Below are 54246 nucleotides of genomic sequence, written 5' to 3' on the forward strand. Positions count from 1 at the left end.
CTGAAGGCCGCGCGCATCCGGTCGGCCGCGCGTACGGCTGACCCGGTCATGATCCCGGAGGCGAACACCACGGCGCAGATGAGGAACAACGTCTCGCTGATCACGAGGAAGGGCATCACCTGCCCGCCGACCAGGGGCGTCGCGGAGACGGTGGCGACCATCACCCCGACGACGACCGCGACGCCGCCGGCGGTGGCCAGGACGCCGCAGAGGTCCCTGGCGAGGGCACGCCGACCGACGACCTCCCTGAGTGCCACGTGTCGCGCGACCAGGAGCCCCCTGGTCTGACCGAGGAGCAGGAGGGCGAAGAGCGTGGAGACCAAGCCGATCACGAGACCCGGACGCGTTGCGGTGAAGGCGAGGCTCACGTCCCAGCCGGCACTGTCGAGGCGGACTTCGACGCCGGCTTCTCGCATGCTCCGCACGAGGTCCTCCGCTTGGACGCGGGACATGGTGCTGAAGTAGAGCCCGCGCTCAGTCGACGACGACCTGACCAGCGTCGACGTCTGACCATCGGCGAAGGCTCGATGCCGCCCCTGGCGGAACACCGAGTCGAACGACTCTCGGTTCCCGACCGCCGCTCGGACCAGGCGGCCGCCAGCGGAATCAGGGTCGAGTTGCACCCGGTAGGTGTTCGAGTGCGTTGCATCGGCCGAGGTCTGCACCATCCGCCACAGGTCGGCGTGTTCCGGGACGTCGAGGACGACGATCGCACTACGTGCCGTCGGGAAGGTCTCCCGGTCACGGTCGACGCACGCGACGAACGCGACGCTCACGGAGAGCAAGGCACTCAGGAGGAGTGTGCTGATGACGAGCAGGCGGGGGAAGTTCTTGTGCATGTCCGTGAGGCAGACACCCGGGGGCCACGGACGACGCGAACCCCGGGTGGACAGCCGTTCCGTCCTACTTCACGCCCCAGTACGCCGTGTTCCCCGTTGCGGTCTTGTCGCGGATGGCACTGGCATACACGCCCTTGGCCTTCCACCCGGTGTAGGTGCAACGGTTGGCTCCGTCACAGGCCGTGGCCTTGTGGGTCTTCGAGCCGTGGCTGTAGAACGACTGCACGAACCCGTTGGCGGTTCCGTACTCCCAGTACCCGCCGCCCACGTGCGCGACGGTCCGAGCCGACGCAGCGCGATCGGCATTCGCCCCTCCGCCGCTTTCTGCATGTGCGGCGCTGGGTGTCACCAGCGCCAGCAGCAGTGCGGCCCCGACTGTCGTCACGAGCATCTTCTTCATCGATGTCCCTTCACGAGAGGCACTTCCCCCCGGACTCGGAACATATCAGTACTCATACGTCAGATGCACCGACGTCCCATGTCGGCTACAGCCCGGAGGTGCGCAGGCCGGCTCGTTCCGCGATGTCGGCGAGGTGGTCGCGCCAGTCGCGCCACTCGTCGGCCGTCCTGTCCGCCAGGTTGCCGTCGCCGTCCCCGGCCAGGCCGTCCAGCATCTCGCGCACGATGTCGGCGTGGCCAGCGTGCCGGGCGGTCTCGTACGCCATGTGCACGAGGATGCGGTGCAGCGTGACCTCGCGGACGTCCTCGGGCCACCACGGCACCACGCCGCGGGCGTCGAGGTCGAGCGCCTCGATGGTGGCGTCGGCGTGTGCGGCGCTGGCGTCGTGGAACGCGATGACGTCGGCGGTCGTCTCGTCGAGGCTGGCGTACATGTCGGTGCCGTCCTCGGCCGTGACCCAGGCCGGCGGATCGGGGAAGGGCCGGTCGAACACGGACCCGAAGTACAGCAGCTGCACCGAGGCCACGTGCTTGACGACCCCGAGCACGTTCGTGCCGGTCGGCGTGACCGGCCACCGGGCCTGCCGTTCCGCGAGCCCGTCGAGCTTGCCGACCAGCGCTGCCCGGTGCTTCTGCAGGTAGCGGTGCAGCGTCGCCTTCACCTGGGCCTGGTCCGTCACGGGCGCGCGGCCCTCGTCACTGAGACGCGACCCTCCGACGGCCGCCAGGGTCGGGGACGCCGGCGCACGCCGCACGGCAGGCACGCCGGAGTCGTCGACGGCCGGGGTGCTCGCGGGGGAGTCGGTCATGCGGTCGATCGTGCCACCGCTCGTGCCCGGACGCGCTCCGACTCGGCCACGGCGACGCGTTCGGCCGTGAGCAGCAGCGATGCGACGTCGGTGGCGCTCCGCGTCGGCTGGTCGTTCCAGCTGGTCAGGTCGCGGACCCGGCCCATCCGGACGTCCGGCGCCGGGCACCAGAGCACCGGGGTCCCCTCGGCGGACGCGAGGGCGTGCCACACGACGTCGAGCGCGCGTTGCACCGGCTGGGCGTGCACCGCGTGCGGCCCGCCCGCCGCGGAGACGACGGCACCGACCAGGCAGGCGCCGACGAGCGGCCGGCCGACGACGTCCATCGCCGCCGCGCTGGAGGCCGTGCGCGTGCGCCCGGTCGGGTCCACGTACGCGAACCACGCGTGCTGGATCCAGCCGTGCTCGACGACGGCGCGGGCGTCGGAGAGCAGCCGCCCGAGGTCGGCCAGCTCGGCGATCTCGGTGGCGTCGCGGCGGGCCCTGGCGGCGGCCCGGCGGACGGCGATGCGGTCGAGGAGGCCGCGCAGCCCGGGGCGGGCGGGCGCGGACGAGGAGGGAGCGGCGTCGGTGTCGACGTCGTGCTGGACGCGGAACTCGAGGGTCATCAGGCCCCTCCGATTCTTCACGTGCACGGATGGTGTGGAGCGACGATAACGCCGTTCTGCTCAGTCGTCGAGGGTCGCGTCGATCCCGCGGCGTCCGACGGTCCGGAACGCGCGGTCGTCACTGGTCCACAGGGCCGAGGCGATGGACACGGCCCAGCCCCGCGCCCTGGTCCAGGTCGCGTCGTCGGCCGCCACCTGTGCGCGGAACGTGCGCCGGCCCTCCCGGTCGAAGCTCAGCCAGGCCGTGGCCAGGTCGACGGCGGGGTCCCCGGCGGTCACGTCCCCGAAGTCGACGACCGCCGACAGGCGGTCGCCGCCAGCAGCGCGCTCCACGAGCACGTTGAACGGGTGCAGGTCGCCGTGCACCCAGACGGGAGGCCCGGTGTGCGTCGGCACCGCCGCTGCGGTCCGCCAGACCGCGGCCAGTTCGCGGGCACGGGGCACGTCCGCGGTCGCCAGCCGCTCGAGCACCGCGTCGCTCCGGGTGGCGAGCGGGACCGCGCGGAACGGGTTCACCGGGGCGTCCGACGGCGCGGGCACGTGGAGCAGCCCGACGAAGGCGGCGAGCGCTGCGGCCACACCGGGTCCGGCTGCCCGCTCGCCGACCACCTCGCCGGGCAGCCAGCGGACGACGCTCCACGACCACGGGTAGCCGAGTGCGGGGCGGCCCAGGCGGATCGGCGCCGGCACCGGGACGACGGGCGCGACGCGGCGGGCGATCTCCGGCAGCCACCGCTGCTCGTGCTCGATGAGCCGTGCGGCGGCCGTCCGCCGGGGGAGTCGGACCGCCAGGTCGTCGCCGAGCCGGGCGACCACGTTGTCCCAGCCGTTCGCGACGATGCGCAGCCGGCGGTCGGCCAGGTCCGGGTGCTGGTCGGCCAGCAGGGCCCGGACGAGCGGCACGTCGACGTCGACCTCGGCGGCGGGGGTGGGCATCGCGACAGGCTAGCGGGCGTCGTTTCCCCGCGAACGGGGGAGTTCAGCGTGGATCGGACTCTTGGTAGCTTCACAGTGTCGGACGACGTGGGTGTCCCTGGGGGGACCCACGTACCGCAACGGCCGGTCGTGGTCTCAGGGGGCCACGGTCGGTGCGATGATCCCGACGAGCCGGGGGATCTCCGGGCGGACGCGGTCCGTGACGATGGCCGCGAGCAGCACCGTCCAGAGCTCGCGGAGCCGCTCGAACAGGTCGCGGCGGCCGGCGAGCACGTCCGAGACCGTCTGCACGCCCGTGTACGCGGGGATGACCACGCGCCCGAGCAGCTCCGGGTCCCAGGTGTCCTGCACCTGCCCGTCGGCGATGCCCGCGCGCACCAGGTCCGCCGTGACGGACATCCAGTCGGTGTACGGCGCCGCACGGGCGACGTCGGTGGTGGCGGCCTCGGTCGAGAGCCGGATGCCCGCGCTCACCATCACCTCGGACACCATCTGCGTCGCGAGGCCCTGGGACATCCACATCAGCGTCTCGAGGGGCGACGACGCCTTCGCGAACGCGGCCTCGCCGTACCGCCGGGAGATCGCGTGCTGCTCGGCGATGACGGCCCCGGCCAGGTCGGCCTTCGACGTGAAGTGGAAGTACAGCGCGCCCTTGGTGACACCGGCCCGTTCGGCGACGGCGTCCATCGAGGTGCCGACGTAGCCGCGGTGGTCGAACTCGCGGGCGGCACCGGCGACGATCGCGTCCCGGGTGTCCCCCGCCCGCTGCTGCCGTGACCGGCCGTCCTGCGCCATGCACCCAGCGTACCGAGGGCCACCGGGACGCCCGTACGGCGACACCTGTCGGACTCGTTCCGGGGAACCGTCAGGACGCGTGCCCTACGGTTCCGGGCATGGACGGATGGCGGAACCCCGCGCGCTGGGCCCGGACGGGGCGGTGGGTGCTCGTGCCGACCGCCGTCCTCGACTGGTTCTCGCTCGTGCCGCAGGGCGTGTTCGTGGTGGCGTTCCTCGTCGCGGTCGCCGGGCTCGTCGGCATCGCCGCTGCGCTCGTCGTGCGCATGCTCCGCGGCAGCCTCGGGGCGATGGCGGCGCTCGGGGTGGTGATGCTCCTCGGTGGGCTCGTCGTGCTGGCGCTCGACCCGTTCCCCGGGACCTTCCCGCTCATCGACCCGTGGTGGCCCGACGCCCTCACGCAGCCGCAGCACGTGGGCAGCGCGTACTGGCGGCTCGCCGGACTCGGCATCGAGCTGTGCGGGTTCGGGCTGCTGGCGACGCTGCTCGTCGTCGCGCTGACCCGTCCCACCCGGTCGTCGTCGCGCTGACGCGTGCTCGTCCCCGTCGCGCCGACGCCGGCTGGTGTCAGCGGCGGGTGAGGACCGCGACGGTGACGTCCGCGCCGGCCATCGACAGCAGCGCGCGGACACGGTCGCCGAAGGCCGCACCGTCCGGCTCCGTCGCCGCCAGGGCCACCACGGCGTCGACGTCCGGCATCCCCGTCAGGCCGAACAGTCCCTCGGAGAACACCACGAGCCGGTCGCCCGGGTCGAGCACCAGGGTGCCCGTCGCGCGTCGCTCCGTCGGCGCGTGCAGGCCGAGCGGCAGGTCGAGGGACCGCAGCACGTCGTGACCGCCGTCGGCGTGCAGGTGCACGGCGAGACCGTGCCCGGCGTCCACGTGCTCGACGCGCCCCGACGTCGGGTCGAGCCGCGCGTGGAAGAGCGAGACGACGGCCCCCGCAGCGTCCAGGTCGGCGGCGATCTGCGCCTCCAGACCGGGGCCCCCGTCCTGGATCGACCGGTCAGCGCGCGCGACGAGCGCCCCACGGACGTTCGCGGCCAGCAGGCCGGCGGCACGACCGACGGCGGAGACGGACCCGATCGTCAGGTGGAGTGCGCCGTCGTCGGCGACGCGCCAGTCGGCGACGTCGCCGCCGTCCTCGGTGCGGGCGGTGACGACGTCGAGGTCGTAGCCGGGCACGGACACGGGCTCGGGGACGAGGCCGTCGAGGGTCTTGCGGACCCGGTCGAGGTCGATGGCCTGCCCCAGCTCGCGCTCGGCCCACCTGGCCAGGTCCTGCAGCAGCGCGAGGTCCTCGGCGGACAGCTCCCGCGGCCGCGGGTCCATGATGCAGAGCGTGCCGACCGGGGTGCCGTCGGGCATGGTCAGCGGCGCACCGGCGTAGAAGCGGATGCCCGGCTCACCCGTGACCGCGGGCAGGGAGCTGAAGCGCGGGTCGAGGGTCGCGTCCGGCACGACCACCGGCTCGCCCTGCATCACCGTCGTCGAGCAGAAGACCATGCTCGCGGGCACGCTGCCGCCCTGCTCCCAGCCCTGCGTCGACTGCGCCGTCACCAGGTCGTGGTGGACCAGGTTGAGGAAGCTCAACGGCACGCCGAAGGCCTGCTGGGTCATGCGGGTGATGCGGTCGAACCGCTCCTCCGGGCCGCTGCCGAGGACCGCGAGGGACTCGACGACGGCGTCCCGGTGGTCGGCGCCCTGATCCGTGGTGGTGGTCACCCGTCCTGTCTACCCGCACCGCCGCTCAGGAACCAGTCCCGCGGGTGGGGGTCGGCGGTCAGGTCGCGGCGTTCCGTGGTCGGGGTCGCCCAGCCCGCCGCGTTCGCCAGGACCCGCTGGATGTCCGGGTGGTGGTACACGGGGTACTCCTGGTCGCCGGGCGAGAAGTAGAACACGCGCCCGCGGCCGCGGCGGTAGGCGACGCCCGAGCGGAACACCTCGCCGCCGGCGAAGGTCGACAGGAAGACCTCCTCGTCCGGGCGGGGGATGTCGAAGTACTCGCCGTACATCTCCTGGCGGTCGATGACGATCGGGTGCGGCACGCCCTCGGCGATCGGGTGCTCGGGCGCGGTCGTCCAGACGAGCTCGCGCTCCCCGTCGTTGCGCCACTTCAGGGAGCAGGTCGTGCCCATCAGGCGGGTGAACGGCTTGGAGTAGTGCCCGGAGTGCAGCACCACGAGGCCCATGCCGGCGTGCACGGCCCGCACGACGCGGTCGACGACCTCGTCCGCGACCTGGTCGTGGGCGACGTGGCCCCACCAGAACAGGACGTCCGTCGACGCCAGACGCTCTGCGCTCAGGCCGTGCTCGGGCTCCTGCAGCGTGGCCGTCGAGACGTCGGCCTCGGGGTGGTGTGCGCGCAGGGCGTCCGCGACGACGGTGTGGATGCCGTCGGGGTAGTGGCCGAGGACGGTGGCGTCGCCGCGGCTCTCGTGCACGTTCTCGTTCCAGACGACGATGTTCGTCATGCCGGTACCTCCATCTCGTGTCCGGCAGCCGCTGACGCGTAGATCGCGTCGACGACACGGCTCCGGTGCAGTGCGAACTCCCCGTGGTGGCCGTCGTGCAGGCCGCTGCGGATGGTCGCGATGAACTCCTCGATGACCCGCTGGTGGTGCCCGGACGGCACCTGCACGGCGGGGCGGGTGACCGTCGGGACGCCCTGCTCGTCGGAGTACAGCGTCACCGTGCCCTCGGTCGCGTAGTCGCGGACGAACAGCCGCGCGCCACCGGTCGACCCGAGGAGCTCCACCTCGATGTCCTCGGCGTCCTTCGAGTACGACGCCCAGCTCGCCTGCAGCAGCAGACTCGCGCCGGTGTCGAAGCGGAGCAGTGCGCTGGCGAAGTCCTCGACGTCGAAGGGGCGGTCGGTCGTGGCGGACACCGGCGTGTGCTCGCTGCCGCCACGACCGGCGCGGCCGAGCTCGTTGTACGTGACCGCGCTCGCCGTCACGACCCGGGGCTCGCCCATCAGGTGCAGCGCGATGTCCAGCACGTGGGAGCCGAGGTCGATGAGCGGACCACCACCGGCCGTCTCCTTGTTCGCGAACCAGCTGCGGATGCCGGGGATGCCCGCACGCCGGAGCCAGCTGGCCCGGGCGTGGTAGACGTCGCCCAGCGGGTTCTCGCCGCCGTCGTTGTGCAGGTGGGCCGCGAGGAACTGCACGTCCGCACGGCGCCGGTGGTTGTAGGCCACCTCGAGCACGCGGTCGTTCCGCAGCGCGGCGTCGACCATCTCCTGCGCCTGGTCGCCGGTCGTCGCGAGGGGCTTCTCGCAGAAGACGTGCTTGCCGGACTCGAGCGCCGCGACCGCGATCGGGTGGTGCAGGGCGTTCGGGACGCCGATCGACACGACGTCGAGGTCGTCCCGCGCGACGAGGTCCTGCCAGTCCTCGTACGTGTTCGGCACGTGCCGGGTCTCGGCGAGTTCGGCCAGCCGCGCGGTCTCCTGCCCCGCGAGCGCCACCACCTCGACCCCCGGGAGTGCCGTGTAGGCATCGAGGTGCGTGGTCCCGGCGAACCCGAGACCCACCACCCCGACGCGGAGCGTGCGTGCTGCGTCCGTGGTCGTGTTGGTCGTCATCGACATGCCGACGACGCTACCCGAGGCCGGGTCGAATCGTTCCGATCCGCGCGGGGGGTCGTTCCTCGCGCGGCCCGCTCGCGCTGCTCGCGCTGCTCGCGCTGCTCGCGGTGCTCGCGCTGCTCGCGGTGCTCGCGCTGCTCGCTGAGATCGCACTTCGTGTCGCCTCCGGTCTCCGGGAGCCGACACCGAGTGCGATCTCAGCGGTGGTTCCCAAGACCCGTCCGGGACGATGGAGGCATGACGCCTCGCTCCCTGTTCCGTGTCCTCGCGGTCGCCGAACTCGTGACCTGGACGATGCTCCTCGTGGGCATGGTGCTGAAGTACGGCGCCGGGCTGGGTGACCTGCCGGTGCGCATCGGCGGGAGCGTGCACGGCTTCGTGTTCCTCGCCTACCTCGTCGTGACGACGGTCGTCGCGGTGAACCAGCGGTGGTCGGTCGGCGCGACGCTGCTCGGGTGGGCCAGCGCGATCGTGCCGTACACGACGCTGCCGTTCGAGGTCGGCGTCGCCCGCCGCGGCATGCTCGACGGGCCGTGGCGTCGGTCGGCGTCCGACGGTCGGCGCCCCGGCCCCCTCGACCGCCTGCTCTTCCTGGTGGTCGCTCACCCGTTCGTGGCCGCGCTGGTCGGGGTGGTCCTGGTGGCCCTCGTCTTCGTGGTGCTGCTGACGATCGGCCCGCCGGTCCCGTCCCGCTGACCCGCGCCCGCGCCGGCCACGCCTGTGCCGGTCGCGCCCGCGCCGGTCGCGCCCGCGCCGCCGCGACCGGTCGCAACACCCCGCTCACGTCTGCCGAGCGGCCAGGGGACGCCGCTCAGGAGTCCCCGGGACGACGATTGGTGACCACTCGGCGGGCTCCGGTGCCGGACGGGCGGGCAGACGGACAGGAGGCCCGGTGCCAGCTGGCACCGGGCCTCCTGTCGGTGGGCCTGGTCGCGTCTAGAGCGCGGCGAGCACCGCGTTCAGCGTCGTGGACGGACGCATGATCGCGCTCGTCTTGGCGTCGTCCGGGTGGTAGTAGCCGCCGATGTCGGCCGGGGAGCCCTGCACCGCGACGAGCTCGTCGACGATGGTCTGCTCCTGGGCGTCGAGCTGCCGGGCGATCTCCGCGAACGCCGCCGCCAGCTCGGTGTCCTCGGTCTGCGCGGCGAGTTCCTCGGCCCAGTACTTCGCCAGGAAGAAGTGGCTGCCGCGGTTGTCGATCGAGCCGAGCTTGCGGCCCGGGGACTTGTCCTGCTCGAGGAAGGTCCCGGTGGCACGGTCGAGGGTCGCGCCGAGGATCTTCGCGCGCTGGTTGCCCGTGACGCCCGCGAGGTGCTCGAGGCTGACGGCGAGCGCCAGGAACTCCCCGAGGCTGTCCCAGCGCAGGTAGTTCTGCTGCACGAGCTGCTGGACGTGCTTCGGTGCGGAACCACCGGCACCCGTCTCGAACAGCCCGCCGCCGCCGAGCAGCGGCACGACCGAGAGCATCTTGGCCGAGGTGCCGAGCTCCATGATCGGGAACAGGTCAGTGAGGTAGTCGCGGAGCACGTTGCCGGTGACGGAGATGGTGTCCTCGCCGCGGCGGATGCGCTCGAGCGAGAGGCGCATGGCGTCGACGGGGGAGAGCACCCGGATGTCGAGGCCGTCGGTGTCGTGCTCGCCGAGGTAGCGGTGCACGAGCTCGATGAGGGCGGCGTCGTGCGAGCGGCTGTCGTCGAGCCAGAACACGGCCGGGGTCTCCGAGGCACGGGCACGCGTGACGGCGAGCTTGACCCAGTCGCGGATGGCGACGTCCTTGGTCTGGCACGCACGCCAGATGTCGCCCTGGGCGACCTGGTGCTCGATGACGACGTCACCGGCGGCGTTCGTCACGCGGACCGTGCCGTCACCGGGGACCTCGAAGGTCTTGTCGTGGGAGCCGTACTCCTCGGCCTTCTGCGCCATGAGGCCGACGTTCGGCACCGAGCCCATGGTGGACGGGTCGAAGGCGCCGTTGGCCCGGCAGTCCTCGATCACGGTCTGGTAGATGCCGGCGTAGCTGGAGTCCGGGATCACGGCGAGGGTGTCGTGCTCGTCGCCGTCCGGGCCCCACATGTGGCCGGAGGTGCGGATCATCGCGGGCATCGAGGCGTCCACGATGACGTCGCTCGGGACGTGCAGGTTCGTGATGCCCTTGTCCGAGTCGACCATCGCGAGCTCGGGGCCGGCGGCGATGCCGTCCGTGAAGGCCTGCTTGATCTCCGCGCCGTTCGGCAGGGCGTCGAGCCCGGTGAGGATCGAGTTGAGGCCGTCGTTCGGGGTGAGCCCGGCGGCGGCGAGGTCGGCGCCGTAGCGGTCGAAGACGTCCGGGAAGAAGGCGCGGATGACGTGGCCGAAGATGATCGGGTCCGAGATCTTCATCATCGTGGCCTTGAGGTGCACCGAGAACAGGATGCCCTCGTCCGCGGCGCGCTGGATCTGCGCGCGGAGGAACTGCTCGAGCGGCCCGACGTGCAGGACGGTGCCGTCGATGACCTCGCCGGAGAGCACGGGGATCGACTGCTTGAGGACCTGCTCGGTGCCGTCCGACCCGACGAAGGTGATCGTCAGGGTGTCGTCGGCGGGCGCGACCCACGTCTTCTCGTTGGCGCGGAAGTCGTCGACCCCCATCGTCACGACGTTCGTCTTCGAGTGGGCGTTCCACGCACCCATGCGGTGCGGGTGCTTGCGGGCGTAGTTCTTCACGGACAGGGGTGCGCGTCGGTCGGAGTTGCCTTCGCGCAGGACCGGGTTGACGGCGCTGCCCTTGACGGTGTCGTACTTGGCGCGGACGTCGCGCTCAGCGTCGGTGCTGGGCTCGTCCGGGTAGTCGGGCAGGTCGTAGCCCTGGGACTGCAGCTCGGTGATCGCGACCTTGAGCTGGGGGATCGACGCCGAGATGTTCGGCAGCTTGATGATGTTGGCCTCTGGCGTCTTGGCGAGGTCGCCCAGCTCGGCGAGGGCGTCGTCCATCCGCTGCTCAGCACTGAGCCGCTCGGGGAACAGCGCGATGATCCGGCCGGAGAGGGAGATGTCCCGCGTCTCGACGTCCACACCGGCGGTGCCGGCGAACGCCTTGATGACGGGGAGGAAGGAGTGGGTGGCGAGGAACGGCGCCTCGTCCGTGAGGGTGTAGATGATCTTGGCCATGCTGGCGGGTACTCCCTTGTTCGCGCGTCGGTGGCTCCACGCTACTCGCGGTGAGCAGTATCTCGACATCAAGATACATGGGCTGTGGAGGAGGCCTCCGAGACGCCGACCTGTGGAGGCCGATCGGTGCCACCCTGGGCACGTGACAGAACTCCTCGTGGCCGGCATCGTCGCCCTGCTCGTCATCGCGGGCGCCGCCGTGCTCGGGCCCCGGATCGGCGTGGCCGCGCCCCTGGTCCTGGTGACCGTCGGCATCGTCGCGAGCCTGGTGCCGTGGATCCCGACCGTCGAGGTCGACCCGGAGTGGATCCTCGCCGGGGTGCTGCCCCCGCTGCTGTACTCGTCCGCCGTCTCGATGCCGACGATGAACTTCCGGCGGGAGTTCGGCGCGATCAGCGGCCTGTCGGTGGTGCTCGTCGTCGCGAGCTCCCTGGTGCTCGGGCTGTTCTTCGCCTGGGCGGTGCCGGACCTCGGCCTGGCGTGGGGCATCGCCCTCGGCGCCATCGTCAGCCCGACCGACGCGGTCGCGACCTCGATCGTGAAGCAGACCTCGGTGTCCCGCCGGGTGGTCGCGATCCTGGACGGCGAATCGCTCCTCAACGACGCCACGGCGCTGGTGCTGCTCCGCACGGCGATCGTCGCCGCGGGCGCCACCTTCTCGTTCTGGGGCGCCGTCGGGGACTTCGCCTTCGCGGTGGCGGTCGCCGTCGCCATCGGCCTGGTCGTCGGGTGGCTCAACCTCGTCGTCCGTGCCCGCGTCGCGAACCCCACCGTCAACACGGCACTGTCGTTCGCGGTGCCGTTCGTCGCCTCGATCCCCGCGGAGTCCCTGCACGCCTCGGGCCTCGTCGCCGCCGTCGTCGCCGGACTGGTCACCGGCATCCGGGCGCCGCGCGTGCTGCCGCCGAACCACCGCCTGTCGGACGCGCAGAACTGGGGCACGGTCGAGTTCGTGCTCGAGGGCGCGGTCTTCCTGGTGATGGGACTCGAGCTGGCGTCGATCATCGGCGACGTGCAGCAGGACCACGCCGGCGTCGGGCCGGCGCTCCTCATCGCCCTCGGCGCCCTCGTGCTCACGGTCCTGGTGCGGGCCGCGTACGTCGTCCCGCTGCTGTTCGGCCTGACGCGGAGCGCCGAACGCCAGGCCCGGATGCAGGACCGGCTGCAGGACTACCGGAACGCCGACCGCGAGACCGCGAGCGCCGCCCTGCAGGAGCACCGGCTCGGGAACCGCACGCCCTCCGAACGGGACCTCGAGCGGTTCGGCGGCCGGGTCCGACAGATGCTCGCGGACATCCAGTACTTCCGCGCGGCCCCACTCGGCTGGCGTGAGGGCACCACGGTGGTGTGGGCGGGGATGCGCGGCGCGGTGACGGTCGCCGCGGCCCAGACGCTGCCGCAGGACACGCCGGAGCGGTCGTTGCTCGTGTTCGTCGCCTTCGCCGTCGCGGGGTTCTCCCTGCTGCTCCAGGGCGGCACGATCGGTCCGCTGCTGCGACGGATCAGCCCACCGGCCGCCGACCGGGCTCAGGCCGACGTCGAGGAACGCGGTCGGCTCCTCGTGGTGATGCGTGCCGCGGCGGAGTCCACGCAGGCGGACGACCCCACTCCGTCGACACAGCGCACGCGGGAGGAGCTCGAAGCCGCTGACCCCGCCGAACTCCGCGCGTGGCTCGGCCAGGAGAAGGTCCGGCGCCTCCGGGTCCTCGACCGCCAACGTGCGGCACTGCTCGACGCCCGCGACGACGGCACGTTCGACGCCGAGGTGCTGGAGTCCGTGCTCAGGAACCTCGACGCGGAGCAGATCGCGCTCGAACTGCGGGGCGGTCCGGCCGCCTGAGGCGTCAGTGCCCGATCGTGATCCGGAAGACCCGGACACCGGCGGTCTGCAGCGCCGCGAGCCCGAGGCGCTTCCGCAGGTTCCGGAAGGGTCGTCGGAACCCGAACGGTGCAGCCGCGGCCCCCATCTGGTGCAGCACCTCGGTGGTCAGCGTCCGCTCGAGCTTCGGCGCCAGCCGCGTCGCACCGGACACCGTCACCACGATGCGCACCGCGTTCGGGGCCATCAGCGGGTCGATCTTCTCGGCGGCGTCCTGCGCGCGGTGGAAGGCCGGGTCGTCCCCGGGACGGCGGATGGCGATGACCGCCAGTTCGGCCTCGGCGTGGTCGGTCGGGTCCGGCAGGTCGTCGACGCCCACCACCCGCATGCGCGTGGCGTCCACGCCGGCGCGGACGGCCGCGGCGCGGAGCACGGGCAGGAGCTCCTGCGTGCCGGCGAGGACGACCTCGGCGTGTTGCAGGTCGACGGGGTCGTGGCGTTCCCGAGGCGTTCGGGCCATGAGGGGTCCTTCCGCTTGAGTGCCCTGGACAGTACCGACGACCGGTGCGGAGCGCCTGCGTGCCGCTAGGTTGACGCCATGACGCCGACGCTGCGGACCGACCGAGGGCTCGACCGCCTCGTCAACTTCTCGGACGCCACCGTCGCGATCGCCATCACGCTGCTGCTCCTGCCGCTCGTCGACGTCGCTGACGAGATCCAGCACGAGTCCCTCGGTGACCTGCTGGCCGACCACGTGGGCACCGTCGTCGCGTTCTTCGTGAGCTTCATCGTCATCTCGCGCCTGTGGCTCTCGCACCACCGCCTGTTCGAGGCCACGCGCTCGTACTCCACCCTGGTGCTGCGGGTGAACTTCGTCTGGCTCGCCAGCATCGCCTTCCTGCCGTTCGCATCGAACCTCATCGCGCAGACGACCCACGACGTCGGCGTCAACGCGCTGTACATCGGCACGATCGCCGTGACCAGCCTGAGCATGACGGTGATGCAGTGGGCGGTGTGGCGCGACCCGGATCTTCTCCGCGAGGACGGTCGCGCGCTGCTCCACCCGATCGACGGCGCCGTGACGTTCATCTCGCTCGTGGTCGCCCTCATCGGGGCCGTCTTCGTGCCCGCCGGTGGGCCGTACTGGCTCTTCCTGCTGGTCCCGGCCGGGTGGGTCTCGGGGTGGTTGGAACGACGTCACCACGCCGGGGACCTGCACCGGCACCGCACTCCTGACGCGTCCTGACGCCGATGGGGGGCTGTACAACTGGACAGCTTCGTGCAGAATGGTCGACGGCCATGACGACTCCACGCGACGCAGACCAGCACCCGGACACCCCGGTGGTGCACCTGACCCGTCGAGCGGCCCTGCAGGCCGAGCGCGCAGCCGCCGCCCGGCCGGTCACGCCGGTCGTCCCGCAGGAGCACGCCGCTCCGGCACCGGCGAAGGCCCCGAGAGCAGCCGTGCCGGCGGCGACCCCCCGAGTGGCCACGCCGACGAAGGCACCGACGGCAGTCAAGCCCGCGAAGGCCCCCACGGCGGCGAGGACCCCGAGGACGCCGAAGGCCATCGCCCCGACGACCCCCGCAGCCCGCACCCGCACCCGCAGCACCGCGGCGGCCACCACCGCCACCCGCACGCAGCGCACCAGCCGCCTCACCGTCGTGAGCGCCGTCGCCGCCGTCGTGCTCTTCGCCTCAGCAGCGATGCCCGCGCACGCCAGCGCCAACACCTCGATGGCGACGTCGACCATCGCGCCGACCGTCCGCACGCAGGACTACGCCGTGACCCAGGCGGTCGCCAGCGCCTCGACCTCCCGCGACGGCTTCACGGTGAACGAGGCCAAGCAGGTCGTCGTCGCGGCACCGAGCGGCACGGGCGCAGTGACGGCCGGCGCGGTGAACAGCGGCGCCGAGGTCACGGACGGCGGCGCGGTCCGCTCGCCGTTCCCCGGCCCGGTGCGGATGAGCTCGGGCTTCGGCTGGCGCTCGGCCCCCTGTGGCGCGTGCTCGTCGCTGCACCAGGGCCTCGACTTCAACCCCGGCATGGGCGCCCCGATCGGCTCGGTCGCCGCCGGCACCGTCCGCGTGTCCGGCGTCTACTTCTCCTACGGCCAGACCGTGATCGTCGACCACGTGGTCGACGGCCGCAAGGTGTCAACGCTCTACGGGCACATGATCCCGGGCTCCTCGCCGCTGCGGGTGGGTGACCGCGTCGACGCCGGCCAGTTCCTCGGCAGCGTCGGGTCCTCGGGCGTCTCCACGGGTGCGCACCTGCACCTCGAGGTCCTCATGGACGGCACCCTGCCGGTCGACCCGCGCGCGTGGATCGAGTCGCACACGGGTCGCACGCTCTAGGGCGTTCCACAGCACCACCGCGGCCGTCGCCCAGCTGGCCTGTGCAGGCTCACAGGCATGGATGACCCCCGAAGTCCGAGCCCGCTCCTCGACACCGACCCGCACCGCTGATGGGCGCCGACACCTGGATCGCCTTCGCCCTCGTCGTCGTCTTCGTCCTGGTCGGCGGGGTCTTCGCCGCCGCCGAGATCGCCCTCGTCTCCCTCCGCGAGTCCCAGCTCCAGCAGCTCGAACACCGCGGCACCCGCGGTGCCCGTGTCGCCGCACTCGGCCGTGACCCGAACCGCTTCCTGTCCGCCGTGCAGATCGGCGTGACGGTCGCCGGCTTCTTCTCCGCCGCGTACGGCGCGTCCTCGATCGCCCCCGACGTCGCCCCGGTGTTCCAGGGCCTCGGGCTGTCCCAGGTCACGGCCGAGACCGTCGCACTGGTCGCGATGACGCTCGTCATCGCTTACCTCTCGCTCGTCCTCGGCGAACTCGTGCCGAAGCGTCTGGCCCTGCAGCGCGCCGAGGGGTTCTCGCTGGCCGTCGCCCCGACCCTCGAGCGCTTCGCGGTCCTGATGCGCCCCGTGATCTGGCTGCTGTCCGCGAGCACGAACGCGGTCGTCCGGCTGCTCCGCGGCGACCCGCACGCCCGCAGCGAGTCGATGAGCACCGAGGAGCTCCGCGGCCTGGTGTCCGACCACAGCGCCATCGACGAACAGGGTCGGCGCATCGCTCGGAGCGCCCTCGACGCCCAGGGCCGGATCCTCCGCGAGTCCATGCGGCCCTGGTTCGACGTGGCCACGCTCGAGGACGACCTCACGATCGCCGAGGCCATCGACCGAGCGCTCGACCTCGGCCACACCCGCTACGTCGTCACGGGCGGCTCGCGTGACGAGGTCACGGGCTTCGTGCACCTCCGCGACCTCCTCCGACCGGAGGACCCTGCCGCACCGGTCGCCACGATCACCCGACCGGTCCCCGCGTTCCCGGAGACCAAGTCGCTCTCGAGCACCATCACCGAGATGCGGACCGCCGGGCACCAGATCGCCCTGGTCGTCGACGAGTACGGCGGCAGCGCCGGGATGGTCACGCTCGAGGCCCTGCTCGAGGACCTCGTCGGGCGCATCCGCGACGAGTACGACGCCCCGGTGTCCGACGGCGACGGCGTGGACGGCGCGACCGTCCTCGAGGACCTGCACGCCGACGGCGGACCGGCCCTGCCCGACGGCGACTACGAGACGGTCGGCGGCCTGGTGCAGGTGCACCTGGACCGCGTCCCCGCCGTGGGCGACGTCGTCGAGGTCGGCGACCACCGCCTCGAGGTGACCGCCATGGACGGTCACCGCGTCGCCAGCGTCACGATCGCGACCAGATGACGGACGGGAGGCTCGGCGCCAACTGGCACCGAGCCTCCCGTCCGGCAGATGGGACCTGAGCAGCCGGGCCGCTAGAAGTCGGTGCCCCGGCTCACGGACTCCCACGCGTCGACCTCGGCGCGCAGCGCGTCCAGCGCGGCGCGGAAGCCGTCCGACGCGTCGTTGCCGAGGAGCAGCATGAAGGGCGTCTGGTCGGCCTCGACCGCGGTGATGAGCGCCTGCGCGGCCTTCGCCGGGTCACCTGCCTGCGTTCCGTGCGCGGTGTCGTGCTCGATCCGGCGCTTGCCGGCGGTGTCGGCGTAGGCCTCGATCGGCCTGGCGGACTGCGTCAGCGACCGGCCCGCGAAGTCCGTGCGGAACCCGCCGGGTTCGACGACCATGACGTCGATGCCGAGCGGCGCGAGCTCCTTGCGGAGCGAGAGCGACAGGGCCTCGAGCGCGGCCTTGACCGCCGAGTAGTACCCGGAGCCCTCGGGCGAGATGCGGGCGCCGATCGACGAGATGTTGACGATCGTGCCGGTCCCGCGGGCACGCATCCCGGGCAGCACGGCGCGGATCAGCCCCGTCGGGCCGTGGACGTGGGTGTCGAAGAGGGTCTGGACGGCCTCGGGCTCGCCCTCCTCGACGGCGGCGCGGTAGCCGTAGCCGGCGTTGTTCACGAGCACGTCGACGCGGCCAAAGCGCTCCTCGGCGGCGGCGACCGCGGCCGTGACGGCAGCGGGGTCGGTGACGTCGAGCGCCAGGGCGAGTGCGCGGTCGGGGGCGGTGTCGGCGATGTCCTGTACGCGGGAGGCGTCACGCGCGGTGACGACGACGTTGCCGCCCGCAGCGAGGACGGCCTCGGCGAACGCGCGTCCGAGCCCGGTGGAGCAGCCGGTGATGAACCAGGTGGTGTCGGTCATGGCTCCATGCAACGCCCCTCGTCCAGTGTGTGCTGTGCGCTCCCGCGGGACCGTGCCCGTCCACAGCCCCGTCCAGGCGGTCGTCTGCGTTCTGCGGCTGACCGACACCTGCTGTGTTTCCCGGCCGTCAATGGTTCGTTACGAGACCGTTTCCGACCGCGAGCAGACCCGCAGCTGGCTCCAAGCTTCCTCATGAGAAACCCTTCACACGAGGAGCCCCTTGTCCAGAACCCCTTCCCGGAGTCGACTCGCCGCACTGGCGATCACCGCCACGTTGACTCCCGCCCTCGCCCTGACCGCAGTCCCTGCGTTCGCGGCACCGACCCCTGACCCCGTCGTCGCCTCCGGCAGCGACTGGGACGTCACGACCGCTCCTGGCGGGTACCTCGTGTCCCTCGACCTCGACGCACCGCTGCCGATGGTCGACGACGCCCCCACGCTCGTCGTGGACGGCGAGCCGATCGGCCTCGCCACCGAGTCGGCGGACGGGAAGACCCTCCAGGTCCTCACCGCCGACCCGTCCGTCGCCAGGGCGACGGACGTCACCAAGGCCTGGTCGAGCGGCGACGCCGACAAGGCGACCGAGACGACGTCGGTCCCGGTCACCCCGCCCGTGCCGGAGAACCGCACCCTCAAGCGGCAGATGAAGTCGCTCGCGACGGCCGAGGCTGTGGAGGACCCGTCGGCACCCGGCGCCTACACGGTGACGGAGGCCGAGTACGACTTCGGCGACCAGGCGGTCCCGCTCGCGGCGATCGGCGGCATCCGCGGTGAACTCACCGGGAAGATGTACCTGACCAGTGCCGCCGGGGAGCGGCCGACCGTCGTGCTCCTGCACGGACGGCACACCTCCTGCTCCGGCACCGGCGCGAACCCGCTGCGCTGGCCGTGCGGTCCGACGCAGATGAACGTCCGCTCGTACCTCGGCTACGAGGGCACCGCGCGTGCGCTCGCCACCCGCGGCTACAACGTGGTGTCCATCGCCGCGAACGCCGTGAACTCGAACGACAACCAGCTCGCGCTCGACTACGGTGCCGAGGCCCGCGGTCAGCTCATCCTGGACACGCTGGGGATGCTCGGCAAGGCCGACGCCGGGACGCCCGTGTCCTACGACGACGTCACCACGGCGACCACCGCGAGCCCGAGCACGACGACGACACGCACCCTCGACGACGCGCTCGTCCGCGCCACGACCCGCGCCGACCAGCCCGCCGCCGACGCTGGTGTCACCGCCGCCTCGCTCAAGGGTCGCTTCGACCTGACGCACGTCGGCATCATGGGCCACTCCCGCGGCGGTGAGGGCGTCGTCTCGGCCGCGACCCTCAACCAGGCGCTCCCGAAGCCGTACGGCATCGAGGCGGTCCTGCCGCTCGCGCCGGTCGACTTCGGCCGCATGACGCTGCCGGACGTCCCGACCGCCGTGTTCCTGCCCTACTGCGACGGCGACGTGTCGAACCAGCAGGGACAGCACTTCATCGACGACTCCCGGCACGCCTTCGGTGACGAGGTGCTCCGGTCCGCGGTGTGGGTGATGGGCGCGAACCACAACTTCTTCAACACGGTGTGGACGCCCGGTCTGTACCCGGCCGCCACGGGCGACGACTGGAACGTCAACGACACCACGTCGACGTGTGCCACCACCAGTTCGACCCGCCTGACCGCTGCGCAGGAGTACCAGGTCGGTGTCAGCTACATGACCGGCTTCTTCCGCCTGACCATGGGCGGCGAGACCCAGTTCCAGCCCATGTTCGACGGATCGGTCAAGCCCACCACGACCGCGACGCCGTTCGCCGACGTCCGGACGATGGCCGCGCAGCCCACCTCGAAGACGCAGCTCGTGACCGACTTCGCCTCGTCGAGCTCCCTCACCCGCACCGTCGGCAGTGCGACCGCCGCGGTCTGCACCAACCTGACCGGTCGCACGCTGCCCCAGTCGAACCCGTTCTGCGCCACCACGAAGGGGTCGGCACAGGTCCCGCACTGGACGCCCGGTTCCTTCGCGCCGAACGTGCCGACGTACCCGACCACCCGGTTCCTCTGGACCGGAGCGTCGACCACCGACCCCGCGGCCCCGAGCACCGGTGAACTCCGCGTCTCGGTCCCCGCGTCCGCACGCAACGTCTCCGGCAGCAGCCAGCTGACGGTGAAGACCGCCCCCGACGAGGCCGTGCCCACCGGTACCGACTTCCGGATCACGGTCCTCGACGGCTCCGGCGGCAGCTGGTCCACCGCCGCCTCGGCGGTCAACCCGCTCGCCGTCAACCGGATGCCCGGTGGCACGAACACGACGCTGAACAAGATCGTCCTGCAGCAGCTGACGATCCCCACGGCGTCGATGACCGGGCTCGACCTCACCGACGTCCGCGAAGTCCGCTTCACCGCGGGCGTCGGCGCCGACGGCACCGGGACGGGCGGGGTCTACCTGTCCGACCTGGCGTTCGACACCCCGAGCGTCGGCACCGCCGTCGCCCGGACGCGCACCACTGTCAACGTCGCCCCCACCGCGGTGGAGGAGGGCGCCGGCCCCGGCACCGCCGACGTCGCCGTCTCGCTGTCGCGTGCCGACTCCCGTCCGGTCACCGCGTACGTCAGCGTCCTCGGATCGGCGACCGGCACCGTCGGCGTCGGCATGGAGCGCGTGACCTTCGCACCGGGCGAGACCTGCCGTGCGGTCACCGTGCCGACGGCCGGCAACACGGTCGCCTCGGCGACGCCCAGCTCCGCCCTGAAGGTGAGCGTCACGAACACCAGCAACGCCGTCATGGGCGCGTCCGCGTTCACCACCCTGACCGTCCGCGAGGACGACGGCGTCACGGCGCCGGCGAAGGCGATCGCGCCGGTCGGGAAGCAGGGCGACGTCTGCGCCGAGCGGACCGCCGCGGCCACCCCGGTGGCGCTCGGCACCTCCGCCACGAAGGTGACGTCGGGCACGACGGGCACGACGGTCCTGCTCACGGGCACGGGCTTCCGTCAGGGCGAAGGCGTCACGTTCCGCTCCGGGACGACGGTCATCGACACGGCCGTCGCCGGGTCGAGCGGCGCGGTCGCCGGGACCCTGCAGGTCCCGGCCGACGCCGACCTCGGTGCGATCACCGTGTCCGCCGTCGGCGCTGGTTCCGGCCGGGAGGCCCGGGCCACCATCACGGTCGTCGCACCCACGCCGAAGCTCACGCTGAAGGCGGGCAGCAGTGCGACCGTCTCCGGGTCGTGGCAGGTCGGCCGGACCATCACCGCGAAGCCCGGGACGTGGAACGCGAGCGGGGTCACCTTCAGCTACGCGTGGTCACGTGACGGGAAGGCGATCGCCGGGGCGACGAAGTCGACCTACACGACGACGTCGAAGGACGTCGGCCTGCGACTGACGGTCACCGTCACCGCCAAGAAGGCCGGCTACACCAACGGCACCACGACCGCACTGTCGGGGCGCCTGCACAAGTAGCCACACACTGGTCGACGGGAGCGGGTGATCGAGAGGTCACCCGCTCTCGTCGTGTCGGCCAGGTGCCCCTGAGCGGCCAGGTACGACCAGTGCCTGTCTCGCTCTCGGGACCAGGACGTAGCCTGGGCCGCATGGGTATCGACGTGCGCGGGGAGATCCGCGACTTCCTGTCCACGCGGCGGGCTCGGATCTCGCCAGAGCAGGCGGGCATGCCGTCGTTCGGCGGTGGGGTCCGTCGGGTGCCCGGGCTGCGGCGGCACGAGGTCGCGATGCTCGCGGGCGTCAGCGTGGACTACTACACGCGGCTCGAGCGCGGCACGTTGAAGGGCGTCTCCGACAGCGTGCTCGAGGGGCTGGCGCGGGCGCTGCAGCTCGACGAGGACGAGCGCACCCACCTTTGGGACCTCGCCCGGCTCGCGAACTCCGGCGTGAAGACCATGCACAAGACCATGCCGACCCGGATCCGTCCCGGCGTGCAACGACTCCTCGACGCCATCACCGGCGCGCCGGCGTGGGTGCGGAACGAGCGCGGGGACGTCCTCGCGGCGAACGAGCTCGGCCGTGCCCTGTACGCGCCGATGTTCGCCGGACCCGGTCGCCCGGTGAACACCGCCCGCTTCACGTTCCTCGACCCCGCCGCGCGGACGTTCTTCGTCGACTGGTCCCAGACCGCGCGGGACTCCGTCGCGATCCTGCGCGCCGCGGCCGTCGCCAACCCGTGCGAGCCCGGGCTCGTGACGCTCGTCGGCGAGCTCTCCACCCGCAGCGAGGAGTTCCGTTCCTGGTGGGCCGAGCACGACGTCCGCCTGCACCGCACCGGCAAGAAGCGGATCAGCCACCCGGTCGTGGGCGCACTCGACCTGGACTACGAGGCGCTCGACCTGGTCGCTGACCAGGGCCTGACGATGTTCACGTACAGCGCCGAGCCCGGGTCGGAGTCCGAGCGCTCGCTCGCGCTCCTCGGGACCTGGGCGGCGACGGAGCGCGCGGAGCAGCTCGCCGCGGCCCGGGCCACGGAGTCCGAGTCGGTCGACTGAGCAGTCCGCGCCGCCCGGTGCTGTCCCGGCCGCCGGGCGCACGGTTCCGGCCGCGGGGCGCACGGTTCCGGCCGCGGGTCGCACGGTTCCGGCCGGCACGGGCGTGGTTCCGGCCGGCGCCGCACAACCAGGATCGGCTCGCGCCACGGAGTTCGGCGGCGCGAGCCGATTTCGGTTGTGCGACGTCCGGGACCGGCGTCCGGCACCGGCGTCCGGTCCCGGTCCACGCGCGCGGTTCCGGCGGGCGTGCGCGGGCCTCCGCTCAGATGGCGGTCGGGTCCCCGTCGTCGTCGAGCGCAGCACGTTCCAGGCGCTCGATCCGGAGCACACGTTCCCGCGCGGACAGCCGGAGCACGCGGATCGCCGCGACGGACAGCACGATGAGCGCGATCACGAGCACGACGACGGCGAGCACGAGCAGACCGTAGAGGACGAAGACGAAGCTGAAACCCGAGGCGGCGACCATGTGCTGACCCTAGCGCCCGCCGTAGGCTGAGCCGCGTGACCAGGCGCGCGGACGGAACGGCGGGCAACGCCGACCAGGGGAGCACCGGCGTGGACAGCACCCGGTGGCGCCGCCCGGAACCCGCCTTCGCCCGGGCGGTCAAGGCCGCACTCGGGGACGCCCGCACCGTGCTGCACGTCAGCACCGACGCCGACGCCGCGGTGTCCTACGCGCCGCACGACCGGGACGTCACCGCCGTCGAGCCGACCGCGGACCTGCCCTTCCCCGACGACACGTTCGACGCGGCCATGACCGCGTTCTCCGTCCCCCGGTGGCAGGACCTCGACCGTGCGCTGGCCGAGATGCGGCGCGTGACGCGTGGCCCGGTCGTCGTGCTGACGCGGGACCCCGCCCGGATCCAGGACTCCTGGCTCGCCGAGTACGCCCCCGAGGTGACGGCCGCCGACGCCCGCCGCCACCCGACTCCCGACCGCATCGCCGACGCCCTCGGCGGGGACGTCACCACGACCCGCGTGCCGATCCCCTTCACGTGCGTCGACGGGTTCTCCGAGGCCTACTACGGCCGCCCCGAGCGGCTGCTCGACCCCGCCGCGCGTCGAGCCGACGACGCCTGGGGGCTCGTCGACGAGATGAGCGCCGCCCGCTCGGTCGCCGCGCTCCGCACCGCGCTCGAGTCCGGCGCCTGGGACGACCGCAACGGCGCGCTCCGCGTCCGGCCGTCCCACGACGGCTCGCTCGTCCTGCTCACCGCGACGCCCTGACGCCTCACGCCCTGACGGCGCGGACCGTCCGTCTTGACACCGCCTCGTAGGCTGGACCCGTGAGCAACCGTTCCGAGGAGGTCGTCGGCGTCCACGCCGGCATCAGGGCCTGACGCCCCGGGTCACGTCGTCGACGTGGCCCCAGTCGTCGTCCCCTCCCAGAACACCCGCCCGGTGCGGCGCACGCGCGCCCCGGGCGGCACCACAGAACGGCTCACCATGCTGCCCATCAGCGAGAAGACCATCCGCGCGTCCTTCGTCAACGCCTCCCGCAGGGAGACGAGTGACCTGACGCTGCCCGCCGACTTCGCGACCCTGGACTGGGACGCGCTCGACTTCCTCGGGTGGCGCGACCCGAAGAGCCCTCGCCGCGCGTCCGTCGTCGTGCCGACCCTCGAGGGCGACCTGATCGGCGTGCTGCTCCGGCAGGCCGAGGCCTCACCGCGATCCCGGGCCCAGTGCTCGTGGTGCCAGGACGTCCGGCTGCCGAACGACGTGGTGTTCTACAGCGCCAAGCGGTCCGGCCCGGCCGGGCGCAACGGCAACACCGTCGGGACGCTCGTGTGCCAGGACTTCCAGTGCTCGGCGAACGTCCGGAAGACCCCGCCGCTGGCCTACGAGGGCTTCGACGTCGACGCCGCCCGGCTCCGCCGGATCGAGGACCTGCAGCTCCGCGCGGCCGGTTTCGCCACCGACCTGTGACGGACAGGAGGCTCGTCCGTGTCCGGTGGGGAGCCTCCTGTCCGCCGTCGGGTTGCGTCAGCGGTCGATGCTCGACATGTCGGGGTAGCGGTCACCGGTCGGGGCGGGCAGCGCCGAGAGGCGCTCGACCTGCTCCGCGCTCAGGGTGAGGTCCGCCGCGGCGACGTTCTCCTCGAGGCGGGAGACGCGCTTCGTGCCGGGGATCGGCACGACGTCGTCGCCCTGGGCGAGCAGCCACGCGAGGGCGACCTGGGCAGGGGTGCCGCCGACCTCGTCCGCGACGTGCTTGACCTCGTCGACGATGCGCATGTTCGTCTCGAAGGCGTCCTGCTGGAAGCGGGGGTTCGCCGAGCGGAAGTCGTCGGCGTCGAGGTCCGAGGGCTTCGTGATCGTGCCGGTGAGGAACCCGCGGCCGAGCGGCGAGTAGGGGACCAGGCCGATGCCGAGCTCGCGGAGGGTGTCGAGCACGTCGCCCTCGGGGTCGCGCGTCCAGAGGGAGTACTCGCTCTGGAGGGCCGTGATCTGGTGGACGGCGTTCGCCTTGCGGATCGTCGCGGCGCTCGCCTCGGAGAGCCCGATGTGGCGGATCTTGCCCTCCTGGACGAACTCGGCGAGCTGGCCGATGACGTCCTCGATCGGGACCGCCGGGTCGACGCGGTGCTGGTAGTAGAGGTCGATGTGGTCGGTGCCGAGGCGGCGGAGGGAGCCCTCGAGGGCCTCCCGCACGGACTCCGGCGCGGAGCTGATGCCGCGGCCGCGGGCGGGGGTGGTCTCCCCGGCCTCGTGGGTGATGAGGCCGAACTTCGTCGCGATGACGACGTCGTCGCGGCGGTCGGCGAGGGCCCGGCGGAGGAGCTCCTCGTTCGTGTAGGGGCCGTACGCCTCGGCGGTGTCGAAGAGCGTCACACCGAGGTCGATCGCGCGGTGGATGGTGCGGACCGACTCGTCGTCGTCCGTGCCGGCGCCGGTGTAGAAGGCGCTCATCCCCATCGTTCCGAGGCCGATCGGGCCGACCTCGAGGTCACTGAGCTTGCGTGTCTGCATGTCTCCCGGTCTACTCCGCGCACCCGGGTTGGAGGGAGGCACCGGTCGTACCCGTCACGAGCGGCCCCGCATCGTGTGGTTCCTCCAAGGGACGGGGACCGGCACGACCGACCTGGTCTGATCAGGGGGTGAACCTGTACTTCCGTCTGCTGCTCCTGCACCTCCGCACCCGGCGAGCGCGGCGGCGGTCGCTGTGGGACGAGGCGCGGACCCCGTTCCGGGTGACCCTGACCGACCTCGACCCGCTCCGGCACACGAACAACGCCCGGTACCTGGCACTGCTCGACCTCGGGCGGCTCGACCTGATGATCCGGTCAGGGTTCTGGGGCGACCTGACCCGACGGGGCTGGTACCCGGTGGTGGCTGCACAGACGATCACGTACAAGCGGTCGCTGACGCTCGGGCAGCGGTTCGACCTGGTCACGCGGGTGCTCGGCGTGGACGAGCGTGCCACGTACATCGAGCAGACCTTCGTCCGGCGCGGGACCGTCGTCGCCCGAGCGGTCGTGCAGGCCCGGTTCCTCCGGACCGCCGGGGGCAGCGTGGCATCCGCCGAGCTGCTCGACGCCGTCGGGGGCGCTCCCTCCGACCTGGCGCTGCCGGCGTGGGTCCGCGCCTGGGCCGACGCCGTCCGGATCAGCTCCACCGCGGGGTAGACAGGTCCCGTGACGGAACCACCGGGGAGCACGACCACACGCAGGGGACTCATCGCCGGGGGTGTGGGACTCGGCATCGCCGGGGTCCTGGCCGCCTGCAGCGGAGGGTCCCCGGCACCGAGACCGTCCGGCACGACGACCTCGGGAGCGAGCGGCACGCCGGTGCCCAGCACGACCGCGAGCGCCCCGCCGACGGGCTCCGGTCCGGACAGCTGGGACGCCCTGGCCGCGGCGACCACGGGGGCGGTGCTCCGGTCGGGCGCCCGGGGATGGAACGCAGCACGCGTGCTCGAGAACCCCCGGTTCGACGACGCCGACCCGCAGGGCATCCTCCGGGTGGCGAACGCCGACGACGTCGTCGCCGGGCTCGCCTTCGCCCGGAACACCCGCACGCCGGTCGCGCTCCGCGCCGGCGGGCACTCGTACACGGGCTGGTCGGCCGGCGGCGCTGCCGGCACGGACGTCCCCCGATCGCTCGTGATCAGCACCGCGGGGCTCGACGACGTCCAGGTGTCGGGGGAGTCCGTGACGATCGGCCCCGGCGCGCAGCTCGCCGACGTCTACGCCGCCCTGGCGAAGGCGGGTCGGGCGATCGGCTCGGGGTCGTGCCCCACCGTCGGCATCGGCGGCCTGACGCTCGGCGGGGGTGTCGGCGTGCTCGTCCGCTCGTTCGGCCTGACCTCGGACCAGCTCACCGGCGCCACGATCGTCACGGCTGACGGTGCCGTGCACGAGGTCTCGTCGTCCCGGGAACCGGACCTGTTCTGGGCCTGCCGCGGTGGGGGCGGCGGGACAGTGGGCGTCGTGACGAGCCTGACGTTCCGGACCCAGCCCGCGCCTCCCGTCCTGCTCTTCAGCATCTCCTTCCCCTGGTCGGCCGCCGCTGCGGTGGTGCGCGCGTGGCAGGACTGGGCGCCGACGGCGGACCGGCAGCTGTGGTCGACGCTGAAGCTCCTGGGCGGCGCACGGCACACCGGTGGCCCGTCCGTCACGGTGACCGGCGTGTGGACCGGTGCGAAGTCCGGCGCCGACGCCTCGGTCGACGGCTTCATCGCCGCGACCGGTGCGACGCCGACCCGGCACACGGCGGACGAGCTGACGTACGGCCAGGCGATGCAGGAGCTCGCCGGCAAGCCGGTGCGGGTGTCCGAGGCGGCGACGTCCTCGATCGGCACGACGGCACTGACGGACGCGCAGGTCGCGGTCCTCGTGCAGCAGGCCGAGCGGTCCGGGTCGGTCGCCGGCATGGCGGAGGGCGGGGTGTCCCTCGACGCCCTCGGCGGTGTCGTGGCGGACGTCGGCCGGACCGACACCCCCTTCCCGTGGCGCTCGGCGCTGTACACGGTGCAGTACACGGCCGTGTTCGCGAACGGCGCGGACCCGGCACCGTTCGACCAGTACGTGCGTGGCTTCCGTGCCGCGATGCGCCCGGCATGGGGTGACGCTGCGTACGCGAACTACTGCGACGCGGCGATCACGGACCCGTCGGCGTACTTCGACGTGAACACCTCGCGGCTGCACCGCATCGCCGAGCAGGCCGACCCGGACGGGGTGTTCGCGCAGCCGCACTGGGTGTGAGACGCGCGCTGGGTCTGACCCGGCGGCACGCCCCGTCCTACGATGACCGGCATGGACATCGAGCCGTTCGTCGTCGCCGACACCGCGGCCTGGCGCGCCTGGCTCGACGAGCACGAGGACGACTCCGACGGCGTCTGGCTCGCCCTCGCCAAGAAGGGCACGACGGAGCCCACGACCCTGACGTACGCGCAGGCCCTCGACGAGGCGCTCTGCTCCGGCTGGATCGACGGGCAGAAGCGCAGCAACGACACGGTGACCTTCCTGCAGCGGTTCACGCCGCGACGGAAGGCCTCGCTGTGGTCGGAGCGGAACATCGGCCTGGTGGCGACGCTCGTCGCGCAGGGGCGGATGCGGGAGCGCGGGCAGGCGGAGATCGACCGCGCGAAGACCGACGGCCGGTGGGACCGTGCCTACGCCGGGTCGGCGACCGCCACGGTGCCCGACGACCTCACCGCCGCGCTCGACACCGCACCCGCTGCCGCCGCCCTGTTCGCCGAGCTCGACGCCACGAACCGGTACGCCGTGCTGCACCGCGTCATGACCGCGCCCAACCCCGCGACCCGCGCGGCCCGGCTGGCCAAGCTCGTCGCCATGCTCGACCGCGGCGAGACGCCGTACCCGCGCCCGACACGCTGACGTCGGGGGACAGGACGTCGCCGGTTGCTCACCGTGCGTTCGCGGAGACGGCGTACACCGGAGTGATGACGAACAGCGACACCACGACACGTCCGGCCGACGCCTCCGGCACCTTCCGCATCGGTGGCGACCTCGAGGTCAACCGCCTCGGCTACGGCACCATGCAGCTCACCGGCCCCGGGGTCTGGGGACCGCCGAAGGACCACGACGAGGCGATCCGCGTGCTCAAGCGCGCCGTCGAGCTCGGCGTGAACTTCTTCGACACCGCCGACTCCTACGGCCCCTACGTCGCCGAGGAGCTCCTCAAGGAGGCCCTGCACCCCTACGGCGACGACGTCGTCATCGCGACCAAGGCCGGCCTGACCCGCACCGGCCCGAACGAGTGGCCGCCGGTGGGCCGCCCGGAGTACCTGCGTCAGGAAGCCGAGATGAGCCTCCGCCGCCTCGGTCTGGAGCGCATCGACCTGTTCCAGCTGCACCGCATCGACCCGAAGGTCCCGCTCGAGGACCAGATCGGTGAGCTGAAGAAGCTGCAGGACGAGGGCAAGGTCCGTCACATCGGCCTGTCCGAGGTCTCCGTCGACGAGGTCAAGGCCGCGCAGGAGATCGCGACGATCGTCTCCGTGCAGAACCTCTACAACCTCACCGACCGGTCCTCCGAGGCGCTGCTCGACTGGTCCGAGGAGCAGGGCATCGGCTTCATCCCGTGGTTCCCGCTCGCGACCGGTGGCCTGACCGGCGAGGACTCCCCGCTGACCGAGCTCGCCGAGCGCAAGCAGGCGACGCCCGCACAGGTCGCCCTGGCCTGGCTGCTCAAGCGCTCCCCGGTGATGCTGCCGATCCCCGGCACGTCGAGCGTCGCGCACCTCGAGGACAACCTCGCCGGTGCCACGGTCGAGCTCACCGACGACGAGTTCCAGGAGCTCGCCGGCCTGCACGAGTGACACGACCGGGATCCGCTGAGGACAGCGGATCCCGGATCCAGCGTTGACAGATCCGGTCGACGATCCCGCGGGATCGCCGACCGGATCCGTCATGTCGTCGGTCAGGAGGCGATGGCCGCCATGGCCTGTGCGGTCGCGGCGCCGAGGTCCTCCGCCGGGCGGCTCAGCAGCCCCTTCACCATCCGGGTGTCGTCGTCGGCGAGCACCTCGTACGCCCCGGTCACCGCGCCGTCGAGCGACTGCGCCACCACGCTCGACGGGCTGACCTTCGGGACGTCGAAGCGGGCGCCCATCGCCGTGTCGATCATGCCGACGAGCACGCCCGTGACGGTGGTGCCCTGGCCGGCCAGCTCGGTCCGCAGGCCGTTCGTCGCGGACCACGCTGCCGCCTTCGACGCCGCGTACACGGTGGGGAGCGGGATCCAGGCTGCGGCGGAGAGCACGTTCACCACGGCACCGCCGCCGTTCGCCGCGAGCACGGGCGCGAACGCCCCGGAGACGCGGATCGTGCCGAAGACGTTCGTCTCGAACACCGACCGGAGGACGTCGTCGTGCGCGGCCGCGATGGACGTGTCCGACGCCGGGGCGATCGCCGCGTTGTTGACGAGCAGGTCCACGTCGGTCGCGGTCCGCGCCGCGGCGGCGATCGACTCCCCGTCGGTCAGGTCGAGCACGAGCGGCACCACGCGCTCGTCGTCCCACTGCCGCGGGGACCGTGCGGTGGCGTAGACCTTCGTCGCGCCGCGTTCCAGGGCCTGGCGGACGAACTCCTCGCCGAGGCCTCCGTTCGCTCCGGTCACGAGCACGGTCCGGCCGTCGAGTCGCTCAGTCATGGTCACTCCTGTAGGTTGGTTGCGGAAGCGGGGATGCTCCCCGGATCATTATGTGGGGATAGTCCCCACTTGAGTCAAGTGAGGTGCGCCGTGACGTCGACGACCGCGAAGCCCCTGCGCGCCGATGCCCGCCGGAACCGTGACGCGATCACCGCGGCGGCACGACAGGTCTTCGAGACCGACGGCATCCTCGCCCCGATCGACGGCATCGCCACGGCGGCCGGGGTCGGCAACGCGACGCTCTACCGGAACTTCCCGACCAGGGACGACCTGCTCGCCGCCGTGATGGACGACAGCGTCCACGCGGTCCTCGACGAGTCGCGCGAGCTCGAGTCGCTGCCCGCCGACGACGCCCTGCACGAGTGGATGGCCCGCGTCACCTGGCAGCTCCGCATCTGGCAGAACCTGCCGACCTGCATCGCCAGCGCCATCGGGGACGACGAGTCGCCCGTGCAGGACGTCTGCGCCCGACTGACAGCGCGCACGGACGTGTTCCTGCAGCGCGCACGGACGCAGGGCAGCGCGACGGACACGGCGAGCGCCGAGGACGTCTTCGAGCTGCTCACCACGCTGTCCTGGGGCGTCGACCGCTTCGGCGACGACCAGGAGCAGGCCAGACGCCGGGTGCGCCTGGCGACCGCGGGCCTGTTCAGCCGCTGACCGCACGAGCACCCCGGCACCGACGACTAGCGTCGGACCCATGCAGCGACGCACCCTCGGCCGTACCGGCCGCGAAGTCTCCTCCATCGGTCTCGGCACCTGGCAGTTCGGCGGTGACTGGGGTCCCGTCGCCGACGAGGACGCCTTTGCCGTGATGGACGCCTCCGCCGAGGCCGACGTCACCCTGTTCGACACCGCCGACGTGTACGGCGACGGCACGAGCGAAGCCCTGATCGGCCGCTGGCTGCAGGCGAACCCCGGCTCGGGCGTCACCGTCACGACGAAGATGGGCCGTCGCGCCGAGCAGACGCCCGACAACTACGTCGCGGCGAACTTCCGCACCTGGGTCGACCGGTCGCGGACGAACCTGCAGCAGGACACGCTCGACCTGGTGCAGCTGCACTGCCCGCCGACCGCGGTGTTCTCCGACGACGCCGTGTACGACGCCCTCGACGCGCTGGTCGCCGACGGCGCGATCGCCGCCTACGGCGTCAGCGTCGAGACCGCCGACCAGGCGCTCACCGCGATCGCCCGGCCGAACGTCGCGAGCGTCCAGATCATCCTCAACGCGTTCCGGTTGAAGCCGCTGGACGCGGTCCTGCCCGCCGCCCGGGAGGCCGGGGTCGCCATCCTGGCGCGCGTCCCGCTGGCATCGGGGCTGCTCTCCGGCAAGTACACGACGGACACCGAGTTCGCCCCGGAGGACCACCGCACCTACAACCGCCACGGCGAGGCCTTCGACCAGGGCGAGACCTTCAGCGGGGTCCCCTTCGAGGACGGCGTCCGCGCGGCGCAGGAGTTCGCCGCTGCCCTGCCCGATGGCGTCTCCGTGCCGCAGGCCGCGCTCGCGTGGATCATCGCGCAGGACGGTGTCACGGCTGCGATCCCGGGTGCTCGCAACGCCGAGCAGGCCCGCTCGAACGCCCAGGCGGGGTCCCTCGACACCCCGGCCGACCTCGCCGCGACCGTGCGTGACCTCTACGACCGCTGGTTCCGCGCGACGGTGCACGAGCGCTGGTGACCCCCGGCGGCCTGGAGCACCTCCCAGCCACTGCTCGGAGGTGCTTCAGGAACCGTCGCCCCTTCCCATCGATCCCACGGCGTGCAGCGCCCGGCCCGGTCCTACGGTGATCCCACACCCTCCGACCGATCGGGAACCACCATGCGCGTGCGCCACGTCCTCGTCACCGCTGCGCTGGCCGCTGCCCTGGTCGCCGTGCCCACGGCCCTCGTCGTCGCGCACCCGGCGGTCGCCGCGTACGGGTCGACCGCCGACGTGACCGGTCCGCAGGCCGCCCGGGTGGTGGCCGCGCGGGTCGCCGAGCTCCGGCGCACCCCGGACCAGGTGCTCACCGGAGCGCTCGGAGCCGCGGACGGCCGAGCGGTGCCCTTCGCCTACGCCGGCGACTCGATCACCGCACGGCCCGGGTCGTGGCTCCGCGACCTCGCCGCCACACCCGCCGCGCAGGCGGTCGTCCGTGCCGTCGGCGGCTACGCCCACAGCGGGTACCGCTCGGACCAGGTGCTCGCCCGGATGCCCGTCGTGCACGGCGAGGACGTCCTGGTCGTCGAGCTGGGCACGAACGACGTGAACCAGCACGTGCCGATCACGACGACGCTGCGGGACGTCGGCCGCCTGGTGGCGCGGGTCGCAGCGCCGCACGTGCTCCTGGTCGCGGCACCGCCTTCGGACCACACGACGAGCCTGTGGGGTGTCGACCGTCGGGCGGGCAACGCCGCGTTCGACCGTGCCCTGGTCGTCGACGCACACCGTCACGGGTGGAACGAGACCGACCCCTTCGCCGCGGACCGCGAGCGTGACGACTCCTGGGTCCCCGGGACCTCAACGGACGGCATCCACCCCACGACCGCGGCGAACCACGCGATCGCCGGTCGCTTCGCCGCGGCCATCACGGCCGCCGCGCACACCGCGCGCGCCTGAGCGGGGCACTGGACGGACCCTGGGACGCAACAGGAGGCCCGGTGCACGTGGTGCGCCGAGCCTCCTGGTGCGTCATGCAGTCGCGTCAGCGCGAGGTGAGCACCTTCGACGTGCCGGCGATGACCGCAGCGTCCTCGGCGAGCGCCACCAGCGGGTCGCGCAGGCCGGTCGTCTTGGTGACCGACTTGCGGGCGAGCAGTCCGACGTAGCTGCCGATGATCGCCCCGATCGCACCGAGGATGGCGCCCTCGACCCGGCGGTCGCGCTTGCCGGTCGTGCCGATCGCCATGCCGACGAACGCGCCGGAGGTGGCGCGGCCGATCAGGCCGGTCGCGGCCGTGCGGCTCGGGGTCATCGGGAGCTTGTCACCGATGATCTCGCCGACGGCACCGGCGATGAGCAGGCCGCGTCCGAGCGGCGTGCGGAAGGCGGGCCAGTCCTGCCAGGCGCCAGACAGCTCCTTGCGGTCGCGGTTGAGCGCCAGGAGTGCGAGCGGGGTGGCGCTGCGGCCGCCCGACAGGATGCCGAGCAGCAGGGCCTTGGTACCGGTGTGCTTCGTGTTCTTCGCCATGGGGTCTCCTCACAAGATCGTGGTCGACGCTACCCACGGGACCTGGCCGCCGCACCGGGATGTCCACGGCCGGGCGCACGACGTCCGCCGAGCGGCGCGGTGTAGTCATGGGGTCCCCCGAACCGACAGGACCACCGTGACCGACGCCGACCGCATCCGCGCCACCGCTGCCCCGCGCGCGCGAGTGGGTGCCGTGGACGAGGCCGGTCGACTCCGGCTCCTCGGGGCCGCCGTCTCCGGAGCCGCGTTCGCGCTGGTGTTCGTGATGCTCGTGCTGTCCTCGTGGACCGCAGCGACCACCGGCGTGCTGGTGTCCGTCGGCGTGCCGGCCGCGGCGGTCGGCGGGACGCTCGGCGTCGTGCTGCTCCTGCGCTCGTGGCGCATCGAGGGCGGCTACGAACGGGCGAGTGCGGTGCAGCGCTGGATCTCTGACGGTCGGGTGCCGATCGACGTCCCCGCGACGGAGTGGGTGCCGCTGCTGCACGGGCAGGCGGACCGGCAGGTCGCCGGGTGGGGCAAGATCCTGACCGCGGTGCTGTGGTTCGCGATGTCGTGGTCGATGCGGGACCAGCACGGCTGGGTCATCACGCTGCTGCTCTGCGGACTGTGGACCGGGCTCGGGCTGTGGAGCGCCGTCGTCGTCATCCCGCGCGCCCGGGCAGCCGCTGCGATCCTGCGTCGGGGTGTCTCGACGCCCGAGTGACCCAACCCGGTCAATGCCTTCGGTAGCGGCCGCGGATGGCGGACCCGAGGTACACGATCGCTCCGAACAGGGCGAGACCGGCGAGGACCCTGCTCATCCAACCGGGCAGGTCACCAGGGGCGACCGTGATGGCGACGCTGCCGGCGACGAGGACGAGACTGACCACCATCGCCACCGGGACGCGCATGACGAACCGCTTCATCGGGACGAGGTCACGCACAGCGAGGCGACCGTGATCCGTTGAACGGGTAGACACGCAAGGACTTCGAACCGCAGCGGATCCCGTTGGACGTCACCGCAACGGTCGCAGCGGTGAGGATTGCCCCGGCAACGACGCAGAAGGTCCCCGCACTGATCGCGCAGAGACCGATGCCGAGTCCCCACGCAGCACCGCTGATGATCGCGTTCTGGTCAGTGCTGTTGAACGAGACGTACGCGCCGTACTGATCAGAACCTGCACCGAGCCTGCTGCTGTCGTCCGACTGCACGATGTCGAACGTGAAACCCTCCCCGATGTCGATGGTGGTGGTACGAGTACCGCGGAGATCGACGCGATCCGCAGTCACGTACCCAGCCCGATCGGCCTCCGCGATCGCCTCGGCGAGCTGCTTTGGGGTGACCTGCTGGATGGCTGCCGATCCGGATGCCTCGACCGACGTGCCAACAGGAGGTGTGACCGCCTCCGACGCATGCGCGGCGGGCGCCATCAGCAGGCTCGAGAGGACGAGCGCGCCCGTGGTCGCGATCCCGGTGAACAGAGTCTTCTTCGACATGGTTGCTCCGTTGCTCGGTCCAGCCCAGATGCGGAACTGGTGACGGTCACGGTAGTGGAATCCGGCATTTCAGTGCAAGGTGTCGTCGCTTCCGAGTTGGGCTGCGGAGCGCCGTGGACGTGTAGGCAGGGTGCATGGCCCCCCAGAAGCAGCCCTTCCGTGCCCGCCGCGCCCTCGTCACCGGAGCGAGCGGGGGCATCGGTGAAGCGCTCGCCGTCGGACTCGCCCGAGGCGGCAGCGACCTCGTCCTGGTGGCGCGGTCGGCCGACAAGCTCGAGGCGGTCGCCGCCCGGGTCCGCCGTGACCACGGGGTGCGCGCGGAGGTCCTCGTCGCGGACCTGTCCACCGACGCCGGCGTCGACCACGTCATCACGTCCCTCGCCGACAGCCGGGTGGACATCGTCGTCGCCAACGCCGGCCTCGGGTCCCACGGTGACTTCGCCGACGACTCCGAGGAGCGGAACCGCACCCAGATCGCGCTGAACATCACTGCGGTCACCCGGCTCGTGCACGCGTTCCTGCCGGGGATGCTCGCGCGCGGGGTCGGTGGCGTGATGACGGTCGCCTCCACCGCGGCGTTCCAGCCGACCCCGGGCATGGGCGTCTACGGCGCGACGAAGGCGTTCGTGCTCTCCCTGACCGAGGCGATCTGGCAGGAGACCCGCGGCCGCGGGGTCCGCGTGCTCGCCCTCTGCCCGGGGCCGACCGAGACGGGGTTCTTCGACGCCGCGGGGAGCTCGTCGCTCGAGGGCGGACGGCAGACCGCGGAGCAGGTCGCCGCCGTGGGGCTCCGGGCCTTCGCGCGGGCGGGCGGTCCGACCGTGGTGTCGGGCCTCGGCAACACGGTGATCGCGAGTGCGCACCGGTTCGTGCCGCGCGGGCTGATGGCCCGGATGTCGGCGCTCTACACCGCGGGGGACTGACGCCAGGACCGGACGGGCGGCTCGACGATCCGCCGGTCCGACGCGCACCAGCGGGCGACGATGCCGACGACCACGGCGCCACCCCCGTCGGCGAGCAGGTCCCCGATCGTGTCGTCGTACCCGACGAAGATCGTGGAGTCGAGGTAGTTGTGGCCGACCCACTCGAACATCTCCCACACGGCGCCGATCGCCAGGCCGATCGTGCCGCAGACGGCGACCGCGACGACGACGCGCATGCGCGTGGCGTCGGGCAGGATCCCGAGGTCGGACGCGATCACGACCACGAGCACGGCGAGCGCACCGACGAGCAGGAAGTGGATGAGTTTGTCCCAGCCCGGGACGGTCGTGTACCACTCCAGGGCGCTGCTCCACCCGGCGACCAGGGCGAGCAGGCACAGCGCGACGTCGAAGCCCGGCCGGAGCCCGAGGATCCGCGGGACGACCACGCCGAAGAGCGTCAGGGACATCACCGCGAAGGCGATGGGTCCCCAGCCGATCGTCGCGAGCGGGATGCTGAGGAGGGTCAGGACCCGCAGGACGTCGGCGACCCACTCGGTGCCGCGGGGGCGTCGGAGGAAGGTCGGTCCTGCGGTGCGGACGATGCTCGTCACGGGGTCTCCCATCGGATGACGGCGTGCACGGGGGTGTGGTCGGACGGCCAGACGCCACCGGGTCGACGGGTCGACACGGCCACGCGCTCGACGACGGCACGGGCGGCGGGGTGGTCTCGGGTGACCAGGACGCGGTCCAGGCGGGGGCCACCCGGTCGCGGGTCCCGGTAGTGGGCGTAGGTGCCGACGCTCGCGGGTCGGTCCCGTTCGGGCACGCGGTCCCAGGTGTCGTCGAGCCCCTCGGCAGCGAGGACCCTGGCGGCCGGTGAGCGCTCCCCGGCGTTCCAGTCGGCGAGCACCACGGCGGGCAGGCCGGACTCCCGCACGAGTGCGCCGACGAGCCGGGCGGACCGGACCTGCGCCAGCGGCGAGAACGGGTCGACGTGGGTGGCGAGCGCGACGAAGTGGACGCCGGTGACCTGGTCCTCGAGCTCGACGAGCACCGCGATGCGGGGGAAGGGCGCACCCCAGGCACGGCTGCCGACCCGGGAGCGGTCGGGCCCGAGGGCGACGGTGGTCGTGGTGCCCACCTTGAGTCGCTCGGTGTCGACGACGACCCCGACGTGCTCGCCGCCGGTCGTGCCGGCGGCCCCGTCCCGGTCGGCGACCACGGCCGCCCACCGCGACCCCATGGCGGCGGTGAGGTGCTGTACCTGGGTGGGCACGGCCTCCTGGACGGCCAGCAGGTGGGGTGCTTCGGACCGGACCAGCGCTGCGACGGCCGGGGCTCGCCGTGTCCACGTGTCGGGGTGCGTGGCGCGGAGGTGCGGCATCGGGCGGCGCACGTTGAAGGTCATGCAGTGCAGAGCCGGCGCGGCGACGGGGCCCACGACCGGGGCGTCGTCGCGCGTCACGGCTGCTGGACCGACGCCGGATCGGCCTGCTGGACCGACCTCGGATCGGCTTCCTGGACCGACGCCGGATCGGCCTGCTGGACGGGTGCCCGGTCGGCCTGCCGGACCACGCGGACCGGACGCGTGCCGACGAGCACGCGGCGCATGATGCGGGCCGGGGTGAACGCCCGCATCCCGGAGACGCGCATGGTCCGCGCGGCCTTGCGGGTCCGGACGACCAGGCCCCACGGGTCCTGTACGGGCGAGCTGGACACCGAGGCGACGAGACCGAGGTCGAGGACGGTGCGCCAGGTGGGGTCGAACTGGATCGAGAGGTCGATGTCGTCGTGCACCATCGGGTCGACGTGCACGCGGTGCCGGATTGCCAGCCACGCGGAGCGCCGCATCAGCATGTTCGAGCCGAACAGCGGCGGGCGGCCGAGCGCAGCGGTCATCAGCGCGAAGTACGCCCCCATGTACGCGACCTGCCACACGGTCCTGGCCACGGGGCCGAGGTCCCGGAACCGACCGGGTCCGGTGACCGCCGTGACGAGCGGGTCGGCGAACCACGCGGTGCCTCGGGCGATCCAGTCGTGGGGGAGCACCGAGTCCGAGTCGACCCGGGCGATGACCTCGCTCGACGCGGCGTCGTAGCCCCGGCTGGCGGCGGAGGCGATGCCACGGACGGGCTCGTGCAGCACGACGGCCCCGGCGGCACGCGCGACCTCGGCGCTGTCGTCCGAGCTGCCGTTGTCGACGACGATGACCTCGGTCGGGGGCACCGTCTGCGCGGCGAGGGAGGCCAGGCAGGCCCGGAGCTGGTCGGCGTCGTCGAGCACCGGGATGACGACGGTGACGGAACGCATGTCCCCCAGCCAACCAAGACCGGGCTGAGCGCTGGTCCTGTCGCGGATGGCCGTTCGGCGCGCCGGGGTACGACGACGGGCCTCGGACACAGCACCGCGTCGGTAGAACTGGGAGCATGACCACTTCTTCGCGCACACCGCTCGGCGTGACCCTCGTCGACGGCGGCGCCAACGTCGCCCTGTTCTCCAGCACCGCGGAGCGGGTCGAGTTCTGCCGCTTCGACGAGGACGGCACCGAACACCGCACCGAGCTGACGCAGCGCACGGGCTACACGTTCCACGACATCGTGCCGGACGTCGCCGTCGGCACCCGCTACGGCTTCCGCGTGCACGGCGCGTGGGACCCGGCGAACGGCCTGCGCCACAACGGCGCCAAGCTGCTGCTCGACCCCTACGCCACCGCGATCGACGGCGAGTACGAGTGGGGCCAGGCGCTCTTCGGGCACGACATGAACGAGCCCGAGCAGATCGACGAGACCGACTCGGCCTCCGCGATGCCGCGCTCGATCGTCGCCGACCGCTCCTTCGACTGGCAGGGCGACACCCGCCTGGGCACCGACCTGGCCGACACCGTCTTCTACGAGGTGCACGTCAAGGGCTTCACGAAGCAGCACCCCGACGTGCCCGAGGAGATCCGCGGCACCTACGCGGGCATGGCGCACCCGGCCGCGATCAAGCACCTCGTCGACCTCGGGGTCACGGCCGTCGAGCTGCTCCCCACGCACCAGTTCGTCCAGGACTCGACGCTCGTCGACAAGGGCCTGCGCAACTACTGGGGCTACAACTCCATCGGCTTCTTCGCGCCGCACAACGAGTACTCGTCCACGGGCACGGCCGGCCAGCAGGTCGTCGAGTTCAAGGAGATGGTCAAGGCCCTGCACGCCGCGGGGCTCGAGGTCATCATGGACGTCGTCTACAACCACACCGCCGAGGGCAACCACATGGGCCCGACGCTGTCCTTCAAGGGCATCGACAACGCGTCGTACTACCGGCTCGTGGAGGGTGACGAGGCGAACTACTTCGACACCACCGGCACCGGCAACTCGCTCAACGTCGGCCACCCGACCGCGCTCGGCCTGATCATGGACTCGCTGCGCTACTGGGTCGAGGAGATGCACGTCGACGGCTTCCGCTTCGACCTCGCGACGACCCTGACCCGCCAGGACGGCGAGGCCGAGAAGCACTCCGCGTTCCTCGACATCATCCACCAGGACCCGGTGCTCCGCGAGGTCAAGATGATCGCCGAGCCGTGGGACACCGCCGGCTACCAGGTGGGTGGCTTCCCGGCCGACTGGTCCGAGTGGAACGGCAAGTACCGCGACGACCTGCGCGCGTTCTGGCGCGGCGACGAGGGTGCGCTCGGCGACGCCGTGCAGCGCGTCCTCGGCAGCCCCGACGTGTACGAGGGCTCGCGCCGTTCGCCGCTCTGCTCGGTCGACTTCGTGACCGCCCATGACGGTTTCACGCTCGCGGACCTGACGATGTACGCCGAGAAGCACAACGAGGCGAACGGCGAGGACAACAACGACGGCGAGAGCGACAACACGTCGTTCAACGGCGGCATCGAGGGCCCGACGGACGACGGCGCGGTGAACGACTACCGCGACCGCCAGCGTCGGAACTTCCTCGGCACGCTGATGCTCTCGGCCGGTGTCCCGATGATCCTCGGCGGCGACGAGATCGCTCGGTCGCAGGGCGGCAACAACAACGCCTACTGCCAGGACGACGAGATCTCGTGGTTCGACTGGGCCGCGGTCGACCAGGACCTGCTCGCCTTCACCACGTCGGCGATCGCGTTCCGCCAGCAGCACGAGGCGCTCCGCCCCGAGTGGTACCGCACCGCGCCGGGTCACTCCGCGTCCACCGTCTCCGTGCTCCGCGCGGACAACGCGGGCTTCGAGGACGGCGACTGGGCCGACGGCGGCAACCGTGCCGTGATGCTCGTGCTCGAGCAGGGCGACGACTCGGTCGCCGTGCTGCTGAACGCGTCCGAGACCACGGTCGAGTTCACGCTGCCGGAGAAGCCGGGCGGCGGGACCTGGTCGCTCGGGCTCTCGAGCGACCCCGAGCAGCAGCTCGACGGCGACGCCACCACGCTGCTGGTGCGCGACGCGTCGTTCACCGCACTGGCCTGAGCCAGAGCGGTCTGCGCCAGCACGGACTGACCTGCGGCGGGCCGGGAGCACTCCCGGCCCGCTGCCGTGTGCGGCCGCCCCGCGTCGGGGCCCGAACCCGACGCGTGGCGGCTGCGCAGATGCACTGACAGACAGACGGGAGGCTCCCCACCAGCTGGTGGGGAGCCTCCCGTTCCGCATGTGGCCCGGTGGCGGGCCGACAGCTGCCCTAGATGACGAGCAGGCGCGTGAACTGCGCCGTGGAGACCTGCTGGGCGGCTCCGCCGGCGGCGGGGACGCGCCACAGGCCGGCCGACGGTGCACGGTCGACGTCGATGAACACGTCACCGGCCTCGGTGGCCACACCCACGTGGGACCCGCGCGACCCCGCGGTGATGCCGGACACGGGGACGGTCTGGCGCGTCCCGTCGCGCCCGACGACGAGCTCCGTGGCGAGCGAGCGGTCGATGTCGCACGTGCCGGAGAGCTCGTCGGCCTGGGTGCACCACTCGGCGGACCGCAGCAGTCGGAGCGACGTCGAGTTCGTCGCGCCGTACTCGAACGCGTCGCTGGTGGTCAGGCGCGTCAGGGCACTCTCGCCCGCGCGGACCTCGACCCAGGGGTACTGCCCGTCGCGGCCGTCCTGGGACAGGGTCAGGTAGAGGTTCCCGGAGTCGTCGGACTGCAGCCCACCGACGACCGGGTACACACCGCCGTAGCTGAAGGCACGGACCGTGAGCACGCCTGTCGCGCTGCGCTGGGCGATGCGGGCCTCGAACGGGCTGTTGTTGTACGCGGTCACGATGCCGTTGCGCGAGACGACCCACGCGTGCTTGCCGTACTGCACGGTGCCGAAGTCCGCGACGACCCGAGGGGCCGACCCGTCGATCGGGAGCATCGTCACCGAGCCGGACACCGAGTCCGCCCAGTACAGGTTGCCGGCGACGTCGGACCGGAGGTCAGCGGTCAGGTGCAGGCCCGTCGCGACCGTGCGAGCGGCGCCACCGCCGGCCGGGTACATGAGGATCGAGGTCAGGTCGGCCGAGGGCACGAACACGTCCCCGCGGTCGTCGGCGGTGTAGCCCGCACCGTTCGTCGCGACCGTGGTGCCGGTGGTCGTGCTCCCGGTGCTGAACCGGACGACGCTGCCCTGGGCATCCAGCGCGAACAGCGCCTGGGGCGTGGGTGCGGCGGACGTCGCGGTGTACTTGACGCTGACGGCCGGGCCGGTCTGCTTCGCGGCGACGGCGCGGACGGCGAACGTGTACGTGGTGCCGGTGCGCAGGGCGCCGAAGTGGTCCCAGCGGGCGGTGGCGGGCAGGCGGTCGACGCCGCCGTTCGGCTGGCTCTCGGCGGGCGTCACGGTGACGGTGTAGCCCGTGACGCGGGGGCCGGAGCGCGGTGCACCCCAGGTGACGTCGGCGTCCCCCTCGGACCCCGTGACACGGACGGACGTCGGCGCACTCGGCGTCGACGACGCCGGGGCAGCGTGCGCCGGGAGCGCACCCCCGACGACGAGTGCAGCCGCGGCTGCGATGGTGAGCATGCTCTTGAACACGACGATCCCCTCAACGTGCTGCGGCACCGGTGCCGCTGCTGCGCACAGCAGAGCAGATCCCGTGCCGCACCAGGGGCCAGTAGCGAGTATTGCGGTACGCGTACGGGAAACCGCACCGGACCAGCCGTCGGGCAGTGTGCGTCAGTGCCCGAGCTCGACCAGCAGCACCCCCACGATGATCAGCCCGATGCCCGCGAGCATCGTCCGCGTCAACGGGTCCTTGAACAGCACCCGCCCGAGGACCGCCGTCAGCGCCACCCCCGTCGCCGCCCAGACCCCGTAGGCGACCCCGATCGGCAGGCCCATGGTCAGCGCGACCGCGAGCAGCGAGAACGCCACCAGGTACCCGGCCACCACGGCGACGTACCAGCGGCGTTTGCCGTCCGTCGCGACCTTGAGGCTCATCGTCGCGAAGACCTCGGTGACGATGGCGATCGCGAGCAGCACCCAGCCCATCAGCGGGCCCCGTCCCGGCGTGCGGCGAGTGCCCGCTGCGACCCGACCTCGACGAGCAGCACCCCCGCCGCGATGAACGCGATGCCGACCAGCATCACGGGGGTCAGCGACTGCCCGAACAGCACGGCGGCGAGCACCGCGGTCAGGGCGACGCCCGAGGCGCCCCAGATGCCGTAGGCGACCCCGATGGCCATGCCCCGGCGGAGCACCTGGATGAGCAGGAAGAACGACCCGACGTAGCCGACCACGACGAGCGCGTACCAGCCAGGTCGCTCGACGGCGGCCTGCAGGGACAGGGCGGCGGTGACCTCGGAGAGGATCGCGCCGGCGAGGAAGAGCCACTTCACGAGCGGACCCCCTCGGCGTCGGCATCCTGTACGGCGAGCGCACCGACCATCGTCGCCGCGAGCCGTAGCGTCGCTGCTGCCGCCGAGTCGTCCCGGTCACTCAGCCACGCCGACATCGCGCCGTCGACGAGCGCGACCAGCAGGCGGGCGACCTGGTCGACGGGCGCCGACCACGACCGGCCGTGCCGGTCCGACCACTGCCGCAGGTTGCCGGTGACGGCCTGCGCGTACGCGTCCTGCTCCCAGCGCGCCAGGTCCCGCAGGTCCGGGTCGCGTCGCGCGAGTGCGGTGAGCTCGAAGAGCGCCAGAGCCTCGTCCGGCGCGGCGCGGACCCGGTCCAGGTAGGCCAGGAGCCCGGCCGCGATGCGCTCGGACGGGTCCTCGACCGGGACCGAGTCGTCGTCGAAGGTCACGGCCATGGACTGCCGGAGCTCGCGGTCGAGCACGGCGCGGAACAGCTCGCCCTTCGACCCGAAGCAGTACGCGAACGTGCCGTGGGGCAGTCCGGCGCGTGCCGTGACGGCGCGGGTGGTGACGGCGCGGACGCCGTCGTCGGTCATCACCGCCACGGCGGCGTCGACGAGCTGAGCCCGTCGTTCGTCCGCGCTGCGGTGGGTGCTCGTGGTCATGCAACGACCGTACCGGTCGAGTTGGCCAGGTGGCCAACTCGACCGGCGCAGTCCCAGCCGACCAGCAGCGGACGGGAGGCTCGGTGCCAGCTGGCACCGAGCCTCCTGTCGGTCCGGTGTCAGTGGCGCGTCAGCGCGGTGTGAGTGCCGCGGCCGATGATCGGGACATCCGATCGAAGGAGCACACCGTGCAGAACACCCGAGTCCTCGTCTCCGGCGCGAGCATCGCCGGCCCCGCCCTGGCGTACTGGCTGCACCGGTCGGGGTTCGACGTCACCGTCGTCGAGAAGGCCAGCAGCATCCGGCCGGGCGGCCAGGCCGTCGACTTCAAGGGGCCGATCCACATGCGCGTCCTGCGGGAGATGGGCATCCTCGACGAGGTGCGCGCCGCAGACGTCCGTGACGCGGACGGCATCATCGTGAACGCCGCCGGCCGGAAGGTCGGGACGGCCCCCGGTGGCTTCGGCGCGGGCGAGGTGAACATCCCCCGCGGCGACCTGGCCCGGATCCTGCACCGTCTGACCGAGGACACCACCGAGTACGTCTTCGGCGACTCGATCACGAGCCTGACGGACACCGGGGACGGCGTCGACGTGACGTTCGAGCACGGAGCACCGCGGACGTTCGACCTCGTCGTCGGCGCGGACGGCATGCACTCCAACGTCCGCCGGCTGGCGTTCGGCCCCGAGTCCGAGCACGTCACGCACCTCGGCTACCACTACGTCCTCGCCGACCTCGACACCGGCCCCGACGACGTCGTCTACAGCGAACCGGGCATCACCGTCATGCTCGGCGGGACCAAGGCCCCGGCGTTCCTCGTCTTCGCCGGCCCACCGCTGCCCCCGGCTCGGGACGACGTCGACCGGCAGAAGCAGCAGGTGGCCGAGGCACTCCGACACGGGAAGTGGCGGATCCCCGAGCTGCTGGAGCAGCTGCCCGACGCCCGTGACTTCTACATGGACTCGATCAGCCGTGCGACGGTCGACCACTGGTCCCGCGGCCGCGTCGTGCTGCTCGGCGACTCCGCGTGGGGGAACGCCCTCGGCGGCTACGGCACCGGGCTCGCCGTCGTCGGCGCGTACGTCCTGGCCGGGGAACTCGCACGAGCAGGTGGTGACCACGTCACCGCGTTCGACACGTTCGAGCGGAGGTACCGCAACTACGCCTCGATCTCCCACAAGGTGAACGCCGGCAAGCTCCTCGCACCGAGGACCACCGCCGGCATCCGCGTCCGCAACCTGCTGTTCAGCACCCTGGCGGTCTTCGGTCCGCTCATGCGGGTCGTCGACCGACCGGCGTCGAACCTCGTGCTCGAGGACTACGACGCCCACCGGACTGGCCGGGACACCGATTCCCGCACTGGGTCCCGGACGGGCACGACCGGCGTCGGAGGCGCGGACTAGCGTCGCGGGCACGGCGACCGGCATCGGTCGACGCGACCCCGTCCCGAGGAGCCGCCAGTGCCGCTGCAGCCCATCTCCCGTCGCTCGATGCTCGTCGGGGCGTTCGGGTTGGCCGCCGCCGGGGTCCTCAGTGGGTGCGTCGCGAACAACGGCCCCGTGCCGAGCACCGCGGCCGCCGGGTCGAAGGCCGACATCGGCGAGGTCGAGGGCACGATCCGCTTCGCCTTCTGGGGCGGCAGCGACGGGGAGAACGCCGGGTTCGCGCACGCGAAGAAGGTGTTCGAGGCCCGGCACCCGAAGGCCACCGTCGAGCTGCAGACGCTGCCGTACGACGGGTTCTTCTCCGGCATCGACCGGGGCATCCTGTCGCGCACGGCACCGGACGTGTTCCGGGTGGACTACACGAGCATCGGCAAGTACACCTCGCACGGGGTGCTGCTCGACATCACGCCGTACCTCAGCGCCACCGAGTCCGCCGGGTTCCTGCCCGCACTCCGCGACGCCGTCCGGTTCGAGGGCCGCACCTACGGCGTCCCGCACCAGACCGACACCTCGGCGATCGCGTTCAGCCGCGACGCCCTCGACGAAGCCGGCATCGGCGCGGTGCCCGACCGGCTCGAGGACGCCTGGACCTGGGAGGAGTTCACCGCGGTCGCGACGAAGCTCCGCAAGGCCCTGCCCGACGACAAGTACCCGTTCGCGTACGACTGGACCGCCGCGGGCGCGTACCGCTGGGCGAGCTTCCTCTACCAGGCGGGCGGTTCGCTCCTGACGCCGTCGCTGGAGCACTCAGCGGTCGACGGCGACCCCGCGCGCAAGGCCATGGCCTTCACGCAGCGGTTCTTTGACGAGCGGTGGGTGCCGGCGAACAACACGATCAAGACCACCGTCTACTCGGACAACTTCTTCCTGAACCAGACCGTCGCGATGACGTTCGTCGGCGACTTCCTGGTGCCGGAGCTCGCCGACGCGAAGAACGGCTACCAGGGCGGCAAGTGGGCCACCACGTACATGCCCCGCGACGAAGCCGCCGCGTCGGACCTCGGCGGGAACGCCGTCGTCGCCACCCGTGACACCGAGCACCCGGAGCTCGCGGCCGCGTTCCTCAAGTTCCTCGTGGAGGAGGCCCAGATGCGTGACTTCTGCCAGCGGGCGAACGAGCTGCCGACGCTGAAGAGCCTGGCGGACACGCCCCTCGACTACGCCGTGCGCCCGGACGTGATGGACGTCTTCACGCAGCAGGCCACGACGATCACCGAGACCGCCGTGCGCGAGACCGTCGTGCCCGGGTTCGCCTCGGTCAACACGGCGCTGCAGGACCAGCTCGAGCTCGCCTTCCACGGCCGCGGCACCGACGCCGCGGTGACGGCCATCGACGCCGCCGTCGAGCAGGCGGTGGCAGCATGACCGGCGCGGCCGAGCGCATCGGGGGAGCGACCGCGGGCGGGGCCGTCCGCCGGGGTCCGCGCCGGTCCGTCGGGGGCTTCCGGGGCTCCAGCGGGGCTGCGGCCACCGCGTTCCTGGTGCCGAACGTCGTCCTCATCGTGGTCTTCACGCTGCTGCCGCTCGTCTACGCCCTCGTCATCAGCTTCCAGGACCTCGACTCCCTCGGTGGCACGAGCTGGGCGGGCCTCGGCAACTACGCGCGCCTGGTGACGGACCCGGTCTTCTGGCAGTCCGTCGCGAACACGGGCGTCTTCACGCTGTTCACGGTGCCGGTCGGCATGGCCATCGGGCTCGGCGTCGCGGTGCTGCTCAACGGCGTGCTGCCCGGGCGGGCGGTCTTCCGAACGATCATCTTCCTGCCGCTGGTGGTCTCCGGCGTCGCGACCGGTGTCCTCGGCGCGTGGATGTTCGACCAGAACAACGGCTTCGTCGACGAGTTCCTCCGCTCCCTCGGCCTGCCGCAGATCCAGTGGCAGTCGAGCGGCGGTTGGGCGATGACGGCCGTGATCCTGATGACGCTGTGGCAGCGCATCGGTTTCGACATGCTCATCTACCTCGCCGGGCTGCAGGGCGTCGACCCCGCTGTGCAAGAGGCGGCGACGACCGACGGCGCGAGCGGCTGGCAGCGCTTCCGGCTCATCACGTTCCCGCTGCTCGGCCCGTCGACGTTCTTCCTGCTCGTGATGAACCTCATCTACTCGTTCCAGGTGTTCGACACCGTGTGGGCGATGACCCGCGGCGGCCCCGGCTACGGCACCACCACGATCGTGTCCTACGCCTATCGGGTGGCCTTCGACGAGCACGGCCCGCAGCTGCTCGGGTACGGCGCCGCAGTGGGCATCGTGATCTACCTCGTGACCCTGCTCATCACGGGCCTCCAGTGGCGGTTCAACGCCGGACGGGACCAGACCGACTGATGACCTCCACCACCTGGGACACCGGCGCCGCCGAGCCCGCACCCGCTGCCGCCGCCCGCACCGCCACCCGGGCGCCGAAGAAGCGCCGCGGGCGGCTGCTCTGGCTCCGCCTGACCGTCGCGGTCATCGTGACCGTCGTGATGGCGTTCCCGCTGTACTGGATGCTGCTCACCGCGTTCTCGACCCGGGCCGACCTGTACGCACCGGGGCTGCAGCTCTGGCCGGGGCACTTCACGATCCAGAACTTCGTCCGCCCGTTCCAGGAGTTCCCCGTCTGGCGCTGGTTCGGCAACTCGCTGCTGATCTCCGTCGTCGTCACGGTCATCACCGTCGTCTGCAACCTGCTCGCCGGGTACGCCTTCGCCAAGCTGCGCTTCCGCGGACGCAACGCCCTGTTCCTGGTGCTGCTGTCGACGCTGATGATCCCGCCGCAGGCGATCATCGTGCCGCAGTTCTTCATCTCGATCGGCCTGCACCTGTACGGCGGACTGTGGGCGGTCATCCTGCCCGAGGCCGCGGCGATCTTCGGGGTGTTCCTGGCTCGGCAGTTCTTCCTCGCGGTGCCCGACGAGCTCATCGAGGCCGCCCAGCTCGACGGCGCCGGCCGCTTCCGCACGTTCGTGTCGGTCGTGCTGCCGCTCTGCCGGCCGCTTCTCGCCGTGCTCGTGCTCCTGACGTTCATGGGCGAGTGGAACGCGTTCGGCTGGCCCCTCGTGGCCCTGTCCGGCAACCAGGACCTGTTCACCGTCCCGATCGGCATCGTCGGCACGCTGCAGGGCCAGTACACGTCGGACTACGGCGCGATCATGGCCGTCAACCTGTTCATGATCCTGCCGATCGTCGCCCTGTTCCTGGCGTTCCAGCGGTACTTCGTCGAGGGGCTGTCGCGGAGCGGCCTGCGGTGACGGCGACCGACCCGACGTCCGGTCGGCCAGACGTCGGCCGGCGCGACGCCGCCCGGCCGACGCCCGCGGACGCCCGCCACTGGATCACCGCCGACTTCGCGATGCAAGTGACCGCGATCGAGGAAGTCTCGGGCGGCACCGACGTCTCCGCCGTCGTCTGGCGGTTCGTCGATGACACCGGCGACGCCTGGGCCGCGAAGTGGACCACCCGCACCACCACGACCGGCACGCGCCTGGTCGGCTCGATGGCCGACGCCGGCCTCGACCGTGCTCCGGGCACCGTCCCGACCACGGACGGCCGCCGTCGCAGTCGTCGTGGCGGTGGGCGGCTCGCCGTCTCCCGTTGGTCGGAGGGCGAGGACGCCGCCACGGTCGGCCTCGACCTCGACGGCTGGCACGCCTACGGGGAGCTCCTCGCCGACGTGCACGCGCATGCGTTCCCGCTCCCGCCGCGTCGACAGGGTGCGCGCCGCGGGATCCGTCGCCGGCGGCAGCGGTACCGCGCGGCGATCCGCGCGCTGGACGCCCGGCCCCCAGGAGACGTCCGCGACGACGTCCTCGGCCTGTGGCACGACGCGCGACCCCGGATCGCCCTGCTGCAGCAGGGCACGACGCTCGCGTCGGCAGCGCCCGGCGAGCGCGTGCCGTGCCACGGCGACCCGCACCTCGGCAACGTCCTGGTGGAACCGGACGGCGGGCTGCGGCTGGTCGACTGGGACGAGGCCGTCGTCGCCCCGCGCGAGCTCGACCTGCACCTCGTCGAGTTCAGCGTGCTGTTCGCGCCGGCCGCACCCGACGAGCTCGCCGCGTTCCGTGCCGGCTACGGACCTGTCGACCTCGACGAACACCGCCTGGTCCGGTACGCCTGCGTCCGCGCGCTCGAGGACCTGACGTCGACGATGACGACGGCACTCGACGGCTCCGACGAGGACCGCACCGAGGCGCTCCGCGTCGTCACCGGGATCCTCGCGCCGACCGGCTCGGCCTCACTGGTCGAGGACCGGCTTCGCACAGCGCTGGCGGACGCGGCGACGCGGTCCTGACCCCGGACAGACAGGAGGCTCCCCACCGGTCCGGTGGGGAGCCTCCTGTCTGTCGGCTGGTCGCCGTCTGTCAGCTGGTCGCCGTCAGTGGTCAGTCGTGGCCGTTGATCAGGCCGAGGTAGCGCCCGAAGCGGGGCGTCGGCTCGTCGTGGAGCGCGCGCGGCGTGGGCCAGCAGTCGAGGTCGTCGAGGGTCGCGGTGGAACGGTCGAGGTCGTGGCTCATGGGGTGCTCCTTCTTCGGGGGTGAGGAGTACTACGCCGGACCGGTGTCCGCCATTCCCGCGATGCGCCGCCGTCAGGCGGTTCCCGGGGAACCGGCCGCCGGTTCGCGTTCCCCGGACATCTCGCCACCGAGGAGCGGGAGCAGCGCGGACGCGACCACCTCGGCTCCGGTGGTGTCGTCGTCGACCGCGACCGGTCCGAACCAGGCGTTGCTCGCGAGGACGACCGGGAACGCGCGGGACAGCAGTTCGCGCCCGGCCGGGGTGAGCGTCAGGCGCGACAGCCGCCCGCGACCCGGCTCGGCCCCCCGCACCAGCAGCCCGCGGGCTCCGAGTGCGCCGACCAGGGCGGTCATGCTCTGCGGGCGGACGCCCACCGCTCGGGCGAGCTCTGCCTGGCTGAGCTCCTCGGCCGTGGCGAGCTGGACGAGCACGCCGAACTCGACTGGTGTGAGCTCCATGGGCGCGAGCTCGGTGGCCAGTCGTCGCGCGAGTTCGCGGCCGGCGCGGATGACCGTCCAGGCCGCGACCGCGTCGACGTCGTCACGCGATGCTGCGAACTCCGGGGGCACCGCTAGATCGTAGCGGAGGAGGAGTTACTATCAGCTAACTGATACTGAAGGAGACGACATGGGCGACATCGTGGCAGTCACGGGAGCGACCGGCGACGTCGGTGGCAAGACGGTCGAGGCCCTCCGCGCCGCGGGGAAGACCGTGCGGGCCATCGCTCGGCGACGGGAGCAGGTCGAGGCATTCCGGGCCCGGGGGATCGATGCCCGACAGGCCGACCTCGGCGACCTGCCGGCCCTGACGGCGGCACTCGAGGGCGTCGACCAGGTGTTCCTGGTCACGGCGGCGACCCAGCAGCAGCGGGAGCACGGGGCGGTCGGCGTGCAGGCCGCGCAGCGTGCCGGGGTGCGGGCGCTCGTGCACCTGTCCGGCGGGGACGCCGCGCTGGGGTCGACGATCCCGTGGGCGCGTGCGGTGGCGCAGATCGACGTGGACGTGCGCGCGAGCGGTCTGGCGTGGACGATCCTGCACCCGTCGGGCTTCATGACGAACCTGGTGCCGTCCGGGCCGGCGATCCGCCGCGGGTTCTTCCCGCAGACGATGGGCCGCGGGGTGATCGGCTGGATCGACAGCCAGGACATCGCCCGGGTGGCGGCCCAGGTGCTGACGGATGGCGTGCACGTCGGTGCCGAGCCGGTGTTGACCGGGCCCGAGCTGCTCGACGGCCGTGGGGTCGCCCGGGCCCTGACCGAGGGGCTCGGTCGGCGGGTGCGCTACCTGCACCTGCCGAGCCGGGGATTCGAGGGTGTGCTGCGCGTGACCGGCATGCCCGCGTGGCAGGCGGCGGGGCTCCGTCAGCAGTTCGGCATCGTCGCCCGGCACGGCCTCGACGGCATCGCGGTGCACACGGACCAAGTCGAGCGCATCACCGGGACGCCGGCGCGGTCGATGGCGGACTGGGCGCGGGCGTCGCGGGGGGTGTTGCTGGGGCGCTGACCGAGTTCAGCTCGTCGATGTACCGCTGGTCGAGCGGGAGCTCGGGCAGGGTCCCGGCGTCGGCGGTCTGGTGGCCGATGACGGTCTCGCCGTCGGACTCGTACACGTCGACCGTCCCGGGCTGGTCGGCGCCCGCCGTCTCGGACCAGAGCACCCAGCCCAGGCGACCGTCGTCGGCTCGGCCCGGCACCAGGTCCGGGTGGCCGTGTTGGTTCTCGATCCCGAAGGTCTGCCCCTTCGCGTTGACGCTCCACCGGGACGTCACCGAGCTGGCGTACTGCAGCACGGCGTGCCACCGGGTGCCGGGGGACGACGACACCGGGAACGTGGTCGTGCCGGCGGACGGCAGCTGCCCGTCCACGACGTGCAGTCGGTGCGGCCCGTCGCCGCTGCAGGAGACACCGGCGCCCGTCGTGCCGTCGCCGGTGCTGACCTGCACCATCCCCGAGTCGCTCAGGCAGGTGACGTCGACGATGACCGCTCCCGCCGTCTCCGGCGCCCGGCCGATGTCGACCAGGGCCGGACCGGTCCGGGTCACCGTGGTGGTGGCACCGAGTGCGTCGGTCGCCGTCGACCCGGGCATCCCGGTGACCACGAGCGCGGCGGCACTGGTGGCCAGGGCGACGGCAGCGACCCCGACGACGGACGCGGTGACCCGGGTCCGTCGCTGTGCACGCTGCAGACGGCTGCCACTCGTGCCGATGGCGGCGAGTTCGGCGCGGATCGTGGCAGCAGCGCCGTGGTGCATGTCGGTCGTGGTCGGGTGTCCGTCGTTGCTGGTCATGCGCTGCCTCCTGGTGCCGAGCGGAGTGTGGGGTCGAGGTCGTGCAGGTCGGCACGGAGCCGCTTCCGCACACGGTGCAGGCGCACGCGGGCGGCGGGTGGTCGCAGGCCCACTGCCTCGGCTGCCTGCCACACGGGCATGTCCTCGAGCGTGGTGAGGACGAGCAGTGCTGCGTCGGTCGGGGAGAGCCCGCGGAGGGAGGCCTCGAGACGTTCCCGGACCTCGGCGTCCTCGGGCTCGACGGGGTCCACGTGCTCCTCGTCGCGGGGGAGCCGGTCGAGCAGCTTCCGGTAGCGGGCGGCGGCACGACGGCTGTTCCGGCCGAGGTTCACTGCCGTCACGAGCAGCCACGGCAGGACGGACTCGGCCACCAGCGGCACGGTCTTCCGCTTCCGCCAGAGCTCGTAGAACGCGGCGGCCGTCACGTCCTCGGCGTCGTGCACGTCACCGAGGAGGCTCAGCGCGCGTCGGTAGACCCGCGGTCGGTGCCGGTCGAACAGCTCGGCGAAGGCCGCACCGTCGTTCGACTGGGCCCGCGTCCACAGCGCCCCGTCGTCGTCCTGTTCGTCCTGCACACTCAAGAGTGTCCGACCGGGGAGCCCGCGTTGCACGCGCCGCTGTCGAGTCCGCCTCGGGCTGTGGCACGCTCGATCCTGCAACCCGGGGGAAGAGGGACGACGTGGACGAAGCACTGCTCTACGACCTGTGCAGCCGTGCGCGGCTCATCGAGATCCGGTTGGGCGGGTCGGACGGGGTGTCACGGGGGCTCACGGACCTCATCTCCCGCGCTGCCGACCCCGCAGGTCGGTACTCCCACGCGCAGCTGCTCGCGCTCATGCAGTCCACGCCCCGACCCGTCGGCTTCCGCTACGGCCTCCGCCGACTGGAGGCCCTCACGGCGTGCCGGACCGACCCGCCCGAGGACTTCTCCGATGAGCAACGAGCCGCGCACGCGGCGGCACAGTCGGCGCTCCTCGAAGCCGTCGGCCGGGACTGCGGCGAGCCGCCCCACGGGGTCGTCGCCGTCGCGAGGAACGTTCTGGAACAGTTCGGTCTGCGCTGGTTCTGAGCCCGTCTCCGGACCACACCGGCACGAGAGCGCCTCAACGCGCAGACTGGAGCCATGGCCAGGATCGACCTCCGCACGCGACTGCTCGGCCGACTGCTCAGCGCCGCCTCGGTCACCCGCCGCTCGGAGGAGCAGATCCTCGCCGACCAGCGCCGGGAGATCGGCCACAACCCGGTCGTCGACCTGCTGCTCGGCGGACTCGCCACGGGCGTCGCCGTCCGCGACACCACTGCTGCCGGGGCGGACGGCCCCATCGGCGTCCGCGTCTACCGGCCCACCACGTTCCGCGGCACACCCCCGCTCGTCGTCCTCGTCCACGGCGGCGGTTGGACGTCCGGCTCGCTCGACACCTACGACTGGCTCGCCAGCAGCATCGCCCGGGACGCCCAGGCCGTGGTCGCCTCCCTGGACTACCGCCTGGCCCCGGGCGCGCGCTGGCCCGCCGCCGCCGAGGACTCCTACGCCGCCACCGCCGACCTGGTCGGCCGCGGCCACGAGCTCGGTGCCGACACCAGCCGCCTGGCCGTCGTCGGCGACAGCGCGGGCGGCAACCTCGCCGCCGTCGTCGCCCTCATGGCACGCGACCGCTCCGGCCCGCCGATCGCGTTCCAGGGACTCATCTACCCCGCGACGGACCTGACGATGGCGAGTCCGTCCATCGACGAGAACGCGCACGCCCCGATCCTGACGAAGGCGGACATGCTCGCCTTCCGCGGCCACTACCTGGCCGGTCAGGACCCGACCGACCCGTACGCGTCGCCGCTCTTCGCCGACCTGACCGGCCTGCCGCCGGCACTGGTCCAGGTGGCCGAGCACGACCCGCTCCGTGACGACGGCCTCCGCTACGCCGCAGCCCTCCGGGAGGCCGGGGTCGCCGTGCGCACGACCACCTACGTCGGCATGCCCCACGGCTTCCTGGCCTTCCCCCGGATCAGCCGGGCAGTCCCGCAGGCGCTCGGAGAGCTGACGGCGGAGCTCCGCTCCGCCCTGGCGCTCCCGTGATCGCCACGGTCGGGCACGCCCTCGCCGTCCGCCTGCACGCGATCACCTTCGCGGCCGCCGGGCTCTCCACCGTCCTGATCGCCGTCCTGCCCTCGGGCACGGGTGCTCGGTCCGCCGCAGCCATCCTCGCCGGCAGCCTGACACTGGCCGGGCTCGGCATCATCGCGACCGGCATGTCCGACGAACGACCCCTCCGGCAGGTCCCGCTCGCGATGCCGCTGCTGATGACCGCTGCCGGGGCCGCCGTCGCCAAGACGGTCCTGCTGCAGGCGGGGCGACCACTGCCCGGGGTCCTGGCCGCCTCCGCCGTGGTCGGTCTCGTCGGCGGGCTCGCCGTCGCCGTCGCGGTCGTCCTGCTGCTCGTGGCCCGGTCGCGCCACCGCCTGACGATCGCCACGCTCGTCGGACTCGGCCTGGTCGGCCTGCCGGCGCTCGTCTCGAACGCCCTGCTGCTCGTCCCGGGCGTCGGCCGTGACGTCGACCACGTCGCCACCATGGTCGGCATCGTCGTCACAGGTGCCGGCCTCCTGCTCATCGCGCTCGCCCTGGCTCGTCGGCCGATGGGCACCGCGACGGTCAGCGACGACGCCCGGCAGGCATCCCGCCGCTGACCACGGCGCGCTTCCTGTCGCGCCCCTGGTGCGGATGGCCCCGCGGGCGTACTGTTCCCGCCAGGTGACCCCGGACCCCGGCCGCCGGATCGGAACCACGCATGCAGCGTTCGCCTTCGGCAGCTCGTGCGCTGTGCCGACTCACCTCCCGAGCCGCGGGCCCCGGGAGCAGCGTTGCTCCTGCAGGATCGCCCGCGTGACAGGGCGCACCGTCGCGGGGGTGGCGACGTGCGCTTGAAGCCGGTGGTGTCCTGAACCCGACAGCGCCCCACCGGCTTCCGTCGGCCCGGCGACCGGTCAGCCCTGGGCGGTCGCCCGGACGATGACCTCGCCCACGTCCACCCCGTCGGGCTGCTCGATCGCGAAGGCCACGGCACGGGCGACGGCTTCGGGCGGCATCGCGATCGCGTCCCGCTGTTCCACCAGCGCCGCAGCGACCTCAGCACTCGCGCCCAGCCCGACGCCCTCCGTGTTCGTGAAGCCGGGCGTGACCACCGTGACCCGGAGCGAGGCGCCGGCTTCCTGCCGCAGCGCCTCGGACAGCACACGCACCGCGGTCTTCGTCGCCGCGTAGACGCCCTGCGCCGGCACGATACGGTGCGCCGACGTCGAGGCCGTGTTGACGAAGTGCCCGGAGCCCTGGGCGCGGAACACCGGCAGGGCTGCCGCGATCCCGTTCAGCACGCCGGTCA

At 72.4% G+C, this 54246-nt stretch carries 59 protein-coding genes (2 of these 59 running past the window's edge); 29 read left to right on the plus strand and 30 right to left on the minus strand.

From position 1 onward, the window contains the following. The 6 genes from ITJ68_RS00855 to ITJ68_RS00880 form a co-directional block, all read right to left on the minus strand. Positions 1-839: the 5' end (the start) of a hypothetical protein gene (locus tag ITJ68_RS00855; protein WP_194659484.1), read on the minus strand. Its footprint begins 1150 nt before the window's first position; 839 of the gene's 1989 nt are visible here — the first part of the coding sequence; the start codon lies at positions 837-839; its stop codon lies beyond the left edge, outside the window. A 64-nt stretch (positions 840-903) separates the two neighbouring features. Further along, the gene (locus tag ITJ68_RS00860; RefSeq protein WP_194659485.1) at positions 904-1239 is read right to left on the minus strand and encodes a lactococcin 972 family bacteriocin; all 336 of its coding nucleotides are present in this window, start codon (positions 1237-1239) and stop codon (positions 904-906) included. A gap of 85 nt (positions 1240-1324) precedes the next feature. Further along, a complete protein-coding gene (locus ITJ68_RS00865; protein WP_194659486.1) occupies positions 1325-2047 on the minus strand; it encodes a DinB family protein in 723 nt (240 codons plus the stop codon). After that, on the minus strand, positions 2044-2655 hold the full coding sequence (locus ITJ68_RS00870; RefSeq protein ID WP_194659487.1) for a hypothetical protein: 612 nt from the start codon (positions 2653-2655) through the stop codon (positions 2044-2046). Before ITJ68_RS00870 ends, ITJ68_RS00865 begins: the two co-directional genes overlap by 4 nt. Before the next feature lie 60 nt (positions 2656-2715). Further along, positions 2716-3591 carry an aminoglycoside phosphotransferase family protein gene (locus tag ITJ68_RS00875; RefSeq protein WP_194659488.1) on the minus strand — a complete coding sequence of 292 codons (876 nt, stop codon included), beginning with the start codon at positions 3589-3591 and terminating at the stop codon, positions 2716-2718. A gap of 135 nt (positions 3592-3726) precedes the next feature. After that, entirely contained in the window at positions 3727-4386 is a 660-nt protein-coding gene (locus tag ITJ68_RS00880; RefSeq protein WP_194659489.1) for a ScbR family autoregulator-binding transcription factor, read from the minus strand. 98 nt (positions 4387-4484) lie between these two features. Here ITJ68_RS00880 and ITJ68_RS00885 point away from each other — a divergent pair, with 98 nt between their 5' ends. After that, on the plus strand, positions 4485-4916 hold the full coding sequence (locus ITJ68_RS00885; protein WP_194659490.1) for a hypothetical protein: 432 nt from the start codon (positions 4485-4487) through the stop codon (positions 4914-4916). Between the two features lie 37 nt (positions 4917-4953). On the opposite strand, the gene ITJ68_RS19440 is transcribed toward ITJ68_RS00885, so the two are convergent. From ITJ68_RS19440 to ITJ68_RS00900, 3 genes are read right to left on the minus strand one after another with little or no spacing between them, the layout of a single operon-like run. Beyond that, positions 4954-6111, minus strand: coding sequence for a PP2C family protein-serine/threonine phosphatase (locus tag ITJ68_RS19440; protein WP_194659491.1), 1158 nt, complete (start codon positions 6109-6111; stop codon positions 4954-4956). Then, on the minus strand, positions 6108-6860 hold the full coding sequence (locus ITJ68_RS00895; protein ID WP_194659492.1) for a ThuA domain-containing protein: 753 nt from the start codon (positions 6858-6860) through the stop codon (positions 6108-6110). The genes ITJ68_RS19440 and ITJ68_RS00895 overlap by 4 nt, the downstream gene beginning before the upstream one ends. Beyond that, on the minus strand, positions 6857-7981 hold the full coding sequence (locus ITJ68_RS00900; RefSeq protein ID WP_228504429.1) for a Gfo/Idh/MocA family protein: 1125 nt from the start codon (positions 7979-7981) through the stop codon (positions 6857-6859). The genes ITJ68_RS00895 and ITJ68_RS00900 overlap by 4 nt, the downstream gene beginning before the upstream one ends. A 234-nt stretch (positions 7982-8215) precedes the next feature. Between ITJ68_RS00900 and ITJ68_RS00905 the strand changes: the two genes are divergently transcribed. Next, on the plus strand, positions 8216-8674 hold the full coding sequence (locus tag ITJ68_RS00905; protein ID WP_194659493.1) for a DUF3817 domain-containing protein: 459 nt from the start codon (positions 8216-8218) through the stop codon (positions 8672-8674). A gap of 240 nt (positions 8675-8914) precedes the next feature. Here the strand turns inward: ITJ68_RS00905 and ITJ68_RS00910 are convergent, their stop codons facing one another. Continuing rightward, a complete protein-coding gene (locus tag ITJ68_RS00910) occupies positions 8915-11125 on the minus strand; it encodes an NADP-dependent isocitrate dehydrogenase (RefSeq protein WP_194659494.1) in 2211 nt (736 codons plus the stop codon). A gap of 142 nt (positions 11126-11267) precedes the next feature. Here ITJ68_RS00910 and ITJ68_RS00915 point away from each other — a divergent pair, with 142 nt between their 5' ends. After that, the gene (locus ITJ68_RS00915; protein ID WP_194659495.1) at positions 11268-12965 is read left to right on the plus strand and encodes a cation:proton antiporter; all 1698 of its coding nucleotides are present in this window, start codon (positions 11268-11270) and stop codon (positions 12963-12965) included. A gap of 4 nt (positions 12966-12969) precedes the next feature. On the opposite strand, the gene ITJ68_RS00920 is transcribed toward ITJ68_RS00915, so the two are convergent. Beyond that, the gene (locus ITJ68_RS00920; RefSeq protein ID WP_194659496.1) at positions 12970-13464 is read right to left on the minus strand and encodes a hypothetical protein; all 495 of its coding nucleotides are present in this window, start codon (positions 13462-13464) and stop codon (positions 12970-12972) included. A gap of 78 nt (positions 13465-13542) precedes the next feature. On the opposite strand from ITJ68_RS00920, the gene ITJ68_RS00925 reads away from it, so the two are divergent. The 3 genes from ITJ68_RS00925 (at position 13543) to ITJ68_RS00935 (ending at position 16663) form a co-directional block, all read left to right on the plus strand. Beyond that, the gene (locus ITJ68_RS00925) at positions 13543-14190 is read left to right on the plus strand and encodes a TMEM175 family protein (protein WP_194659497.1); all 648 of its coding nucleotides are present in this window, start codon (positions 13543-13545) and stop codon (positions 14188-14190) included. Between the two features lie 53 nt (positions 14191-14243). Continuing rightward, positions 14244-15302 (plus strand): M23 family metallopeptidase, encoded by a 1059-nt coding sequence (locus tag ITJ68_RS00930; RefSeq protein WP_194659498.1) that lies wholly within the window; start codon positions 14244-14246, stop codon positions 15300-15302. 110 nt (positions 15303-15412) lie between these two features. Beyond that, entirely contained in the window at positions 15413-16663 is a 1251-nt protein-coding gene (locus ITJ68_RS00935) for a hemolysin family protein (protein WP_194659499.1), read from the plus strand. Between the two features lie 71 nt (positions 16664-16734). Here ITJ68_RS00935 and ITJ68_RS00940 read toward each other — a convergent pair whose 3' ends face one another. Then, positions 16735-17565, minus strand: coding sequence for an oxidoreductase (locus ITJ68_RS00940; RefSeq protein ID WP_194659500.1), 831 nt, complete (start codon positions 17563-17565; stop codon positions 16735-16737). Positions 17566-17785: 220 nt separating this feature from the next. On the opposite strand from ITJ68_RS00940, the gene ITJ68_RS00945 reads away from it, so the two are divergent. After that, a complete protein-coding gene (locus ITJ68_RS00945) occupies positions 17786-21004 on the plus strand; it encodes a hypothetical protein (RefSeq protein WP_194659501.1) in 3219 nt (1072 codons plus the stop codon). A 131-nt stretch (positions 21005-21135) separates the two neighbouring features. Next, positions 21136-22041: a helix-turn-helix transcriptional regulator gene (locus ITJ68_RS00950; RefSeq protein ID WP_194659502.1), complete on the plus strand. Its 906-nt coding sequence runs from the start codon at positions 21136-21138 to the stop codon at positions 22039-22041. 262 nt (positions 22042-22303) lie between these two features. Here the strand turns inward: ITJ68_RS00950 and ITJ68_RS00955 are convergent, their stop codons facing one another. Continuing rightward, a complete protein-coding gene (locus ITJ68_RS00955; protein ID WP_194659503.1) occupies positions 22304-22507 on the minus strand; it encodes a hypothetical protein in 204 nt (67 codons plus the stop codon). A gap of 35 nt (positions 22508-22542) precedes the next feature. Between ITJ68_RS00955 and ITJ68_RS00960 the strand changes: the two genes are divergently transcribed. Both ITJ68_RS00960 and ITJ68_RS00965 read left to right on the plus strand, forming a co-directional pair. Continuing rightward, positions 22543-23268, plus strand: coding sequence for a methyltransferase domain-containing protein (locus tag ITJ68_RS00960; RefSeq protein WP_194659504.1), 726 nt, complete (start codon positions 22543-22545; stop codon positions 23266-23268). A gap of 219 nt (positions 23269-23487) precedes the next feature. Continuing rightward, on the plus strand, positions 23488-23970 hold the full coding sequence (locus ITJ68_RS00965; protein ID WP_194660144.1) for an FBP domain-containing protein: 483 nt from the start codon (positions 23488-23490) through the stop codon (positions 23968-23970). Between the two features lie 57 nt (positions 23971-24027). Here ITJ68_RS00965 and ITJ68_RS00970 read toward each other — a convergent pair whose 3' ends face one another. After that, positions 24028-25014, minus strand: a complete 987-nt coding sequence (locus tag ITJ68_RS00970) for an aldo/keto reductase (protein WP_194659505.1) — start codon at positions 25012-25014, stop codon at positions 24028-24030. 128 nt (positions 25015-25142) lie between these two features. On the opposite strand from ITJ68_RS00970, the gene ITJ68_RS00975 reads away from it, so the two are divergent. The 4 genes from ITJ68_RS00975 to ITJ68_RS00990 all read left to right on the plus strand — a co-directional run bounded on the left by ITJ68_RS00975 (position 25143) and on the right by ITJ68_RS00990 (position 28828). Beyond that, positions 25143-25670 (plus strand): acyl-CoA thioesterase, encoded by a 528-nt coding sequence (locus ITJ68_RS00975; protein ID WP_194659506.1) that lies wholly within the window; start codon positions 25143-25145, stop codon positions 25668-25670. 162 nt (positions 25671-25832) lie between these two features. Then, positions 25833-27248, plus strand: a complete 1416-nt coding sequence (locus tag ITJ68_RS00980; RefSeq protein WP_194659507.1) for an FAD-binding oxidoreductase — start codon at positions 25833-25835, stop codon at positions 27246-27248. 42 nt (positions 27249-27290) lie between these two features. Continuing rightward, positions 27291-27884, plus strand: a complete 594-nt coding sequence (locus tag ITJ68_RS00985; protein ID WP_416354624.1) for a YdeI/OmpD-associated family protein — start codon at positions 27291-27293, stop codon at positions 27882-27884. A 65-nt stretch (positions 27885-27949) separates the two neighbouring features. Next, positions 27950-28828 (plus strand): aldo/keto reductase, encoded by an 879-nt coding sequence (locus ITJ68_RS00990; RefSeq protein WP_071269498.1) that lies wholly within the window; start codon positions 27950-27952, stop codon positions 28826-28828. 101 nt (positions 28829-28929) lie between these two features. Here ITJ68_RS00990 and ITJ68_RS00995 read toward each other — a convergent pair whose 3' ends face one another. Beyond that, positions 28930-29661: an SDR family oxidoreductase gene (locus ITJ68_RS00995; RefSeq protein ID WP_194659509.1), complete on the minus strand. Its 732-nt coding sequence runs from the start codon at positions 29659-29661 to the stop codon at positions 28930-28932. A 90-nt stretch (positions 29662-29751) separates the two neighbouring features. Here ITJ68_RS00995 and ITJ68_RS01000 point away from each other — a divergent pair, with 90 nt between their 5' ends. The 3 genes from ITJ68_RS01000 (at position 29752) to ITJ68_RS01010 (ending at position 32263) form a co-directional block, all read left to right on the plus strand. Next, the gene (locus ITJ68_RS01000; protein WP_323743175.1) at positions 29752-30321 is read left to right on the plus strand and encodes a TetR/AcrR family transcriptional regulator; all 570 of its coding nucleotides are present in this window, start codon (positions 29752-29754) and stop codon (positions 30319-30321) included. Positions 30322-30361: 40 nt separating this feature from the next. Beyond that, entirely contained in the window at positions 30362-31342 is a 981-nt protein-coding gene (locus ITJ68_RS01005) for an aldo/keto reductase (RefSeq protein ID WP_194659511.1), read from the plus strand. Between the two features lie 141 nt (positions 31343-31483). Beyond that, positions 31484-32263 carry an SGNH/GDSL hydrolase family protein gene (locus ITJ68_RS01010; RefSeq protein WP_194659512.1) on the plus strand — a complete coding sequence of 260 codons (780 nt, stop codon included), beginning with the start codon at positions 31484-31486 and terminating at the stop codon, positions 32261-32263. An 85-nt stretch (positions 32264-32348) separates the two neighbouring features. Here the strand turns inward: ITJ68_RS01010 and ITJ68_RS01015 are convergent, their stop codons facing one another. After that, positions 32349-32834: a DUF4126 family protein gene (locus ITJ68_RS01015; RefSeq protein ID WP_194659513.1), complete on the minus strand. Its 486-nt coding sequence runs from the start codon at positions 32832-32834 to the stop codon at positions 32349-32351. A gap of 136 nt (positions 32835-32970) precedes the next feature. On the opposite strand from ITJ68_RS01015, the gene ITJ68_RS01020 reads away from it, so the two are divergent. Next, complete coding sequence (locus ITJ68_RS01020; RefSeq protein ID WP_194659514.1) at positions 32971-33537, plus strand: hypothetical protein; 567 nt, start codon at positions 32971-32973, stop codon at positions 33535-33537. A gap of 10 nt (positions 33538-33547) precedes the next feature. Here ITJ68_RS01020 and ITJ68_RS01025 read toward each other — a convergent pair whose 3' ends face one another. Beyond that, positions 33548-33757 (minus strand): hypothetical protein, encoded by a 210-nt coding sequence (locus ITJ68_RS01025; RefSeq protein ID WP_194659515.1) that lies wholly within the window; start codon positions 33755-33757, stop codon positions 33548-33550. Next, the gene (locus ITJ68_RS01030; protein ID WP_194659516.1) at positions 33750-34310 is read right to left on the minus strand and encodes a hypothetical protein; all 561 of its coding nucleotides are present in this window, start codon (positions 34308-34310) and stop codon (positions 33750-33752) included. The genes ITJ68_RS01025 and ITJ68_RS01030 overlap by 8 nt, the downstream gene beginning before the upstream one ends. Positions 34311-34444: 134 nt before the next feature. On the opposite strand from ITJ68_RS01030, the gene ITJ68_RS01035 reads away from it, so the two are divergent. Continuing rightward, a complete protein-coding gene (locus tag ITJ68_RS01035) occupies positions 34445-35233 on the plus strand; it encodes an SDR family NAD(P)-dependent oxidoreductase (RefSeq protein ID WP_194659517.1) in 789 nt (262 codons plus the stop codon). Here ITJ68_RS01035 and ITJ68_RS01040 read toward each other — a convergent pair. From ITJ68_RS01040 to ITJ68_RS01050, 3 genes are read right to left on the minus strand one after another with little or no spacing between them, the layout of a single operon-like run. After that, the gene (locus ITJ68_RS01040; RefSeq protein WP_194659518.1) at positions 35215-35844 is read right to left on the minus strand and encodes a hypothetical protein; all 630 of its coding nucleotides are present in this window, start codon (positions 35842-35844) and stop codon (positions 35215-35217) included. The two genes, ITJ68_RS01035 and ITJ68_RS01040, sit on opposite strands and share 19 nt — an antisense overlap. Continuing rightward, positions 35841-36698 carry an endonuclease/exonuclease/phosphatase family protein gene (locus ITJ68_RS01045; RefSeq protein ID WP_194659519.1) on the minus strand — a complete coding sequence of 286 codons (858 nt, stop codon included), beginning with the start codon at positions 36696-36698 and terminating at the stop codon, positions 35841-35843. The genes ITJ68_RS01040 and ITJ68_RS01045 overlap by 4 nt, the downstream gene beginning before the upstream one ends. Further along, positions 36695-37543 (minus strand): glycosyltransferase family 2 protein, encoded by an 849-nt coding sequence (locus tag ITJ68_RS01050; protein WP_194659520.1) that lies wholly within the window; start codon positions 37541-37543, stop codon positions 36695-36697. The genes ITJ68_RS01045 and ITJ68_RS01050 overlap by 4 nt, the downstream gene beginning before the upstream one ends. 116 nt (positions 37544-37659) lie before the next feature. Here ITJ68_RS01050 and glgX point away from each other — a divergent pair, with 116 nt between their 5' ends. Beyond that, positions 37660-39678: a glycogen debranching protein GlgX gene (gene glgX / locus ITJ68_RS01055; protein WP_194659521.1), complete on the plus strand. Its 2019-nt coding sequence runs from the start codon at positions 37660-37662 to the stop codon at positions 39676-39678. A gap of 208 nt (positions 39679-39886) precedes the next feature. Here glgX and ITJ68_RS01060 read toward each other — a convergent pair whose 3' ends face one another. From ITJ68_RS01060 to ITJ68_RS01075, 4 genes are all read right to left on the minus strand, one after another. Then, the gene (locus ITJ68_RS01060; protein ID WP_194659522.1) at positions 39887-41215 is read right to left on the minus strand and encodes a fibronectin type III domain-containing protein; all 1329 of its coding nucleotides are present in this window, start codon (positions 41213-41215) and stop codon (positions 39887-39889) included. 141 nt (positions 41216-41356) lie between these two features. Then, on the minus strand, positions 41357-41671 hold the full coding sequence (locus ITJ68_RS01065) for a DMT family transporter (RefSeq protein ID WP_194626676.1): 315 nt from the start codon (positions 41669-41671) through the stop codon (positions 41357-41359). Beyond that, positions 41671-42018 (minus strand): DMT family transporter, encoded by a 348-nt coding sequence (locus ITJ68_RS01070; protein WP_194659523.1) that lies wholly within the window; start codon positions 42016-42018, stop codon positions 41671-41673. The genes ITJ68_RS01065 and ITJ68_RS01070 overlap by 1 nt, the downstream gene beginning before the upstream one ends. Then, complete coding sequence (locus ITJ68_RS01075; RefSeq protein WP_194659524.1) at positions 42015-42647, minus strand: TetR/AcrR family transcriptional regulator; 633 nt, start codon at positions 42645-42647, stop codon at positions 42015-42017. The genes ITJ68_RS01070 and ITJ68_RS01075 overlap by 4 nt, the downstream gene beginning before the upstream one ends. 188 nt (positions 42648-42835) lie before the next feature. Between ITJ68_RS01075 and ITJ68_RS01080 the strand changes: the two genes are divergently transcribed. From ITJ68_RS01080 to ITJ68_RS01100, 5 genes are read left to right on the plus strand one after another with little or no spacing between them, the layout of a single operon-like run. Continuing rightward, the gene (locus ITJ68_RS01080; RefSeq protein WP_194659525.1) at positions 42836-44050 is read left to right on the plus strand and encodes an FAD-dependent monooxygenase; all 1215 of its coding nucleotides are present in this window, start codon (positions 42836-42838) and stop codon (positions 44048-44050) included. Positions 44051-44107: 57 nt separating this feature from the next. Beyond that, entirely contained in the window at positions 44108-45457 is a 1350-nt protein-coding gene (locus tag ITJ68_RS01085) for an ABC transporter substrate-binding protein (protein WP_194659526.1), read from the plus strand. Further along, positions 45454-46413 carry a carbohydrate ABC transporter permease gene (locus ITJ68_RS01090; protein ID WP_194626683.1) on the plus strand — a complete coding sequence of 320 codons (960 nt, stop codon included), beginning with the start codon at positions 45454-45456 and terminating at the stop codon, positions 46411-46413. The genes ITJ68_RS01085 and ITJ68_RS01090 overlap by 4 nt, the downstream gene beginning before the upstream one ends. Further along, on the plus strand, positions 46413-47318 hold the full coding sequence (locus ITJ68_RS01095) for a carbohydrate ABC transporter permease (RefSeq protein ID WP_194659527.1): 906 nt from the start codon (positions 46413-46415) through the stop codon (positions 47316-47318). Before ITJ68_RS01090 ends, ITJ68_RS01095 begins: the two co-directional genes overlap by 1 nt. Further along, positions 47315-48361, plus strand: coding sequence for an aminoglycoside phosphotransferase family protein (locus ITJ68_RS01100; RefSeq protein WP_194659528.1), 1047 nt, complete (start codon positions 47315-47317; stop codon positions 48359-48361). Before ITJ68_RS01095 ends, ITJ68_RS01100 begins: the two co-directional genes overlap by 4 nt. Before the next feature lie 91 nt (positions 48362-48452). On the opposite strand, the gene ITJ68_RS19295 is transcribed toward ITJ68_RS01100, so the two are convergent. Then, positions 48453-48584, minus strand: coding sequence for a hypothetical protein (locus tag ITJ68_RS19295; protein WP_267238433.1), 132 nt, complete (start codon positions 48582-48584; stop codon positions 48453-48455). Between the two features lie 72 nt (positions 48585-48656). After that, positions 48657-49154, minus strand: a complete 498-nt coding sequence (locus ITJ68_RS01105; protein ID WP_194659529.1) for a MarR family winged helix-turn-helix transcriptional regulator — start codon at positions 49152-49154, stop codon at positions 48657-48659. Positions 49155-49212: 58 nt separating this feature from the next. On the opposite strand from ITJ68_RS01105, the gene ITJ68_RS01110 reads away from it, so the two are divergent. Continuing rightward, positions 49213-50088: an NAD(P)H-binding protein gene (locus ITJ68_RS01110; RefSeq protein WP_194659530.1), complete on the plus strand. Its 876-nt coding sequence runs from the start codon at positions 49213-49215 to the stop codon at positions 50086-50088. On the opposite strand, the gene ITJ68_RS01115 is transcribed toward ITJ68_RS01110, so the two are convergent. Further along, on the minus strand, positions 50018-50872 hold the full coding sequence (locus ITJ68_RS01115) for a hypothetical protein (protein ID WP_194659531.1): 855 nt from the start codon (positions 50870-50872) through the stop codon (positions 50018-50020). The genes ITJ68_RS01110 and ITJ68_RS01115 overlap by 71 nt on opposite strands. After that, positions 50869-51447 (minus strand): RNA polymerase sigma factor, encoded by a 579-nt coding sequence (locus ITJ68_RS01120; RefSeq protein ID WP_194659532.1) that lies wholly within the window; start codon positions 51445-51447, stop codon positions 50869-50871. Before ITJ68_RS01120 ends, ITJ68_RS01115 begins: the two co-directional genes overlap by 4 nt. 104 nt (positions 51448-51551) lie before the next feature. Here ITJ68_RS01120 and ITJ68_RS01125 point away from each other — a divergent pair, with 104 nt between their 5' ends. Genes ITJ68_RS01125 through ITJ68_RS01135 form a run of 3 tightly spaced genes read left to right on the plus strand, consistent with a single transcriptional unit; the run spans position 51552 to position 53554 of the window. Beyond that, positions 51552-51941, plus strand: a complete 390-nt coding sequence (locus ITJ68_RS01125) for a hypothetical protein (protein ID WP_194659533.1) — start codon at positions 51552-51554, stop codon at positions 51939-51941. A gap of 54 nt (positions 51942-51995) precedes the next feature. Then, positions 51996-52943: an alpha/beta hydrolase gene (locus ITJ68_RS01130; RefSeq protein WP_194659534.1), complete on the plus strand. Its 948-nt coding sequence runs from the start codon at positions 51996-51998 to the stop codon at positions 52941-52943. Next, a complete protein-coding gene (locus ITJ68_RS01135; protein WP_194659535.1) occupies positions 52940-53554 on the plus strand; it encodes a hypothetical protein in 615 nt (204 codons plus the stop codon). Before ITJ68_RS01130 ends, ITJ68_RS01135 begins: the two co-directional genes overlap by 4 nt. Positions 53555-53851: 297 nt before the next feature. On the opposite strand, the gene ITJ68_RS01140 is transcribed toward ITJ68_RS01135, so the two are convergent. Beyond that, positions 53852-54246, minus strand: partial view of an SDR family oxidoreductase gene (locus tag ITJ68_RS01140; RefSeq protein ID WP_194659536.1) — the 3' portion only. The gene runs 343 nt beyond the window's last position; only the last 395 of its 738 coding nucleotides appear in the window; the start codon falls outside the window, past its right edge; it ends in the stop codon at positions 53852-53854.

This window comes from Curtobacterium sp. VKM Ac-1395 (assembly GCF_015350975.1).
Classification (GTDB): domain Bacteria; phylum Actinomycetota; class Actinomycetes; order Actinomycetales; family Microbacteriaceae; genus Curtobacterium.

Coding starts and splice junctions, on each gene's coding strand:
- ITJ68_RS00995 (WP_194659509.1), bottom strand. CDS start 29,661: ATGACTGAGCGACTCGACGGCCGGACCGTGCTCGTGACCGGAGCGAAC.
- ITJ68_RS01130 (WP_194659534.1), top strand. CDS start 51,996: ATGGCCAGGATCGACCTCCGCACGCGACTGCTCGGCCGACTGCTCAGC.
- ITJ68_RS01075 (WP_194659524.1), bottom strand. CDS start 42,647: ATGACCACGAGCACCCACCGCAGCGCGGACGAACGACGGGCTCAGCTC.
- ITJ68_RS19295 (WP_267238433.1), bottom strand. CDS start 48,584: ATGAGCCACGACCTCGACCGTTCCACCGCGACCCTCGACGACCTCGAC.
- ITJ68_RS00940 (WP_194659500.1), bottom strand. CDS start 17,565: ATGACCGACACCACCTGGTTCATCACCGGCTGCTCCACCGGGCTCGGA.
- ITJ68_RS00955 (WP_194659503.1), bottom strand. CDS start 22,507: ATGGTCGCCGCCTCGGGTTTCAGCTTCGTCTTCGTCCTCTACGGTCTG.
- ITJ68_RS01110 (WP_194659530.1), top strand. CDS start 49,213: ATGGGCGACATCGTGGCAGTCACGGGAGCGACCGGCGACGTCGGTGGC.
- ITJ68_RS01035 (WP_194659517.1), top strand. CDS start 34,445: ATGGCCCCCCAGAAGCAGCCCTTCCGTGCCCGCCGCGCCCTCGTCACC.
- ITJ68_RS01005 (WP_194659511.1), top strand. CDS start 30,362: ATGCAGCGACGCACCCTCGGCCGTACCGGCCGCGAAGTCTCCTCCATC.
- ITJ68_RS01010 (WP_194659512.1), top strand. CDS start 31,484: ATGCGCGTGCGCCACGTCCTCGTCACCGCTGCGCTGGCCGCTGCCCTG.
- ITJ68_RS01090 (WP_194626683.1), top strand. CDS start 45,454: ATGACCGGCGCGGCCGAGCGCATCGGGGGAGCGACCGCGGGCGGGGCC.
- ITJ68_RS00970 (WP_194659505.1), bottom strand. CDS start 25,014: ATGCAGACACGCAAGCTCAGTGACCTCGAGGTCGGCCCGATCGGCCTC.
- ITJ68_RS00990 (WP_071269498.1), top strand. CDS start 27,950: ATGACGAACAGCGACACCACGACACGTCCGGCCGACGCCTCCGGCACC.
- ITJ68_RS00965 (WP_194660144.1), top strand. CDS start 23,488: ATGCTGCCCATCAGCGAGAAGACCATCCGCGCGTCCTTCGTCAACGCC.
- glgX (WP_194659521.1), top strand. CDS start 37,660: ATGACCACTTCTTCGCGCACACCGCTCGGCGTGACCCTCGTCGACGGC.
- ITJ68_RS00895 (WP_194659492.1), bottom strand. CDS start 6,860: ATGACGAACATCGTCGTCTGGAACGAGAACGTGCACGAGAGCCGCGGC.
- ITJ68_RS00905 (WP_194659493.1), top strand. CDS start 8,216: ATGACGCCTCGCTCCCTGTTCCGTGTCCTCGCGGTCGCCGAACTCGTG.
- ITJ68_RS00860 (WP_194659485.1), bottom strand. CDS start 1,239: ATGAAGAAGATGCTCGTGACGACAGTCGGGGCCGCACTGCTGCTGGCG.
- ITJ68_RS00935 (WP_194659499.1), top strand. CDS start 15,413: ATGGGCGCCGACACCTGGATCGCCTTCGCCCTCGTCGTCGTCTTCGTC.
- ITJ68_RS01095 (WP_194659527.1), top strand. CDS start 46,413: ATGACCTCCACCACCTGGGACACCGGCGCCGCCGAGCCCGCACCCGCT.
- ITJ68_RS00910 (WP_194659494.1), bottom strand. CDS start 11,125: ATGGCCAAGATCATCTACACCCTCACGGACGAGGCGCCGTTCCTCGCC.
- ITJ68_RS00870 (WP_194659487.1), bottom strand. CDS start 2,655: ATGACCCTCGAGTTCCGCGTCCAGCACGACGTCGACACCGACGCCGCT.
- ITJ68_RS00875 (WP_194659488.1), bottom strand. CDS start 3,591: ATGCCCACCCCCGCCGCCGAGGTCGACGTCGACGTGCCGCTCGTCCGG.
- ITJ68_RS01115 (WP_194659531.1), bottom strand. CDS start 50,872: ATGACCAGCAACGACGGACACCCGACCACGACCGACATGCACCACGGC.
- ITJ68_RS00985 (WP_416354624.1), top strand. CDS start 27,291: ATGACCGGCATGGACATCGAGCCGTTCGTCGTCGCCGACACCGCGGCC.
- ITJ68_RS00920 (WP_194659496.1), bottom strand. CDS start 13,464: ATGGCCCGAACGCCTCGGGAACGCCACGACCCCGTCGACCTGCAACAC.
- ITJ68_RS01030 (WP_194659516.1), bottom strand. CDS start 34,310: ATGTCGAAGAAGACTCTGTTCACCGGGATCGCGACCACGGGCGCGCTC.
- ITJ68_RS01050 (WP_194659520.1), bottom strand. CDS start 37,543: ATGCGTTCCGTCACCGTCGTCATCCCGGTGCTCGACGACGCCGACCAG.
- ITJ68_RS01015 (WP_194659513.1), bottom strand. CDS start 32,834: ATGGCGAAGAACACGAAGCACACCGGTACCAAGGCCCTGCTGCTCGGC.
- ITJ68_RS00925 (WP_194659497.1), top strand. CDS start 13,543: ATGACGCCGACGCTGCGGACCGACCGAGGGCTCGACCGCCTCGTCAAC.
- ITJ68_RS00930 (WP_194659498.1), top strand. CDS start 14,244: ATGACGACTCCACGCGACGCAGACCAGCACCCGGACACCCCGGTGGTG.
- ITJ68_RS00950 (WP_194659502.1), top strand. CDS start 21,136: ATGGGTATCGACGTGCGCGGGGAGATCCGCGACTTCCTGTCCACGCGG.
- ITJ68_RS00880 (WP_194659489.1), bottom strand. CDS start 4,386: ATGGCGCAGGACGGCCGGTCACGGCAGCAGCGGGCGGGGGACACCCGG.
- ITJ68_RS00885 (WP_194659490.1), top strand. CDS start 4,485: ATGGACGGATGGCGGAACCCCGCGCGCTGGGCCCGGACGGGGCGGTGG.
- ITJ68_RS00900 (WP_228504429.1), bottom strand. CDS start 7,981: ATGTCGATGACGACCAACACGACCACGGACGCAGCACGCACGCTCCGC.
- ITJ68_RS00865 (WP_194659486.1), bottom strand. CDS start 2,047: ATGACCGACTCCCCCGCGAGCACCCCGGCCGTCGACGACTCCGGCGTG.
- ITJ68_RS01065 (WP_194626676.1), bottom strand. CDS start 41,671: ATGGGCTGGGTGCTGCTCGCGATCGCCATCGTCACCGAGGTCTTCGCG.